This window comes from Pseudomonas sp. DWP3-1-3b3 (genome assembly GCF_049896305.1).
Lineage (GTDB): Bacteria > Pseudomonadota > Gammaproteobacteria > Pseudomonadales > Pseudomonadaceae > Aquipseudomonas > Aquipseudomonas azotoformans_A.
The window spans coordinates 1-57,671 of the sequence record NZ_JAFCUA010000010.1; the positions used below are offsets into that span (position 1 = coordinate 1).

Sequence of the window (57,671 nt, forward strand, 5' to 3'; positions counted from 1 at the left end):
CAAGGATGGCCCATCGCGGCGGCCCACGCTCCAAAGCCGGAGTGAGGGCACACCGAGCCTAGGCGAGGTGCCGAGTGGTGGGGCGAAGGCCTTTTGCTTACTTTTGGGCCTTTCCAAAAGTGAGCCGCTGTAAGAGCGGAACCATAAGTCGCCGTGACCGCAGCAACGGATATGTACACCGACACCCCCCTCACGAAACAACCTCCCCAACCACCACACCGTCCAACCACCACCGCGCCAACCCCAAAACATTGGGCGCCTTGAGCAACGTAAAGTGATTCCCCCCACCATACCAAACCTGCAACCCACTCCCCTGCCGCCGCCACCCCTCAACCATCAACCCCTGCTCCCGCTGATTCCCCGCCGCATCCAACGCCGGGTCCTCAGCCAACACCAACCGCACCACACCGTTAAATCGCGCACCCGGCCGATACCGCGTGCGCAACGCCGCCGCATAAGTCCGCGCCGGCCCATCCATCGCATCCACAGCCGACCGCCCCGGCAACAGACCAACGCCGACCATCCCTGCATGTAACTGCCGCCGCTGAACCACCTCATCACGCCCGGCAAAATCCCCCAGATCAATCCCCAGCGATTTCCCCGCCGACAACTGCATCGCCTCAATCAACCGCATCAACGCCGCCGTCGTCGTATAAGGCCTAACGGCGCGCTCCGGAGACTCACTGTCAATCACCGTCAACGAAGCCACCTCCCGCCCCGCCGCCTGCAACCGCAACGCCATCTCCAGCGCAACCCACCCCCCAAACGAATGCCCGACAAGATGCACCGCCCCCTGCGGACACTCCTGCTCCAACGCCTTCAAATAACAAGTCGCCGCCGCTTCCACCTGACTATGGGGCACCGCCTCACCGTCCAACCCACGCGGCTGCAAGCCAAACAACGGCCAATCGCGTCCCAACGCCTCACTCAAACCAATAAACCCGGTGACGCTATCCCCCGCCCCCGGCACACAGAACACCGGCGCATACCCTGCCCGGCCACTCTGAATCCGCAGCAAGGGCTGATGCGGTGCCTGAACCTGCGGCGTGCACGTCACCAAGGCCTCAGCCATCGACTGGCCCAGCGCCTGGATATGCGGTGCCTGCATCATGCTCTGGTGATCCCCCGGCACCGCCACCTGGCGCAATTGCCCCGGCGCCAACACCTCATTCCACCCCAGTGTTTCACTGCGCCGCGACAACTCGGTCGGCCGCTCACTCGCACTGAACAGATGCACCGCGATCGGCAACGGAAACAGGCTGTAATGCGCCAACGCATGCCCGTGACCCACTTCCCGCTCGATATAGTTCAAGAGGTCCGCATCCGTCGCCGCTGCCATTTGCGCGTGCAGCACACCTTCATCGCGACAACGTTGCAGCACGCCTGCAAAGTCCAACTGTCCAACCTGCGCCTCCAACTGCCCAAGGCTCGCCAGCTCATCCACACCTCCCTGTGCTTTCCAATGCGCCGTGCACTGCAACAGCAAATGCAGCTTGAGCGCGTCCGGCCCGCTCCAGCGCGCCTTGCCTTGGTCAGTCATGCGCGGTACATAGCTGTCGATCAAACCGAGAAACTCAACCGGCTCATCCAGCCCCAGCAATTGCATCGCCACTTCATAGGCCAGCACCCCGCCGAATGACCACCCGGCAACCCGGTAAGGCCCATGGGGCTGAATGCCTCGGATCAACCCGACCATCCGCGCAGCCAGACCTTCCATCGTGTTCAGATTCGGTTCGCCCAGCGCCACACCCGGCAAGCCATAGATCGGATAGTCACCCGGCAAATGCTGGCCCAGCGCCGGGAAATACACGTCCATACCGCTGAATTCGTGGACCAGGAACAACGGCGCTTGCGAACCACCGCTACGCACCTTGATCACCGACGTGTCACGCACCGGCTCATCCGTACGCTGGCGCAGCATCGCGGCGACGGAGGCCACACTGGCATGCTGGAACAGCTCAGCCAGGGACACCTGCAACCCCGCTTCTTCCATCAGGTTGACCAGCCGGATCGCCAGCAATGAATGCCCGCCCAACTCGAAGAAACTGTCATGGCGACCAACCTGCTCCAGCTTCAGCACCTCGGTCCATAGCTGGGCCAGGGTGTGTTCCAGTCCATCGGCCGGTGCTTCAAACTCACGGCGGTTGAACGTGTCCAGGGCCGGCACCGGCAAGGCCTTGCGGTCGACCTTGCCGTTGGCGGTCAACGGCAGGTGATCCAGCGGTACAAAGGCCGACGGCACCATGTACTCCGGCAATTGGCTTTGCAGATAGGCGCGCACGTTGTCGATGTCGACAGGCTGATCAGCCCAGGTGAAATAGGCCGCCAGGCGCTTGTCGCCCGGTGCGTCTTCGCGAGCCAGCACCACCACGTCCTGGATACCGGCGAAGGTCGCCAAGCGCGCTTCGATCTCGCCCAATTCGATGCGGAAACCACGGATCTTTACCTGGTCGTCATTGCGCCCGATGCAGTCCAGCAGGCCATCCGCCGTCCAACGGCCGAGGTCGCCGGTGCGGTACATCAAGGCCCCGTCAATCAAAGGGTCTCGCACAAACTTTTCAGCGGTCAGATCAGGTCGATTCAGATACCCCAAGGCCACGCCATCCCCGCCTATGCAGATTTCTCCGGTCACGCCCACGGGCACCGGCTGCAGGTGCGCATCCAGCACATGAATCTGCGTGTTGGAAATCGGCCGACCAATCGGCACGCTGTCGGCGTCCTCAGCCAGCGCGCGCACCTCATAGGTAGTGGCGTAAGTGGTGGTTTCGGTCGGCCCATAGCAATGCACCAGGCGCAACGCGGGCGCCTGGGCCAGCAGGCGGCGGAAGGCGGCCGGGTCGGCACGCTCGCCGCCGCACAGCAGGATGCGCAAGCCCGCCAGGGCCTGGGGAATCAGCTGCACATACTGGTTGAACAAGGCCGTGGTGACGAACAGCACCGTTGCGTCCGCCAAAGCCACGCCGAAGGCTGCAGGATCCAGCAAGGTGGCGTGGTCGATCACCTGCACCTGGCCGCCGTTGAGCAGCGGGCCCCACACGTCCATGGTGCTGGCGTCGAATGCCGGGTTGGAGGCGAAGGCCACGCGGTCGCTGGCATTGAAGTCGGCGTAGCCATTGTTGATCACCAACCGCGTGATGCCGCGATGGGGCACCAACACACCCTTGGGCGTGCCGGTGGATCCGGAGGTGTACATGATGTACGCCACGCTGTCCGAGGACTGCGACAGGTCCGGGTTGTGGCTGGGTTGTGGGTCGAGGACCAAGGTGTCCAGGTCCAACCGCTGTACACCGTAGTCGACGGCCATATCGCTGCGGGTCAACAACCAGACGGCGCCGCTGTCCTGCACCATGAAGCCCTGGCGTTCGACGGGTGCGTTGATGTCCAGCGGCACATAGGCGGCGGCGCATTTGAGCACGGCCAGTTGGCTGATCAGCAGGTCCAGGCCGCGCGGCAGCAGGATCGCCACGTTATCGCCGGGACGCAGCCCAAGGCCCAGCAGGTGATGGGCCAGGCGATTGGCACGGATATTCAGCTCGCCATAACTCAGTGACTGCCCGCCATGCAGCGCCGCCAATGCGCCAGGACGCGCCTGGGCCTGGGCTTCGAACAGGCGTTGCACGGTGTGTTCACGCGGGAATGGTCGCGTGGTGGCGTTGAACTCGAGCAGGTGCTGGCGTTCGACGTCAGGCAGGATCGGCAAGTGGCTGATACCCATCGCGCTGCCTTGTTCCAGCGCCTGCACCACCTGTTCCATGGCCACCTGCAAGTAGCCGCACAGCCGGCGTGCGCCCTGCCCCACGACTTTCAGCGAGAACCCTTCGCCCAGGTCATCCACGCTCACTGACAGGCCGTAGTTACTGTGTTCTTCAGCCTTGAGCAGCCGAATGCCCTGCCATGCTTCGCTGGCAGCCTGCGGCGCACTGTGGCGATAGTTGAACAGCGTGTCGAAGAGCGGCGTCGTCGCCGGCACCCCGCTGCAACGCTGGGCCAAGGCCAGCGGCGCCTGTTCATGGCTGAGCAATTGGCTGAGACGTGCATGGGTGGCCCGCAGCGCGTCGCGCACCGAGTGTTCACCCAGGTCGACCCGCAGCGGCAAGGTATTGATAAACACGCCCATGGCCCGCTCGGCGCCTTCACCGCCTTGCAAGCGGCCAAGCATCACGCTGCCAAACACCACGTTGTCGCGGCCCGAAACCTTGCCCAGCACCTGGGCCCAAGCCAGGTGCATCAGGCTGGCGGCGCTGACGCCGGATTGCCGCGCTTGGGTGCGCAGGCGTTGGCTCAATTCCGCATCCAGTGGGCGTTGAATCGGCTCGTTGCGGCCCAAGCGTTCGACCTGGGTCGGTTCATCGATATCACCGAGCATGTCGCGGAAGAACGCTTCATGATCCTCCGCGCCTACGCGGGTCTGGGCCACATAGTTGCGGTACGGCACCGCCGCGCCCAAGGTGTGTTGAGTGCCCATGAGGAACGCCTGCATCTCCTGTTGCAGGATCTCCAGGGCGATGTGGTCCATCACCAGGTGGTGGAACAGCAACGTGGCACTGTCCGCGTTGACCACCAGGCGCATCAACGGCGCTTGCGCCAGATCAAGCCGTTCCGGCACCGCGCCGTGTTCGACGCGCAGCGACGCCTCGCGCCACACCACCTGCACCGGTTCTTCCAGGCCGTCCCAATGGAACGATGAACGCAGGATGTCATGGCGCAGGATCACCGCCTGCAAGGCCAGGGCAAACGCCTCCAGGCGCTGTGGGCTGTCGAATGCAAACTGCGCGCGCAACACATAGTCATCAGCGCCCTGCACCGCGCGATGCTGATACAGCATGCCGGCCTGCAACGGCGCCAGCGGGTAGATGTCCTGCACATTGGCTGCGCCGCCCGGAATGCAGGCGACGATACGCTCGATGGATGGCTGATCCAGTTGAACCAACGGCAACATATCCGGGGTGATCGCGGTGCAATCAGGCGCGATGCGATTGGCCGGCACCACCACTTCCCGCCCCCCACCCAAGGTCGCCGCCAAGGCTGACAAGGTCGGCTGACCGAACAACACCTTCACGTCCGCCGACAACCCGAGGCGGCGCATGCGCCCCATCAGGCTCACCGCGAGCAACGAGTGCCCGCCCAGTTCGAAGAAGTTGTCGTGACGACCCACGCGCTCCACGTTGAGCAACTCGGCCCACAGGCTGGCCAAGGCGATTTCCGTGTCGCCCTGGGGCGCTTCGTATTCGCGTACCACCACCGACTCCAGGCCCGGCGCAGGCAACGCCTTGCGGTCAAGCTTGCCATTGGGGCTCAGGGGCAAGCTGTCGAGGTGCACAAAGATCGCCGGCACCATGAACTCCGGCAGGTGCTGCAACAGGTGCGCGCGCAACCCGTCGATCTCGCTGAAAGCCCCGGTGTAGTAAGCGATCAAACGATTGTCGCGGGCGATCACGGCGGCTTCGTTGACCGGCGGATAGTCGGTGAGGCGTGACTGGATTTCCCCCAATTCAATGCGCAGGCCACGGATTTTCACCTGGTCGTCATTGCGTCCCAGGTACTCAATCGTGCCGTCTGCCAAGTAGCGGCCCACGTCGCCGGTGCGGTACAGGCGACCGTCGGTGAACGGGTCCTTGAGGAAACGCTCGGCGGTCAATTCCGGCCGGTTCAGGTAACCCCGCGCCACTTGCACACCGCCAATGAACAACTCGCCCACCACGCCCAAGGGCACCGGCTGCATCTGTGCATCCAGCACATACATGCGAGTGTTGGCGATGGGTTTGCCAATCGGCGTGTTGTCCGGCGTTACCGGCCCGGCGCAATTCCACGCGGTCACGTCGACGGCGGCTTCGGTCGGGCCATACAGGTTGTGCAATTCGCTGCCCGGCAACTGCTGCTTGAAGCGCCGCACCAGGCTGCCCGGCAAGGCTTCGCCGCTGCACATCACCCGCACCAGACCGGCCGCTTGGCTCACGTCGCCATGGGCCAGGAACACATCCAGCATCGACGGCACGAAGTGCAGCGTGGTGATCTGCTCAGCGGCGATCACCTCGCACAGATAGGCCGGGTCTTTATGCCCGCCAGGACGCGCCATCACCAGGCAAGCGCCAGTGAACAGCGGCCAGAAGAACTCCCACACCGATACGTCGAAACTGAACGGGGTTTTCTGCAACACCCGGTCATGGGCTTGCAGGCCATAGGCGTCCTGCATCCACAACAGGCGGTTGACCACGCCGGGATGGTCGTTGATCACGCCCTTGGGTTGGCCGGTGGAGCCGGAGGTGTAGATCACATAAGCGCTGACGCCTTCTACACCGGGGTTGTCTTGACGTTGGTGCTGCCAGGTCGACCGATCCAGATCGACCACCGGCACATCCCCCAGCAACCCGCGTGTCGCGCCCTGGGCCAGCACCGCGACCGGCGCGCTGTCCTCCAACATGTAGGCGATACGCTCCAGCGGATACGCCGGGTCCAGCGGCACATAGGCCGCGCCGGCCTTGAGAATCGCGTACAGGCCGATGACCATCTCGAGGCCACGTTCCACACAGATCGCAACCCGTGAATCCGGCTGAACGCCGATTTCCATCAGGTGATGCGCCAACTGGTTGGCCCGTGCATTCAGCTCGGCATAGGTCAATACAAGGTCATCCGCCTTGACGGCGATGGCATCCGGTGTCCGCGCCACCTGCGCTTCGAACATACCGTGCACGGTCTGGTCGAGGTCGTAGGCCACCTCGGTGGCATTGAAGTCGAACAGCAAATGCTGACGCTCGCGCTCATCCACCAGCGCTACCTGCTCCAGCACCGCCTGGTCGTTATCGACCATGGCCTGCAACACGCGGGTGAAATAGCCGACATAACGCTGCACCGTCGACTCATCGAACAGCGCCACCGCGTACTCCAGCGCGCCGATGATCGAGCCCTGCACTTCGCTCAAGTCCAGGGACAGGTCGAACTTGGCAAAATGGCTGTTCTCGACGATGCCTTCCAGGGCCAGGTCGCCCAAGGCCAGGGTCGGCGCGCTGCTGTCCTGCCAGGTCAACAGCGTCTGGAACAGTGGGCTGTGGGCCAGGCTGCGCGGCGGTCGGGTGATTTCCACCACCTGCTCGAACGGCAGATCCTGATGGGCCTGGGCTTCCAACGCCAGCGCCTTGACCCGCGCCAGCAGCGCCTCGGTGCTCAGCTCGCCGGAGGTGTCGATGCGCACGGCCAAGGTGTTGACGAACAGGCCGATCAGCCCTTCCACCTCGCTGCGTGTGCGATTGGCGACGGGCGAGCCGATCACCACATCCTGTTGCCCGGACAACCGCGCGAGCAGTGAGGCCCAGGCGCTCATCAAGGTCATGTACAAGGTGGTGCCGTGGCGTTGGCTCAAGGCCTTGAGCCCGGCGGTGAGGCGTTCGTCCAGGCGCACCTCGACACTGCTGCCGGCGTAGTCCTGTTGCGCCGGGCGCGGGCGGTCAGTGGGCAAGGTCAGCAAGGCCGGCGCACCGGCCAGCGCCTGCTGCCAATAGATGCTCTGGCGATGCAGCACTTCGCCGCTCAGCCACAGGCGTTGCCATACGGAGAAGTCGCCGTACTGGATCGGCAGCGGCGGCAATGGATCGGGCTGGCCGTGGCTGAACGCCTGGTACAGCGCCATCAGTTCGCGGGTGAGCACGCCCATGGACCAGCCATCGGAGACGATATGGTGCAGGGTCAGCAACAGCACATGGTGATCGTCGGCCATGACCATCAGGCGCCCGCGCAGCAGCGGGCCGCGTTCCAGGTCGAACGGCGCCGAGGCCTCGCCGTGGATCAACGCATCCAGCGCCTGCTGGGGTTGCGGATGGCGACGCAGGTCCTGCACTTGCAGGGACAGCACGTCTTCGGCGGGCACGATCAGCACCTGGGCGTCATCGCCATGCTGGGCGAAGCGGCTGCGCAGGGTTTCGTGGCGCGCGACGATGCGGGCGAGCGCCCGTTGCAGCGCCTCGACATGCAACTGCCCACGCAAACGCAGGCCGATAGGAATGTTGTAGGCGGTGTTGGCGCCCTCCATCAGCGCCAGAAACCACAGGCGCTGCTGGGCAAAGGACAGCGGCACTGGTTCATCGCGATTGGCCGGCAGGATATCCGGCAAGGTGCTACGGCCGGACTGGGCCAGCACCTCGGCGACGGCGGCCAGTTCGGCATTGGCAAACAAATCGCCGAGCAGCAACTCGACGCCAAGGCGCTGGCGGACCTGCGAGACCATGCGCATCGCCAGCAACGAGTGGCCGCCCAGTTCGAAGAAGTGATCACGGCGCCCAACGCGCTCCACGTGCAGCACATCGGCCCAGATCTGCGCCAGCACGCTTTCGATTTCGCCTTCGGGTGCCGCGTACTCGCGGGTAAACACGGCGGCCATGTCCGGCGCCGGCAAGGCCTTGCGGTCGAGCTTGCCGTTGGCGGTCAGGGGCAGCGCGTCCAGCTTCACGTAGGCGACCGGGACCATGTAGTCCGGCAGGTGCGCTACCAGCTGGGCGCGGATATCGCCCACAGCCAATGGGTCGAGTTGGCGGTTTTCGGTGAAATACGCCACCAGCCGTTCTTCCCGCACCAGCACCACGGCTTCCTGGATGCCTGCCACTTGGTTGAGCTGGGTTTCTATTTCGCCCAGTTCGATGCGCATGCCGCGAATTTTTACCTGGTCGTCGTTGCGCCCCAGGTACTCGATATTGCCATCCGGCAGCCAGCGCGCCAGGTCGCCGGTGCGGTACATGCGCCCAGCGTTGAAGGGATCTTGCAGGAAGCGTTCGGCGGTCAGTTCCGGGCGGTTCAGATACCCCCGCGCCACGCCTTTGCCGCCCACGTACAACTCACCGGCCACGCCCAATGGGACGGGACGCTGTTGCTCATCGAGCAGGTAGACCGTGGCATTGGCGATGGGCTTGCCGATATGCAGCGGCTGGCCGGCCTCGATCTTGCCCGACGTCGCAACCACGGTGGCCTCGGTCGGCCCGTAGTTGTTGATCAGCTCAAAGCGCTGCGCTCGGTTGAATTGGCGCAGGCGATCGCCACCGATCAGCAAGGTGCGCAGCGTCGGGTGCTCGATCTGCTGGCTGAAGGCGTACTCGGCCACAGGCGTGGGCAGGAAGCACACGTCCAACGGCTGCGCGCACCACCAGGCCAACAACGCGTCGACATCTTCGGTGCCGTCATGGGCCGGTGGCAGGTGCAGGGTCGCGCCCACGCACAGCGCCGGCCAGACTTCCCAAGCCATCGCATCAAAGCCGAACCCGGCGACGCTGGCGGTGTGACGTCCGGCGCACAGGTCGAAGGCGTTGCAGTGCCAGTCCACCAGGTTGGCCACGGTGTGATGCTCCACCATCACGCCTTTGGGCAGGCCGGTGGAGCCGGAGGTGTAGATCACATAGGCGAGGTTGGACGGGGTGACTGCCACCGTGGGGTTGCTCGCCGAATGATGCTGCCAGGTGAAACGGTCAAGGTTGATCACCGGCACGTCAAGGGCCGGCAAGCGCTCCAACAAGGCGTGCTGGGTCAACACCGCCACCGGGGCGCTGTCGGTCAGCAGGTAGGTGAGGCGCTCGGCCGGGTGCGACGGGTCCACCGGCACATAACAGGCGCCGGCCTTGAGGATCGCCAGCAAGCCGGCCAGGGTGTCCAGGCCCCGTCGGGCGACAATGGCCACACGGTCGTCCGGCTTGACCCCCAGCGCCAGCAGATGATGGGCCAGCAGGTTGGCTTGCTGGTTGAGTTCGGCATAGGTCAGCTGACGGCCCGAATGCACGGCGGCAATCGCGTCCGGCGTGAGGGCGGCCTGGGCTTCGACGCGAGCGTGCAGCGTGGTGCCCTGGGGGAAATCCGCTTGCGTGGCGTTGAAGTGTTCCAGCAGCAGACGCTGTTCATCGGCCGGCAGCACCGAGATTTGGTTGAGCGCGGTGTGCGGCGCCTGTTCCAGCGCGGTCACCAGGTTGTCCAGGGCGGTTTGCAGGTAAGCGCAGACACGCTGCGGATCGACCTGGGTGGTCGCCAGCAGACGCAGGATAAACCCAACGCCCAGGTCATCCACGCTCAGGGTCAGCGGGTAGTTGGTGCGTTCATCCGAACGCAGCGTCTCGATGCCCTGCCACGCGGCCACGGCTTCGCTGCTGGTGCCGGTGCCGCTGTGGCGATAATTGAGCAACGCGCTGAACAACGGCGTCGGTGCCACCACCCCGCTACACCGTTGCGCCAGCGCCAGGGGTGCGTGTTCGTGGCGCAGCAGCGCGGTGAGGCGCGTGTGAGTGGCCTTGACTGCGCTGCGCAGGTCGTCGCCGCCCACGTCCACACGGAATGGCAAGGTATTGATGAAAATCCCCAAGGCGCGGTCCGTGGCATGTCCACCTTGCATACGGCCCATCAGTACGGTGCCAAACACCACTTGGGATTTGCCGGCCAGCACGCTCAGTACCTGGGCCCAGCCTAGGTGAAACAGGCTGGCAACGCTGACGCCCAGCGATCGAGCCTGGGCGCGCAGGCGCTGGTTGAGCGCGTCCGACAGCGGCCAATCCAGTTCATTGATGTCACGGCCATCGCCCTGTACATCCTGCAAGCCGAAGGGCAAGGTCGGCTCGACCACATCGCCAAGCATCTGCTGGAAAAACGCCTCATGCTGTTGCTCGCTGACACCCAGCCGCGCCTGCGCCACGTAGTTGCGAAACGGCACGGCGTGGCCCAGTTGCCCAGCGTGGCCTTGAAGAAAGGCCTGCATTTCATGGCGCACCACTTCCAGGGCACTGTGATCCAGGGCCATGTGATGGAACAGCAGCATGGCGACGATGCGCCCCTGCGCCGGGTCCTTCGCCCAGGCCAGGCGCAGCAGCGGCGCCTGGGTCACGTCCAGCCGATAATGGCGGGCATCGAAGCGCGTGTGCAGTTGGGCAGCAATGTCGCCGTCGACCGGGTCGAGTTCCAGCGCCTGCACCGGCAGCTGCGCGCTGCGCCAGACCACTTGCGACGGCTGTTGCAATCCGTCCCAGACCACGCCGGTGCGCAGGATGTCGTGACGGTCGATCACCCCTTGCAGGGCCAGGGCAAACGCCTCGAAACGCTCGACACTGTCGAAGGCGAATTGCGACTGCATCACATAGGGGTCGCCCTGCTCGGTGCTGACGTGGTGAAACAGGATGCCTTCCTGCAGCGGCGCCAGCGGGTAGATGTCCTGGATATTCGCCACGCCGCCGTCGACCGTGGCAACGATGCGGTCGATCTCATCCTGGCTCAGCTCGGAAAGGGTCAACATGGCCGGCGTGATCCGTTCGGCATTGGCCGGGATGCCATTGGCCGGCACCTCGTTGGCGGCCGAATACTCGCCGGCCTTGATCAGCTCGATCAGCGCCGGCTTGTGTTCGCGCAAGGCGGCGAGAATCACCGGGTCGCTCAGCGCTTGCTTGTTGCCTTGCACCGACAACTGCTCGCCCTTGAGCGCGAGTTGCACATCCTTGGTTTTCAGCGTCGCCAGCAGTTCGAGAATGCTCACAGGACGATCTCCATTCGTTCAGTCATCGCGGCGTAGCCAGCCAGGGTCGGCTGTTCGAACAACGCACGCACATCGGCTTCCATGCCTTCCTGGCGCAAGCGCCCGATCAAGCTCACGGCGAGCAGCGAGTGCCCGCCCAGTTCGAAGAAATTGTCCTGGCGCCCTACCCGTTCCACGTTGAGCAGCTCGGCCCAGAGTTGCGCCAGGAGGATTTCGGTGTCGCCCACCGGGGCTTCGTACTCGCGCACGGTCAAGGCTTCGCTGCCCGACGCCGGCAAGGCCTTGCGGTCGAGCTTGCCATTGGGGCTCAGCGGCAACGCGTCGAGGTGCACGAACAGCGCGGGCACCATGAAATCCGGCAGGTGGTGCAGCAGGTGTTCGCGCAGGTCCGTTGCCCGAACGCCGGTGTAGTAGGCGACGAGCCGGTCTTCGCGGGCCAGCACGGCGGCCTCGTTGACCTGCGGATGTTCCAGCAAACGGGCCTGGATCTCGCCCAGCTCGATGCGCAGGCCACGGATCTTCACCTGGTCGTCGTTGCGGCCCAGGTACTCGATTGTGCCGTCAGGCAAGTAGCGCCCCAGGTCGCCGGTGCGGTACAGGCGGCCGTTGGTGAACGGGTCCTTGAGGAAACGTTCGGCAGTCAGTTCGGGACGATTGAGGTAGCCCCGCGCCACCTGCACGCCGCCGATGAACAACTCGCCCACCACGCCCAGGGGCACCGGCTGCATTTGCCCATCCAGCACGTACATGCGGGTGTTGGCGATGGGTTTGCCAATCGGCGTGTTGTCCGGCACGTCCGGGCGCGCGCAGTTCCAGGCGGTCACGTCCACCGCCGCTTCGGTCGGGCCGTACAGGTTGTACAGGCCGATACCCGGCAGTTGCTGCTTGAAGCGCCGCACCAGGCTACCCGGCAGGGCTTCGCCGCTGCACATCACCCGTTGCAGACCCGCCGCCTGGCTGACATCGCCATGGGCCAGGAACACATCGAGCATCGACGGCACAAAGTGCAATGTGGTGATCTGTTCGTTCGCGATCACCTCGCACAGATAGGCCGGGTCTTTATGCCCACCCGGACGCGCCATCACCAGGCAGGCGCCAGTGAACAGCGGCCAGAAGAACTCCCACACCGACACGTCGAAGCTGAACGGGGTTTTCTGCAACACCCGGTCGTGGACCTTGAGGCCGTATGCGTCCTGCATCCACAACAGGCGGTTGACCACGCCGGGGTGGTCGTTGATCACGCCCTTGGGCTGGCCGGTGGAACCGGAGGTGTAGATCACGTAGGCGCTGAGGGCCTGCACCTGTGGGTTGTCAATGGATTGGTGTTGCCAGGTCGGCCGGTCCAGATCGATCAGCGGCGCGTTGCCCAGCAACCCACGCGTACTGCCTTGGGCCAGCACCGCGACAGGCGCGCTGTCTTCCAGCATGTAGGCGATACGTTCCAGCGGATACGCCGGGTCCAGCGGCACATAGGCGGCACCGGCCTTGAGGATCGCGTACAGGCCGACCACCATGTCCAGGCCCCGCTCCACGCAAATCGCCACCCGCGAATCGGCTTGAACGCCCATTTCGATCAGGTGATGCGCCAGCTGGTTGGCTTGTGCATTCAATTCGGCATAGGTCAATGCCAGCGCACCCGCCTTGACGGCGATGGCGTCCGGCGTGCGCGTCACTTGCGCTTCAAATAGGCCGTGCAAGGTCTGGTCGAGGTCATAGGCGACCTCAGTGGCATTGAAGCCCGACAGCAATTGCTGACGTTCCTGGGCCTCCAGCACCGGCAAGCGATTGACCGCCAACTGCGGCGCCTGCTCCAACGCGTCGACCAGCCCTTGCAAGGTCACTTGCAGGTAACCGCAGAGGCGTTGCGCGCCAATCGACTTCGCGGTCATGGCAGTGAGGCGGAAGCCGTCGCCCTGGTCGTCCACGTTCAGCGTCAACGGGTAATTGGTGCGCTCCTCGCTGGCCAGGGTCTGGATGCCTTCCCAGGCCTGGGACACTGGCGCCTGCTGGCTGTCGCTGTGGCGATAGTTGAGCATGGCGCTGAACAACGGCTGCGGCGCGGCGACACCGCTGCACCGCTGGGCCAGGGCAAGGGACGCGTGTTCATGCCCGAGCAATGCAGTCAACCGCGCATGGGTCTGCTTGACCGCCACGCGCACGCCGCTGCCATCGATGTCCACGCGCAGCGGCAAGGTGTTGATGAACATGCCCAGCGCCCGGTCGCTGCCTTTGCCGCCTTGCATGCGCCCCAGCAACACGGTGCCGAACACTACGTTTTCCTGGCCGGAGGTGCTGGCGAGGACTCGCGCCCAGGCCAGGTGGAACAGGCTGGCGGCACTTACGCCGAGCAAGCGCGCCTGGGTCCGCAGGCGCTGGTTGAGAGTTGGGGCCAGGTTCAGCTGGACCTCTTCGATAGCATTGCCGTCGCCGCGCACGTCCTGCAGGCCGAATGGCAAGGTCGGTTCGTTGATATCGCCGAGCATCCCACGGAAGAACTGTTCGTGTTCCTCTTCACTGACACCCAACCGCGCCTGGGCCACATAGTTACGGTACGGCGTGGCGTCACCGGCAGGTTGTGGTTGCCCGAGCAGGCTGGCCTGCATCTCATGGCGCACACCGTCGAGGGCGGTGTGGTCGAGGGCGATGTGGTGGAACAACAGGATCGCGACCACGCGCTGATTGGCCGGGTCCGGCGCGTACACCAGGCGTATCAGCGGCGCCTGATTCATCGGCACACGGTACTGGCGCGGGTCGAAGCGCTGATGCAGTTGGCCGATCACGTCCGCCTGCACCTGCAAGCGGGCCTTGCGCCACACCACTTGCAGCGGCTGGGCCAAGCCTTCCCAGACCACGGCGGTGCGCAGGATGTCGTGACGGTCGATCACCTGTTGCAGCGCCTGGGCGAAGGCATTCAAGCGGTCGAGGCTGTCGAACGCCAGATGCGATTGCAGCAGGTAAGGGTCGCCCTGACCCGCGCTGATGTGGTGATACAGAATGCCCTCCTGCAACGGCGCCAGCGGGTAGATGTCCTGCACATTGGCGGCGCCACCGGGCACCTGGGCGACAACGTGGTCGATGGTCGATTGGTCGAGTTGCACCAGGGACAACAGATCCGGGGTGATGCGTTGGCAACCCGCCGGAATGCGATTGTCCGGCACCGACACATCACGTCCACTGCCCACGGCAGCCGCCAGCGCCGCCAGGGTCGGCTGGCTGAACAGCACGCGCACATCGGCACTCAGGCCGACCTGGCGCATGCGCTCGATCAGGCTGACGGCCAGCAACGAATGGCCGCCCAGCTCGAAGAAATGGTCATGGCGCCCGACCTGCTCCACTTGCAGCACCTCCGCCCAAATACGCGCCAGGGTGCTCTCAACCTCGCCTTGAGGTGCTGCGTACTCGCGCGTCAGCAACGCCGCCTGATCCGGTTCCGGCAACGCCTTGCGGTCCAGCTTGCCGTTGGCGGTCAGGGGCAAGGTCTGCAGCTTTACATAGGCGACCGGCACCAGGGCATCCGGCAACTGGGCTTGCAGTTGCGCGCGCAGGGTGTCGATATCCACCGGTTGTTGCTCGGTGAACCAGGCAATCAAGCGCCCTTCGCGCACCAGCACCACCGCTTCGCCGACGCCGTCCAGTGCGGCCAGGCGGCTTTCGATTTCACCCAGTTCAACCCGCACGCCACGCACTTTCACCTGGTCGTCATTACGCCCCAGGTACTCGATATTGCCATCGGGCAACCAGCGCGCCAGGTCACCGGTGCGGTACATGCGGCCTTCGTTGAACGGGTCGTGCAGGAAGCGTTCGGCGCTCAGGTCCGGACGGTTCAGGTAACCCCGCGCTACGCCGCTGCCGCCCACATACAACTCGCCCGCCACACCCACCGGCACCGGCCGCAAATGCGCGTCCAGCAGGTAGACGCTGGCATTGGCGATGGGCCGGCCGATATGCAGCACCTGCCCGGCGCGCACGCGGCCGGAGGTGGCAACTACCGTGGCTTCGGTGGGGCCGTAGTTGTTGATCACTGCAAAGCGGCGTTCCTGGGTGAACTGGCGCAGGCGATCACCGCCAATCAGTAGAATGCGCAGCGTGGGGTGTTGCAGGTGCTGGCTGAAGGCGTATTCGGCCACAGGCGTTGGCAGGAAGCTGACGTCCAGCGGTTGCGCCAGCCACCAGGCGAGCAGCGCATCGATGTTTTCATTGCCCACATCGGCCGGTGGCAGATGCAACGTGGCACCCACGCACAGCGCCGGCCAGACCTCCCAGGCCATCGCATCAAAACCGAAACCGGCGACGCTGCTGGTGTGGCCCGTCGCAGCCAGGCCAAAGGCCTCGCAGTGCCAGTGCACCAGGTTTTCCACGGTGCGGTGCTCCACCATCACGCCCTTGGGCTGGCCGGTGGAGCCGGAGGTGTAGATGACGTAAGCCAAATGCGTCGGGGTCAATGCACTCAGTTGCGGGTTGCTGACGGCCTGCTGCTGCAAGCGCGGATCGTGCAGGTCGAGGCTGGCAACCGCACCCAACAGGTCGCGGGTACTGGCTTCGGCCAACACCGCCACGGGGGCGCTGTCTTGCAGCAAGTAAGCGATGCGCTCGGCGGGATACGCCGGGTCGACAGGCACGTAGCCGGCACCGGCCTTGAGGATGCCCAGCAAACCCACCAGCATCTGCGGGCCGCGACGGCAGCACAGGGCGACGCGATCGTCAGGCTGCACGCCCTGTTGCAACAGATAATGGGCCAACTGGTTGGCGCGAATATTGAGCTGCTGGTAGGTCAGCGATTCGCCATCTTGCACCATGGCGATGGCGTGAGGTTGGCGCTCGGCCTGGACCTCGAATGCCCCATGCACCGTGTGGCCCTTGGGGAAATCGCTGGCGGTGGCATTGAACTCGCGCAGCAGGGTTTCGCGCTCCGCTGTCGGTAGGATCGGTAGCTGGGTCAGCACAGTCTTCGGTGCGTTTTCCAGCGTGTCGACCAACTGCTCGACGGCGTTGTGCATATAGGCACACATGCGCTGGGCACCGATCTGCGGCAGCGCCAAGACGCTCAGGCCGAAGCCCTCACCCAGGTCATCCACACTCAAGGTCAGCGGGTAGTTGCTGCGCTCTTCACCGCCAAGCAATTGCACCCCCTCCCAGATACCATGGCCGTCGCGGGCCATTTCGCCAGGCGTGCTGTGGCGGTAGTTGAGCAAGGCACTGAACAGCGGCGAGGCATTCGCCACGCCGCTGCAACGCTGGGCCAGCGCCAGGGACGCATGTTCGTGGCCAAGCAAGGCGCTCAAGCGCCCATGGGTCGCCTTGACCGCGACCGCCGCCGGCGCTGCTACATTGACCCGCAGCGGCAAGGTGTTGATGAACATGCCCAGCGCACGGTCCGCACCGTCACCAGCCTGCATGCGGCCCATCAATACGGTGCCGAACACCACGTCGTCACGCCCGGACACCAGGCCCAGTACCTGCGCCCAGGCCAGGTGCATCAGGCTTGCCGCGCTGACGCCCAACTGCCGCGCCTGTTCGCGCACGCGCTGGGCCAGCACGGCATCCATCGGCCATTCGGCTTCTTCGATCTCACGCCCATCACCCTGCACGTCTTGCACACCGAACGGCAAGGTCGGCTCATCCACGTCAGAGAGCATGTCGCGGAAGAAGGCTTCGTGTTCCTCCACGCTGACACCCAGGCGCGCCTGGGCCACGTAGTTGCGGAACGGTGCCGCCTCGGGGAAGTCCTGCGCCGGGTTGAACAGGAACGTGCGCATCTCCTGGCCCACCACTTCCATGGCGGTGTGGTCCAGCGCCAGGTGGTGGAACAGCAGGATTGCCGCGACGCGGTTGTGTTGCGGATCCTGGGCGTAAACCATGCGCAGCAGCGGCGCCTGGGTGATGTCCAGGCGGTAATGGCGGGCATCGAAGCGCGCATGCAATTGTTCGATGACGTCGCCGTCCGCCGGGTCCAAGGCAACCTCTTGGACAACCAGTTGCGCCTCACGCCACACCACTTGCACCGGGCTGTCCAGGCCTTCCCAGACCACGCCGGTACGCAAGATGTCATGGCGGGCCACCACCTTTTGCAATGCGCCCATGAACGCGTGCAGGCGCTCGATGCTGTCGAATGCCATGCGCGATTGCAGCAGGTACGGATCACCCTGCTCGGCACTGATGTGGTGGTAAAGAATGCCTTCCTGCAGCGGCGCCAGCGGGTAGATATCCTGCACGTTCGCCGCACCGCCCGGCACGTTCGCGACGATTCGCGCGATGGCCGCCGGGTCGAGCTGTACCAGCGTGAGCATGGACGGCGTGATCTGTGTGCAACCCGCTGGAATGCCATTGGCCGGCACCACGACTTCCCGACCGCTGCCCACGGCGGCGGCCAGCGCCGCCAGGCTTGGCTGGCTGAACAACACACGCACGTCGCAGCTCAGGCCGACCTGGCGCATGCGCTCGATCAGGCTGACCGCCAGCAATGAATGCCCGCCCAACTCAAAAAAGTGATCGTGACGGCCCACGCGGTCGAGCTTGAGCACGTCCTGCCAGATCTGCGCCAGCTGGGTTTCCACTTCGCCTTCCGGCGCTTCGAAGCCACGGCTGAGCAGCGCACTCTGGTCCGGCACCGGCAGGCCCTTGCGGTCGAGCTTGCCGTTGGCGGTGAGCGGTAACAGCGCCAGCCACACATAGGCCGACGGCACCATGTAATCCGGCAGTTGGCCTTGCAGGTGGGCGCGCAGTGTTTCGATGTTCAACGGCTCACGGGCGGTGTAGTAGGCCACCAGGCGCTTGTCGCCGGGTTCGTCTTCACGGGCCAGCACTACGGCGTCTTTTACGCCGGGGAAGCTGGCCAGGCAGGTTTCGATCTCGCCCGGTTCAATCCGGAAACCACGGATCTTCACCTGCAGGTCATTGCGCCCCTGGTAGAGCAAGGTGCCGTCGACCTGCCAGCAGGCCAGGTCACCGGTGCGGTACAGCAGGCCTTCACCAAACGGGTTCGGGATGAATTTTTCGGCGGTCAGTTGCGGCTGGTTCAGATACCCCTTGGCCACGCCCGCGCCGCCGATGTACAGCTCGCCCACCACGCCCAACGGCACGGGTTGCTGACGCGGGTCCAGCACGTAGGCCTGGGCATTCGCTATCGGCCGGCCGATGGGAATGCCGCCCTCGCCCACCGAGGTGATCTCGAAGGTGGTGGAAAAGGTGGTGGCTTCGGTAGGCCCGTAGCCGTTGAGCAGGTGCTGGGGTTTGCCGTGTTCAAGTACGCGGCCAATTACCTGCGGGTCGAGCACATCGCCGCCGACGATCAGGTAACGCAGTTGGCGGAACACCGGCATCAGCGCGTCGGCGTACTGGTGGAACAGCCCGGCGGTCATCCACAACACGCTGACGGATTGCTCCTGCAATAACGACGCAAACGCCGCCTGGGACAACAGCACGCCATGCTCGACCACCACCACGCAGCCGCCATTGAGCAACGGCGCCCATACGTCGAGGGTGCTGGCATCGAACGCCGGGTTAGAGGCAAACGCCACGCGGTCGCGCGCGTTGAATTCGGCGTAACCGTTGTTGAGCACCAGCCGCGAGATCGCGCGGTGCGGCACTTGCACGCCTTTGGGCGCCCCGGTGGAGCCGGAGGTGTAGAGGATGTAGGCGACGCTTTCGGCAGACTGCGGCAGTTCAGGGTTACGCGGAGACTGGGCATCCAGGTTCAGGTCGGCCAGGTTGTTGAGCACCCGGTGCGCACCGCTGTCCTGCACGATAAACGCTTGGCGCTCGACCGGCGCGTTGACGTCCAGCGGCACATACACCGCGCCGCACTTGAGGATCGCCAGCTGGCAGATCAGCAGGTCGAGGGAACGCGGCAGGGCAATCGCCACACTTTCGCCCGGTTGCACGCCCTGGCTGAGCAAGTGATGGGCCAGGCGGTTGGCATGCCGGTTGAGATCGCGGTAGCTCAAGGACAGCTGGCCATGCACGGCCGCCACGGCTTCCGGACGGGCCAGCGCCTGGGCTTCGAACAGCTGGTGCACGGTGAGCTGGGACGGGTATTCACGGGCGGTGGCGTTGAAGTCCACCAGCAATTGGTGACGCTCGGCGGCGGGCAGGATCGATACCGCCTGCAACGGTGTGGTCGGCGCCTGCTGCAACGCGGTCACCAGGTGGCGCAACGCGGTGAGCATGTACTCACCCACGCGTTGTACATCGAGGGTCGCGACACCCTGTACGGTGAGCGCGAAGCCCGTGCCCAGGTCATCGACGTTGAGCACCAGCGGGTAGTTGCTGCGTTCTTCGGAGCTGAGAATCTGGATACCGGAGGCGGCGAACGGGCTGTCTCCCGGCGCGTCCCCCGGTGCGCTGTGGCGATAGTTGAGCAAGGTACTGAACAGCGGCAGCGAGCCCGGCACGCCGCTGCAACGCTGGGCCAGGGACAACGAGGCGTGCTCATGCCCGAGCAATTGCGCCAGGCGTGCATGGGTGGCGCGCACGCCGGCTTGCACGCCGACCGTGCCGAGGCTGACACGCAGCGGCAAGGTATTGATAAACATGCCCAACGCGCGGTCGGCGCCCTCGCCGCCCTGCATGCGGCCCAGCAACACGGTGCCGAACACCACGTCCTGTTGGCCGGACACCTGCCCCAGCACCTGGGCCCAGGCCAAATGCACCAGGCTAGCGGTGCTGACACCCAATTGCCGCGCCTGTTCGCGCAAGCCCAGGCTGAGTGCCGGTTCCAGCGGCAGGTGAGCTTCAAGGATGCCACTGCCGTCGCCATTCACGTCCTGCAGGCCGAAGGCCAAGGTCGGCTCATCGATATCGCCGAGCATTTCGCTGAAGAAGGCTTCGTGCTGGGCCTGGCTGACCCCAAGTCGCGCCTGGGCCACGTAGTTGCGGTACTGCACGGCGTCCGGCAGTTGTGCGCTGTTGCCAGACAGGCTGGCGCTCATTTCGTCCACCAGCACCTGCAACGCGGTGTGGTCCAGCAGGATATGGTGCAACAGCAAGATGCCGAAAAAACAGCCTTGCTCTTCTGAGTAGGCGAAGCGCATCAGTGACGCGCGGGTCAGGTCGAGGCGGAAGTGACGCGGGTCGAAGCGTTGCTGCAGTTGGGCCAGGGACTCGTCGCTACGCTCAACGGCCAAGGTCGCCTGACGCAAGACCACCTGCACCGGCTCGTTGAGGCCTTCCCAGAGAATCGCGGTGCGCAGAATATCGTTGCGTTCGATCACGCTGTGCAGTGCCTGGATGAATGCGTCCACCGCTGCCTGATCGTTGAAACTGAACTGCACCTGCAACACGTAGGGATCGCCCTCGGTGGTCGCCAGGTGATGGTAGAGAATGCCGGCCTGCAACGGCGCCAGGCCGTAGATATCCTGCACGTTGCTGAGGCCACCGGGTACGCTCTGGATGATGTGGTCGAGCGCCGCCTGGTCCAGTTCCACCAACGGCACCATGTCCGGGGTGATGTGCTGGCTGGCCTGGGTAATCAGGTTGGCCGGGACTTGCACCTCCTGTTGCCCACCCACGGCTGAGGCCAGTGCCGCCAGGGTCGGTTGGCCGAACAGCACGCGCACATCGGCGCTGAGGTCGACCTGGCGCATGCGCTCGATCAGCTTGACCGCCAACAGCGAATGGCCACCCAGTTCGAAGAAGTTGTCGTCACGGCCGACCTGATCGAGCTTGAGCAGGTCTTGCCAGATCGTGGCGATGGCGGTTTCCACCGCGCCTTGTGGCGCTGTATAGCCGCGACGGGCCAGGGCGTCGGCATCCGGCGCGGGGAGTGCCTTGCGGTCGAGCTTGCCGTTGGTGGTCAGCGGGAATTTATTCAGCTGCACAAAGGCGCTGGGCACCATGTGCTCGGCCAGGCTCTGCAGCAGATGGTCGCGCAGATCGGCTGCCTGTAGTTCGCCCTCGGCAATCACGTAGGCCACCAGGCGCTTGTCGCCCGATTCGTCCTCACGGGCGATGACCACCGCGTCACGCACATCAGGGGCCGTGGCCAGGCGCGCTTCGATCTCGCCCAGTTCGATGCGGAAACCGCGGATCTTCACCTGGTCATCGTTGCGTCCCAGGTATTCGACGCTGCCGTCGGCCAGCAGGCGGCCGAGGTCGCCGGTCTTGTAGAGCCGCTGGCCGGTGGCCGGGTCGGCCAGGAAACGCTCGGCGGTCAGTGCTTCACGGTTGAGGTAACCGCGCGCCACCCCGGCGCCGCCGACGTACAACTCACCGACCACCCCCAACGGCAGCGGCTCGCGACGCGCATCCAGCACGTACAGCTGCAAGTCGGGAATGCGCACGCCAATCGGGCTGACGCCAACCAATTGCACATCCGCCGCTTCGAGGGCGCGATAGGTCACGTGCACGGTGGTTTCGGTGATGCCGTACATGTTTACCAGTTGCGTCCCAGCATTGATCGCCCGGGCGTACCACGGCTTGAGCATGCCCGGCTCCAGCGCCTCGCCGCCGAAGATCACCTGGCGCAAGGAGTGGGATTGCGGGTTCTGGCTCTGTGCCGCAATCAGCTGGCGGAAGGCGCTCGGCGTCTGGTTGAGGATGCTCACGCCCGCTTCGCACAGCAGCGAATAGCAATCATCCGGCGAACGGCTGACCAGTTGCGGCACGATCAGCAACTGGCCGCCGTGCATCAGCGCGCCCCAGATTTCCCACACCGAGAAATCGAAGGCGAACGAGTGGAACAACGCCCACACATCGTTAGCGTTGAAGCCGAACCAATGCTCGGTGGCCGTGAACAGGCGAGCCACCTGGCGGTGTTCGATCATCACGCCCTTGGGCTGGCCGGTGGAGCCAGAGGTGTAGATCACGTAGGCCAAATGGGCCGGGCTGACCCTGACCCGTGGGTTGACGAGGGACTCACCGCGCAAGCCATTAAGGTCGATCTGTGGCAGGTCGCCGACCAAGTGACGCGTGTTGGCTTGTACCAGCACCGCCACAGGCGCGCTGTCGGCCAGGGTGTAGGCAATGCGCTCCAACGGGTAGGCCGGGTCGATCGGCACATAGCCGGCGCCCGCCTTGAGGATGCCAAGCAAGCCAATGATCATCTCCGGACCGCGCTCCACGCAGATCGCCACGCGGTCATCCGGGCAGATGCCTTGGGCCAGCAGGCGATGGGCAACCTGGTTGGCGCGCTCGTTGAGCTGGCGGTAGGTGAGGCGCTGGTTGTCGAAGCGCAAGGCGATGGCTTCGGGCTGGGCGGCGGCGTGGGTTTCGACTTGCTGATGGATCAGGGCGGTGTCGGCGTAGTGTGCGGGGCTTTGATTGAGGCTGTGCAGCAGGGTGTGGCGTTCGGTGTCGGGCAGGATATTCAGGCCGCTGAGCGGCATGTCCGGTCGTTGCTCCAGGGCATCAGCCAGGCTTGCCAGGGCGGTGTGCAGGTAAGTGGCAACCCGTTCGGCACCGATGGACGCATCGACCATCACGGTCAGCGCGAAATCCTCCCCCAGGTCATCGACGTTGACCGTCAGCGGGTAGTTGGTGCGCTCCTCGGCGCCCAGTACACGGATGCCCTCAGCGACGTCGATCACCTCGGCCATGTCGGTGGCGGCGCTGTGGCGGTAGTTGAGCATGGCGCTGAACAACGGCGCAGGTGCGGCCACGCCACTGCAACGCTGGGCCAGCGCGAGGGACGCATGTTCGTGATTGAGCAAGGTCGTGAGGCGTTCATGGGTGGCCTTGACCCCGGCACGCACACCCTGTTCGCCCACATCCACACGCAGGGGCAAGGTGTTGATGAACATGCCCAGGGCCCGTTCACCGCCCTCGCCCGCCCCCATGCGGCCGAGCATCACAGTGCCGAACACCACCGCGTCGCGCCCGGAGACCACGCCCAATACGCGGGCCAGCGCCAGGTGCATCATGCTCGCCACGCTGACGCCAAGGGGGCGTGCCAGAGCGCGCAGGCGGCGGCTCAGTAAGCTGTCGACGGGGATGCGTGCCTCGTCGATGCCCAGGCCGTCACCCTGTACATCCTGCAAACCGAAAGGCAGCGTCGGCTCATCGATGTCCGCCAGCATCTCGCGGAAGAACGCCTCGTGGGCTTGCTCGCTGACGCCATGGCGTACCTGGGCGATGTAGCTGCGAAACGGCACCGGCTCACCGGCCTGGGCGTGCTCGCCGGCCAGGTACAGCTGGATTTCATGGCGCACCACGTCCAGGGCGGTGTGGTCGAGGATGGTGTGATGGAACAGCAGGGTTGCCGCTACACGCCCAGTGAGCGAATCTTCGGCAAACACCAGGCGCAGCAACGGCGCCTGGCCCAGGTCCATGCGATAACTACGCGGATCGAAATCAACCGCCTCGCAAGACAGGCTCGCGTTGCGCCACACCACTTGCAACGGCTCGTCGAGGCGCTCCCAGACCATGGAGGTGCGCAGGATATCGTGACGATCGATCACCCATTGCAGCGCTTCGGCAAACGCCTCCAGACGCCCACGGCTGTCGAACTCGAACTGCGCGTGCAACACGTACGGATCACCCTGCTCCGCCGACAGATGGTGGTACAGCATGCCTTCCTGAAGCGGCGCCAGTGGGTAGATATCCTGCACATTCGCCGCGCCGCCGGGGATGGCCGCGACAATCCGGTCGATGGCCGCCTGGTCGAGGCTGACCAGGGGCACCATGTCCGGGGTGATGCGGTAGGCCGGGCTCAGCCAGTCGCCGCCATGTTCGGCCACCAGTTCGAGCAGCCGGGGCTTGTGGGCGATCAACTGATCCCACAGCGCATCGTCCAGCGCGTCGTCATCACCCAGGATGATCAGGTCGCCATCTTCCAGTTGCAGACGGATCGCATGGGTGGAAATCGCTGCCAATAATTCGCTGAACTGCATGGGGGTAACCTGCCTGATAAGTCACGGTGGAGAAGAAAGTCCGTTTTCAGCTGCCGCTTGAATCGGGTGCTGTGCGCCCCGCATCCAAAAAGCGGGCGCAGCCGGGGGCCTGGAGAGGCTTCCGGCAGGCTTGGAAAATTAAGGGATTTGGCAGGCGGGGGGTGACATGGGAAGCGGGGACAAGGGGGATGTGAGTTGGTTCAATGCAGTGCGCGGGGGCGATCAACCTATCGGCGTATGGTTGAGTTCAAGGCACGATCAGGAAGTGCCTGTCTTGTGAAGGCGAATTTTCCGACATTATTCGGGGATCATGAATCTTTACTCTCTGGGCTCTCGTACCCAGGAGCAATTGAATGGACACCCGCGTACCTGCGTCGCTCTTTTTCGACCACGCTCGGCATACCTTGTGGGTACGCAATGTTGAGGCGCCGCTCGACGTACTGAGCTTTCAGGGTGATGAGCGCCTTAGCCAGCCCTTTTCCTATCACGTTAAATTCACCAGCACTGGCCGTGACCTGGACGCCGACAGCCTGCTCGGCCAGGACGCTCGTTTCAGCCTGCATGCCGCGCCGCAACAGCGCCCCCTGCTGGGCCTGCCCCCAGCGCCGGTCAAACCGCTGCGTACTGTGTATGGCGTGGTCACCGGCTTCACGCGTCTATCCGGTTCCAGCGACCAGGCCACCTACGAGATCACCTTGCAGCCGCGCCTGGCCCTGCTGGGTCGTGGCCGGCAGTTCCGTCTTTACCAACATCAATCGGTGCCGGACATCGTCGAAAGCGTGCTGCGCAGTCGCCACGGTTTTGAAGGCCAGGACTTCCTGTTCCGGCTGGTCCGCGATTACCCCAGGCGCGAGCAGGTCATGCAATACGGCGAGAGCGACTTGGCCTTCATCGCTCGCCTGCTGGCCGAAGTCGGTATCTGGTATCGCTGTATCGGCGATGAGCGACTGGGCATCGATGTGCTCGAGTTCTGCGACGATCAACGTCACTACCGCTTCGACGTCGAGTTGCCTTGCCATCCGCCCTCCGGCCTGAGCAGCACGGGGCAGGACGCGGTGTGGCAACTGCAATCGCGGCACAGGGTGGTCGAGGGGCAAGTGTACGTTCGCGCCTATCACCCCCGCGCTGCCACCGCCCACCTGGAGGGTGAGATTGACCAGACCCGTGGCGCGACCACTACCTATGGAGAGGCGTACCACTACGCCGAACCCTACAGGGTTCTGGGTGATGGACTGCATCAGGACGAAGACCTGCAAAGTGAAAGCGGCTACTTTTACGCACGCCTGCGTCATGAACGTTACCTTAACGATCAGACCCGACTCAGCGGCACCAGCAGCAGCGCCACCCTGGCACCGGGCGAAGTACTCAAGATCTCTGGCGGCGCACCGCACGCCTTCAATCCCGGTGCAGTGATCACTGGCGTGACCCTGACGGCCGCCCGCGACCAGAGCCTCGAAACCACCTTTGAGGCCATGCCTTATTCAGAAACCCTGTGCTTTCGTCCCAAGCTGGAGGAAAAACCACAGATCGCCGGCACTGTCCCGGCACGTGTCACCAGCCCACAGGCGAATGATCCCCACGGCCATATCGATCTCGAAGGCCGTTACAAGGTCAGCTTTCTGTTTGATCGGGACAACAGGAGAGCCGGCGAAGAAAGCGTCTGGCTAAGACTGGCCAGGCCTTATGCGGGTGACACTCACGGCCTGCATCTGCCGCTCATTCCCGGCACGGAGGTGGCCGTTGCCTTCGAACAAGGCGACCCGGATCGGCCCTACATCGCCCATGCCCTGCATGACAGTGAACACGTCGATCACGTCACCCTGCGCAACTACAAACGCAACGTGCTGCGCACACCGGCCAATAACAAATTGCGCATGGACGACACGCGGGGGCAGGAGCATATCAAGCTCAGTACCGAGCATAGCGGCAAGAGCCAGCTCAACCTGGGACATCTGGTCGATGAACAGCGCCAACCCCGAGGCCAGGGCGCCGAATTGCGCACGGATGGGCACGCGGCCATTCGTGCGGGCAGCGGCCTGTTCATCAGTGCGGATGTCCAGCCCAAAGCCCAGGGGCAGATGCTTGAAATGAGTGCCGCAGTGGGTCGGTTGCAACAGGCAGCCAGCCAGTTGGAAGCGATTTCCAATGACGCCGTGGCCAGCAATGCCGACCCCGCTGATGTACAGGCGCAAGTGATGCTGTTGCGTGAGCAGGTCAATGAACTCAAGGCCCAGGTTGTGCTGCTCAGTGCACCTGAAGGCATCGCCGTGACCAGCGGCCAGCACCTGCAATTGGCCGCGCAGGGCAACCTGATGATCAACGCCGGGGCCGAAGCCGATGTGAGCGTGGTCAAGCGCCTGTTCATCGGCGTCGGGCAAGGGCTGAGCCTGTTTGTGCGCAAGCTGGGGATCAAGCTGATCGCCAATCACGGAGCCGTGAGCATCCAGGCGCAGAACGACACGCTGGAACTGATTGCGCGTCACGGGTTGAACATCTCCAGTACCGAAGATGAAATCCATATCACCGCCAAGAAGAAAATCACCCTTAACGCCGGTGGCAGCTACATCACTTTGGATCAGAGCAGTATCGAGTCAGGCACCGTGGGGGACCACTACGTCAAGTCGGCGTCCTACGAGTTCCTGGGCCCTGCCAGCATGACGGCCACGCACCCGGAATATCCTCAGAGCCTGGCCAGGCAACCGTTGCGGTTTAGCCTGCAGCAAATTCCCAATGCGTCCGACCACAGCTGGGCGGGCATGCCGTACACGCTCTACGCCGATGGTGCAGTGCTCAAGCAAGGCGTGCTGGATGACACCGGACAATGGTCCATTGATCATCAGGTGGTGACCCGTCAGTACCGCATGGTGATGGCCAATGGGCTCAGCTTCCAGATCCCGGTGCCCAGCGAGTACCGCAATGCCGAACAAGCCGAACTGGCCAATGGCGGCTTACACAACCATCGCTCGCAAAACCAGACTCAGGTGAGTCAACCCGCCTCGCATGCCGATCATCGCGACCTGTATGCCGCCCTGATCAGCGCCGTCAGTGACCTGCCAGGAAAATCCCCATGACTCACCCCGACATCGTCGTGCCCGTGGCCCTGAAACACAGCCAGCAAGTGACATGCATTCCGCCGTGGTACGTGCAGTACACCGAATACCCGCCTGCGCTGGCGACCTACACGCCGCTGATCAATGGTGAGGAAACCTTCGAGGCGGTGCATCGGGCAATCGCCCAGGCCACCCGAACCGTCGACATCATCTGCTGGGGTTTCCAGCCGTCGATGTATTTCATCCGCGACGGCAAAAGCCCAAGCATCGGCGAACTGCTGATGGCGAAAGCCAAGGAAGGTGTCGAGGTGCGGATACTGGGCTGGGAGTCGCCGTTCAACAGTGCTGGCGCAGCGGGTGAAGCCAACCTGCCCGGTAAAGGCCCGTACCGTATCGAGAACCGAGCGTTGCAACCGTCCACGGACGACCAGTATGCCTACGACCGGCAATGGTTTTCCCGCTGTGCCTTTGCTGATCATCTGGCGCCGGCGATGCGTGCCGTGCGCAATGTGCCGGTGTTTGTCAGCCGTGGCTTCAGCCTCCATGAGCGGGCCGAGATCATCCACCAGGCCAAATACCAAAGCCTTGACCCACAGCTCAGCGTGGCCACCTTGGCCGTGTTGGCGGTGGCCGCGACACACCATCAGAAAACGGTCCTGGTCGATTACGAACGGCCCGACGGCGCTGTCGGTTTTGTCATGGGCCACAACATGCTCGATGAGTATTGGGACACTGACCAGCACTCGGCGTTGTACCGCGCTGAAGGCAGCAAACCCGCGCCCAATCGCGGCCCACGGGGAGACACGCCGCGCCAGGATATTTCCAGCCAAGTCAGCGGGCCGATTCTGGAGCACTTGCACCATAACTTCGCGACCGCCTGGCATAAGGAAACGGGTGAAGACTTGCTGACCTCGCGCCAGGCCAAGCAGGTTGGGCCCACCCTGCAATGCACCCCCGGCGCCACTCGCCAACTGGCGCAGATCCTACGGACCCAGGCGCAGGAGGGTACGCGCGACATTGAAAAGCTCTACCTGAATGCGGTGAACAACGCGACCCAGTTCATCTATATCGAGAACCAATATTTTCGCTGGCCGCCGCTGGCGGAGGCGATCAAAAAGGCGGCCGCCGATCAAACGCGCGCAGGGCGCGATCCGGGCCTGCACGGCAACCTGCATCTGTTTGTAATCACCAATGCCAGCCCAGACGGGGTAGGCCCCGGTTCACTGAATACCTATCGCATGCTCGAAAGCCTCGGGCGCGGCGACACGATTCCTGCAATCACCAAGCTGCAGCGCATAGAACAAGCCAAAACCGCCGCGGCCGCCCACACACCTGACGTGGCTGACCTGCTGGAACAACAGGCATTGCTCACGCTCACTCGCCTGGTCGACGCCATAGGCGGCGGCAATGTGAGCGATAAAGCCCAAGAGGCCCAGCGGGAAACCACAACAAACAATGCGTTTCGCCAAGGGGTACTCAACGATCAGATCAGGGCGATCAAGACCAGCACCGTCGTGCCCCAATCACACCCGGGCCTGAAAGTGCACGTGTGCTCGTTGGTAGCACCCGATTCGCCGCCCGGCAAACCCTGGATGCCGGTGTACATCCACTCCAAGCTGATGATCGTCAACGACGTGCTGACCACCCATGGCTCGGCAAATATCAACACACGCAGCATGCAGGTGGACAGTGAACTGAATATTGCCCATGAGTGGATGAGTGTGACGCGGGGGTTGAGGCGGCGGTTGTGGGGGCTGCATACGGGTGGGAGGGGGGCGCAGGATGATGCGGGGGAGGCGTTTGATGCTTGGTCGGAAATAATCAAGGAAAACAAAGATTGTCAGAACGACAAGAGCGGGTCGCCTCCCGTGGCTCCAATTGTCGGTTTTTATTACGGTGAGAAGACCTTTAAGGACCTCGACTGATGCGTCGCTTCATGTTGCTGACAAGCATATTGCTGGCTGCTTGCGATACCGGCATAGCCCCTCCTCAACCAACTCAGGTTATTTCCATGAACCCGCTGACTGAAATCAAAGCAAAGCTGGCCTTTACCTGTGTACACGAGCAAATCCCTGCGCCGTCTGCCGAAACTGATGAGCTGTTCCAGTACGCCCGCTGGCTGCAGAAGAACAATCTGCTCAAACAGGATGAGGCTGTCTACGCCGAGATTGAGCGGCTGTACCGGATTGCTGCCGAGAATGGTCACCACAAGGCCAATATCAACCTGCAAAATGGCACCATGCGCGGACACTTCAAACTTCGGGGCGATGAGCATCTGCGCCTTAGTCAGAACCTGATCGATGCAGGTGTGGCGAGCGGTTACTACTTAATCGGCATATTCCTGAAAAATGGCTCGGCTGGTCTGAAGCAGGACTCAGAAACGGCGCTGCGTTACTTCCGTAGATCGGCTGATCAGGGCAGTGCTCAAGCTCAGTATTCTGTTGCTGAAAAACTAGCACCGAGCGACGTTGCACCGGACATTGCCCGGCAGATGCGGCGCTGCGCAGCTGAACAGGGACACGGAGATGCTGCCTCAGACCTGGGGGTCAATCTTAAAAATAAGATGCAATACCAAGAGGCACTTGAGGCGTTCCAATTAGGAGTGGCTGCGGGTGATAGCATCTCTGCTAGTTGGTTGAGCAAGACGTTTCGCGGCCCTCCTCCCACCGATAAGCTGTACTACCTCGGCCAGCAGGACGACCTCGAACGCGCCGAACGCTATAAAAAAATCTGGCGAATCCTCGCAAACTACTCTTACGCCGACCCCAAAGTCCCCGAAATCAGCGACATCCTCCCCCTGCCCCCCGCCAAACTCCCCGCCTGGGACGGCAAGCTTAAATGGCTGGAAGCCCGCCTGGCCAATATCCCGCCTGAAAAGCCCAGCGAAGCCTTGATCAACCAACTGGCCAACGCCATGGGCCTCGACCCCGCGACCGGCAAACCCATGCCAGGGTCGCCGGCGTTCAGCGAAACCAACTTCCTTGGGCCAACGTGCTTCAGCGGCAAAACCTGCCCGCAAAGCGGCTACTGGAAGATCCTGTGGTCCAACGGCGGTGGGTTCTATGACTTGCTGGAGAACACTGCGCCCCGGTACTTCAAGCTGGGCGAGGTCATGCCCACGGGACTTGTAGGTTTTTATCGCCCGCGTTTTTGGCCGCTATCCGATAAGTACACGCGACTGCACAAGGCAGTGAATTGGGGACTGCTTGGATGAAGCTAGCCAAGAATCGTGAGGGCCTCCACTGATGCGTCTTCTCTTGTTACTGACCAGCCTGTTGCTGGTTGCCTGTGATAACGGCACATCTCTTAATCGCCTTACTCAGCACACTTCCGTCGCCCCGTTGGCCGAGGTCAATGCCAGGCTGGCATTTACCTGCGTGTACGAGCAAATCCCTGAGCCGCCTACCGGAACTGATGAGCTGTTCCAGTACGCCCGCTGGTTACAGAAGAACAATCTGCTCAAACAGGATGAGGCTGTCTACGCCGAGATTGAGCGGCTGTACCGGATTGCTGCCGAGAACGGACATTACAAGGCCAATATCAATCTGCAAAATGGCACCATGCGCGGACACTTCAAGCTTCGGGGCGATGAGCATCTGCGCCTTAGTCAGAACTTGATCGATGCAGGAGTAGCGAGCGGCTACTACTTAATCGGAGTTTTCCTGAAGAACGGCTCAGCCGGGCTAAAACAGGACACGGAAATGGCTCTGCGTTATTTTCGCAAGGCTGCTGATAAAGGTAGCGCTCTAGCCCAGTACTTAATTGGGGAAAAGATTGAGCCTATCGATATCGCACCGAAAGTTGCACTCCAAATGTATCGCTGTGCTGCTGAACAGGGTAACGGATCAGCGGCAAATTCTTTGGGTATTGACTATAAAATCGAGGGCGAGTACCAAGCTGCTCTCGAGGTATTCCAATTAGGAGTAGCTGCGGGAAATGAGAGTGCTGCCGGTCGTCTGGAAGAGGCATTTCGTGGTCCTCCACCATCCGATACGCTTTACTACCTTGGTCAACGGGAAGACCTAGAACGCGCCGAACGCTATGAAAAAATCTGGCGAATCCTCGCAAACTACTCCTACGCCGACCCCAAAGTTCCCGAAATCAACGACATCCTCCCCCTGCCCCCCGCCAAACTCCCCGCCTGGGACGGCAAGCTTCAATGGCTGGAAGCCCGACTGGCCAATATCCCGCCTGAAAAGCCCACCGAAGCCTTGATCAACCAACTGGCCAACGCCATGGGCCTGGACCCGGCAACCGGAAAATCTCGTTCAATTACACAGCCTTTACCTTGAGGTGCCGCGCATACCACGGCCGCTTCGGCACCCGCTTGAACAAGCCCTGCAACATTCCCTCGTCTTCACCAAAAGTAATGCGCAGGGCCAGCTTCATGACCTCCGGGTCCATCTCCATCGACTTGCCCACCTGCAACCCCGGCGTGGTGCTGCAGCCATGGGTATCCGGGCCCAGCCAGGGGTCGCCGACTTCCACCCAACGGCCCGGCGCGAACCAGGCCACGCCGTTGACTTGCAGGCGCTGGACTTCACCCGGATTGAAGCGTTCATGGGCGCGGAACCAGTCTTCGATACGGTCGTCGATCCAGCCGTGGAAATGCCAGAACACCGGGTTGACGTGGGATGAGAACGGGTCGCCGAGAAAGTCGTTTTCCGCCGCATACCAGCGTGCAGCGAAGTCGGAAGGATCACGGGCCATGGGCACGGGGGCGCCGTTGGAGGGGTCGCGCGGCACCGAGGCCCAGCGCATGTGCAGCCAGTCGTGCAAACCCAGCTCCATTTCGGAGCCCAGCTGGCCCAGGGTGAATTTGGCCAGGTAGCGCGGGTCGCGGTATTGGGATTCCCACACCTGGAAGTTGCTGTGATAAGTCTCGGCGGCCTTGATATCGCTGACCCACTGGGTGTAGTCGCCGTCATCCGGTGCCCACCAGGTGGGCGGCAGTGCGAAACCGTCGTGGTTGTCGAAGTAGCGCAAAAAGCCGTGGCGATCACGCTCCAGGGCCGGTTGCGGCTCGGGGAATTGCGGCCACGAGGGCAGATCCTGCATGGAGCGCGCCGTGCCGAGCATGTGCCGGTGCATAAAGAAGAAGTCGATACCCGAACCGTTGCGGTCTTTGCGCTTGCCCCGCGCATCGCGTTCCTGGCCGCGCGGGCCGGGTTGCCAGCCGATACCGCGCAAGGCCTCGCGCTTTTCCTCGGAGAGTTTGTGCCACTGGTCACGGGTGGCGTGCCACAGCTGGTGGAACAGCCGGTGTTCGGGAGCAATCAGCCAGGCCAGCAAGGTCGGATTGAGGCCGATGCGTTGGCGGGCTTCTGGGAACCATTGTTTATGGGCGATGAAGCGATTATCGCGCTCGACCAATGCCAGGGGGCGGTCCAGGTCGAGAATCTGCCCGCTGAGGGTGCTGCTGCCGGCGTTGGCAAAATCAGCCCAGACCTGGTCGAGGGTCATCTTGAATTCATAGGCGGGCGTACCGTCGGCCGAATCGCGGTCGATCAGCCGCCAGTAGAGCACGGCGCTCTCCCCCGTCAGCAGGTCACCCAACACCCGGTAGCGTGGCTCGCCCTCGGCGTGCAGGTGGGCGGAGGTGTCCAGGTAACCGCGCAAACCGCGTCCACGGGGCGCGATGTCGAGCAGCAGTTGCAAATCTTGCAGTGGCAGCCCGTTGAGGCCGGCATCGCGGCCTTCCAGGCGCAGGTCCCACACCCCACGCAGGGTGTTCGCCAAGTGCTGGCCGGCGGTGTCGGCCAGGTCCACCGTGGCTTCGCCGGGGGTGATGGGCAATTCTTCTTCGCGCGTCAACTCGCGATGGGCATAGAAAGCGGCAGGCACGGCAGCGCCTGTCAGCGCCAGGCCTGCGATGAACCCACGTCGAGAGATGGTCATTGTCTACCTTAGGAAACGGCTTTATCAGAGCTAGAACGTTTGCCCGCCGGGGAAATTTACCGAGGCGCCCTCGCCGCCTAAATTTTGCCGCCGATCACTCGTTCTTCCCTGATAGCGAAGGCCTCAACTGACTGAGATGGCAATGACAAAACCACGTTCGAAAAAGGCGCTGTACATCGGCTTGCCACTGGCACTGGCCATCGGTGCCGGGGCCGGTTTCCTGGTCTGGGATCACTGGTTCAAAGGCAATGCTGGCTACCCGCTGGAGGTGATCAAGCAGGCCAATGAAATGCAGGACCGGCTGCTGTCGTTCGACAGCCACATCACCGTGCCTGTGAACTTCGGCACCGCCGGCAACGAGGCGGACAAGGACGGTGAAGGCCAGTTCGACCTGGTCAAGGCGGCACGCGGGCGCCTGTCCGGTGCAGCGTTGACCATCTTCGGCTGGCCGGAAATCTGGAACGGCCCCAACGCCCCGCACAAACCCACCGACGGTTTTGTCGAGGCCGCGCGCAACGAGCAGGAAGTGCGCTACAAGATCATCAGCGGCATGGTGCGCGATTTCCCCAACCAGGTCGCCATCGCCTACACCCCGGATGACTTCCGGCGCCTGCATGGCGAGGGCAAGTTTGCGATCTTCATCAGCATGCTCAACGCCTACCCGCTGGGCAACGACTTGAACCAGCTGGACCTGTGGGCGGCGCGCGGCATGCGCATGTTCGGCTTCAGCTACGTGGGCAACAATGCCTGGTCGGACTCGTCGCGGCCGCTGCCGTTTTTCAATGACTCCACTGACGCCCTTGAGGGCCTGTCGGACATCGGCAAGCAAGCGGTACACCGCCTCAATGACCTGGGGGTGATCATCGACGTGTCGCAAATGTCGACCAAGGCCCTGGAGCAAGTGGCGCAATTGAGCCGCACGCCGATGGTGGCGTCCCACTCGGCGCCACGCGCCTCCGTGGATATCCCGCGCAACCTGAGCGACAAAGAGCTGCAACTGATCAAGCAAAGCGGCGGCGTGGTGCAGATCGTCGGCTTCTCCGCCTACCTGCGTCCGCTGAGCCAGCCGACCCAGGACAAGCTCAACGCCCTTCGCGCCCGCTTCGACCTGCCACCCCTGCCCAACCTGGCCGTGGCGCTGATGCCGGGCGACGCGATCATTGCCGCCTGGCCCGAACACAAGTTTGGCGAATACGCCGGCGCGCTGTACGGCATCCTCGACGAGGAACCAAAGGCCACCCTCAAGGACCTGGGCGATGCCATCGACTACACCGTGCGCAAGATCGGCATCGACCATGTCGGCCTGTCGTCGGACTTCAACGACGGCGGCGGCGTCCAGGGCTGGAACAACGTCGGTGAAATACGCAACGTCACGGCCGAACTGATCCAGCGCGGCTACTCCGAAGCCGATATCGCCAAGCTGTGGGGAGGCAACTTCCTGCGCGTGTGGGACCAGGTCCAAAAATCCGCCAAGCCCTTGGCCAACCGTTAATCATCCAGAAGCCAGTCCATGACCGACCGCCGTACCTTTCTCAAGCAGGCCGGGGTATTTGCCGCCAGCCTGCCACTGGGCGCCGCCCTGCTCCCGCAGGCCATCGCCGCCAATGCACCAACAGATGACCCATGGACATGGCTCAAGCAACTGTTCAACCAGGACCCGGCTTACCTGCATTTTTCCAACTTCCTGGTGGCTTCGCACCCCAAGCCGGTGCGCGAGGCCATCGAACGCTACCGCTCGCAGATCGATCGCAACCCAGGGCTGGCCATGGACTGGGACCTGCAGGAAACCTGGAAACGCGAAGGCCAGGTGCGCGAGTGGGCTGGCCGCTACCTGAAGGCTACACCACCGCAGATCGCCCTGACCGGCAGTACTTCCGAAGGTTTGGCGATGATTTATGGCGGGATCAAGGTGCGACCTGACCAGGAGATCCTCACCACCGTCCACGAACACTACGCCACTGAGTTCAGCCTGGATTTCCGGGTGCGCAAGGAGCAGACCCAGGTCCGCAAGATTCGCCTGTTCGACAACGCCCACCGGGTGTCCGCCGACGAAGTACTGGGCAACATCCAGCGCAATATCCGCCCCAACACCCGTGTACTCGGCATGACCTGGGTGCAGTCCGGCAGCGGCGTGAAGCTGCCCATCGGCGAGATCGGCAAGCTGGTGGAAGAACATAACCGCAACCGTGACGAGCAGGACCGCATCCTCTACGTAGTGGACGGCGTGCACGGTTTCGGCGTGGAAAACCTCGATTTCCCGGACATGCACTGCGATTTTTTCATCGCCGGCACCCACAAATGGATGTTCGGCCCACGCGGCACCGGCTTGGTCTGCGCCCGCGACCCGCAAAACAAGTACGTGACACCGATGGTGCCGACCTTCTCCGAAGACAAGGACTTCGCCACCATCATGACCCCGGGCGGCTACCACGCCTTCGAGCATCGCTGGGCGGCGGACGAGGCCTTCAAGCTGCACCTGCAATTGGGCAAGGCGCAGGTGCAGGCGCGGATTCACGCACTCAATACCGAACTGAAAGAGCAATTGCTGACAGAGCCGAAGATCGAACTGGTCACCCCGAGCAGCCCTGAACTGTCGGCCGGCTTCACCTTCTTCCGCGTCAAGGGCCAGGACAGTGATGCCGTGGCGGCCTACATGATGAAAAACCGCGTGGTGATCGACGCGGTGGACCGCGATGTCGGCCCCGTCATCCGCACCTCCCCCGGCCTGCTCAACGCTTCCGACGAGATCCAGCGCTTCATGACCTTGCTGAAACAACGCGTGTGACGCACACCCTTTCCCCTTTGAATGAGAGGCCCACATGAACAAACCCCTCACAGCCCTGGCGCTCACCGCCCTGTGCGCTGCCTTGCTGCCCAACCTGGCCCAGGCCGCCGCGCCGCAACCCGGCAAGGTGTTCAAGGATTGCAAGGACTGTCCGGAAATGGTGGTGCTGCCCGCCGGTACCTTCACCATGGGCACGCCCGAGGATGAAGTCGGCCGCGAGCCGGATGAAGGCCCGATGCATGAAGTGACCTTCGCCAAGCCGTTTGCCATGAGCCGTTTTCATATCACCGCTGGCGAATGGGACAGCTACGTGCGCCAGACCGGCGTGAAGATCGCCGATGGCGACACCCGCCCCGGCCGCGAATGTATCGCCAGCAAGCCACGTTATCCCCAAGGCCCGCGCCAGCCGGCGGTGTGCATGGACATGGATGACATCAAGAGCTATGTGGCCTGGCTGTCGAAAAAGACCGGCCAGCAGTACCACATGGTCAGCGAGTCCCAGCGCGAATACGCTGCACGCGCAGGCTCTACCGGGCCGTTCCCCTTCCCGTTCGATGAAGGCAAGGACTACAGCATCGCCAAGCATGCCAACACGTACGGGCCCGCCGATGGCTACAGCTATTCGTCACCGGTCGGCAGCTACCCGCCGAATGCGTTTGGCATGTACGACATGCATGGCAACGTCTACGAACGAGTGGCCGACTGCGAGCATCCCAACTACATCGGCGCGCCTACCGACGGCAGCGCGTGGATGGAGCCTAACTGCGAGGGTTACATGATTCGGGGTAATGACTGGGGTGAAGCGCCGGTGTTTTCGCGCTCGGGCAACCGTAACAACATCTACCCGCAGACACGCGGGGATTGGATTGGGTTTCGGGTAGTGCGCGACCTGTAACACACAGGAGATTTAATGTGGGAGCAAGCCCGCTCCCACATTTTTAACCGTGCCCGCGTTAGATTCCTTTTTGGGCCAGCAACGCCAAGCCTTCATGCAACGCCGGGAACAGGCTGTTGTTGAAGTTGTTCCAGCGCAACTCAAGGATGGTGTCTTGCGGCGTGATCTCGGTCTTGAGCACGTCGTGGAACACTTCACCCGAATCGATGCCGTTGTCCACGTAGTGGAAAGACGCACCAGTGAGGTACAGCGGCTCCGATGGCGTGGTGGCCTTGGTCGCCCAATCCGTGATCGTCAAACCGCGCGCACCGTACAAGGCATTCCAGGTGGCATAGGCACCACGACGCTCGTACGGCGATTCAATACGGGTAATACCCGGATGGATGTTCATGATACGCCGGGCAAATGGCGCACCGGGGCGCACCAGCTCATCCAGGATCACCAGCAAACCGTCCAGCACCACGATATCGGCCTTCAATTCCACCAGCGTGTCGTGCAGGCGGCGCTCGAAGTCCTGCTTGCCGGCGATGTGTTCCGCACTGCCCCGTGGCAGGCGTCGATAGGTCGACGGCACGCTCAGCAGCAAGTCATTGACCAGGCGCCCCTGCACGCGCAGGTCGGCCGGATACAGCCACTGGCGACCCGGATGGTAGGCGAAGCCGTAGTCGGCCACCAATTGCTGATCCCGTGGGTTCTGCTCGTCGTCGTCATACACCACGCCCACCAGGTTGTAGGCCTCGCCCAGCGGCGTGTCGTTCAGTGCGCCCGCCAGGGATTCCAGCACCGACATCATGTAGCGCTCATGGTCTTTGTACGCCACCGGCTGCCCGGCCTTGTCGGCCGCGGCATTGCGCAGGGACCACACGTACACCAGATTCTTTTTCGTCATTGTTTCGCTCTCGCTGGATAGATCAGGCACGCGCCAATACGCGTGCGCCTACACCACAAGAACGAACCAGCCGCCGTGCAATTTATCCACCCCCTTCACCATCGGGCACACCGAGCTAAATAGTCGCGCCAATCCTTCGTTTGTCATGGGTAAGGGTCTGTGTGCCCAGCCCCCTCTTTTTCACTTTCCGGGAAGTATTTATGACCGACCCCAAGCGCGGCGCCTTCAGCGGTTTGCTCGCATTGCTCAGGCCCTTTCGCACCATCGTGACGGTCTCCGTCGCCCTGGGCATGGCCGGCGGCCTGGCCATCACGTTGCTGCTGGCGACCATCAACAATGCCCTGCACTCCTCCACCGGAATGACGCAGGGGGTGATCCTGACGTTTGCGGCGCTGTGCCTGCTGGCACTGACCAGTTCGATTGTCTCGGATATCGGCACCAACTATGTCGGCCAGCGGATTATCGCGGCACTGCGCAAGGACCTCGGTGAAAAAGTGCTGTCGGCGCCCATCGAGCAGATTGAGCAGTACCGCTCCCACCGCCTGATTCCGGTGCTGACCCATGACGTTGACACCATCAGTGACTTTTCCTTCGCGTTCACGCCGTTGGCCATCGCAACGACCGTGACTCTGGGCTGCCTGGGCTACCTGGCGTACCTGTCGGTGCCGATGTTCCTGATGATGGTGGTCGCCATTATCATCGGCAGCAGCGTGCAATTCATCGCCGGCGCCAAGGGCATTCGCGGCTTCGATGAGGCCCGCGACCAGGAAGACGAGCTGCAACGCTATTATTCGGCGATTGCCTCGGGCGCCAAGGAGCTGCGCATCCACCGGCCTCGCCGCTACCGCATGAACACCCACCGCATCCAGGAAACCGCTGATCGGATCAGCGACATCCAGGTGCGCTCGGTGAACATCTACATCGTCGCCAAGACCTTCGGCTCGATGCTGTTCTTCGTGGTCATCGGCCTGGCCCTGGCGATGCAGGCCTACAACCCCAACCCGGACCCGGCGGTGATCACCGGCTTCGTGCTGGTGCTGCTGTACATGAAAGGCCCGCTGGAGCATGTGGTGGGCTACTTGCCGATCATTGGCAAGGCGCGGATTGCCTTTGCGCGCATTACCGAACTGTCCGAGCGCTTCTCGTCGCCTGAACCCCATCTGCTGATGGATGGCAGCGAAGCCCCCACGCCGGTGGTCAACAGCCTGGAATTGCGCGGCGTGAGCTACAGCCCGCCACCGGTGGAAGGCAGCCAGCCGTTCCACCTGGGGCCGATCAACCTGAGCATCAAGCAGGGCGATATCGTGTTCATCGTGGGCGAAAACGGCTGCGGCAAGACCACCCTGATCAAACTGCTGCTGGGCCTGTATCAACCCCAGGCCGGGGAAATCCGCCTCAACGGCGAAACCGTGACCGACCCCGCGCGCGATGACTATCGCCAGTTGTTCACCACGGTATTCGCCGACTACTACCTGTTCGATGACTTGGTACAGGGCAGCGCCACCCAGTCCCTGGACAGTGCCGCCAAGTACCTGGAGCGCCTGGAGATCGCGCACAAGGTCAGCGTCAAGGACGGCGTATTCAGCACTACCGACCTGTCCACCGGCCAGCGCAAGCGCCTGGCACTCGTGAATGCCTGGCTGGAAGAACGCCCGGTGTTGGTGTTCGACGAATGGGCGGCCGACCAGGACCCGGCCTTCCGCCGCGTTTTCTACACCGAGTTGCTGCCGGACCTCAAGCGCCTGGGCAAGACCATCATCGTGATCAGCCACGACGACCGCTATTTCGATATTGCCGACCAGTTGGTGCGCCTGAGCGCAGGGAAAGTCGTTGCAGAACTGGAGCCTGCATAAATTTTTCCGGTTTATGCGGGTGCGAACGTCTCATATGCAGCAATGAGAATTAACCGCATTAAGTACCCATCTGCCTACACTTAAAAAGAGAAACATTCCATGCCAGTACGGCTTGCCCTCAGCCCATTGAGCACCGCAGTTTCCATGCGGCGGGCCTTGAAATTAAACGTCCTCCCAAGCGCCCTGGCCCTTGCGGTCAGCCTGCCGGTGGCGGGCTACGTTCAGGCGCAAGAGTTCGAATTGAACATCCCGGCGCAACCCTTGAATACGGCGCTGCAGGTATTCGGTCAACAAACCAACCTGCAGATCCTGTACAGCCCGGATACCGTCAAGGACAAGCACAGCAGCGCCGTCAGCGGCAAGCTGGACCCGGTGCAAGCCATCGAGCGCCTCCTGGGGGGGACCGGCGTGAGTTACAGCCTGCAAGGCAGCTCGATGATCATCAATGCTCCCGGCTCCGGGACCGGCGCCGTGGAACTGGGTGCCACCCAGATCAACGCCAACCAACTGGGCACCATTACCGAAGGCTCCGGTTCCTACACGCCGGGCACCATCGCCACCGCGACCAAGATGGTGCTGACGCCGCGCGAGACGCCGCAGTCGATTTCCGTCGTGACCCGCCAGACCATGGATGACTTCGGCCTGAACGGTATTGATGACGTGATGCGCCACACACCCGGCATCACCGTCTCGACCTTCGACAGCGAACGCACCAACTACTACTCTCGCGGCTTCCCGATCCAGAACTTCCAGTACGACGGTGTACCCACCACGCGCAACGAAGGTTACTCGGCTGGCCAGACCCTCAGCGACATGGCGATCTACGACCGCGTCGAAATCCTCAAGGGCACCACCGGCCTGATGACCGGCGCGGGCGGCCCTGGCGGCACCATCAACCTGGTGCGTAAAAAACCCACCGCCGAATTCCAGGGCCACGTGGGTCTGGGCGCAGGCTCATGGGACAACTACCGTTCGGAGCTGGACGTCAGCGGCCCGCTGACCGACAGCGGAAACGTACGCGGGCGCGCCGTAGTAGCGTACCAGGACAAACATTCGTTCATCGACCACTATGAGCGCAAGACCAATGTCTACTACGGCATCCTCGAATTCGACCTGTCGCCGGACACCCTGCTGACGGTCGGTGCCGATTACCAGGACAGTGACCCTAAAGGTTCCAGCTGGTCCGGCAGCCGCTCGCTGTTCGATGGCGTAGGTAACGAAATCAAGTTCGACCGTGGCTACAACAACGGGCCGAAATGGAGCAGTTGGGGACAATACACCCGCAGCGTGTTCGCCACCCTGGAACACGCCCTGGATAACGGCTGGATCGCCAAGGCCAACTACAGCAACCAGCTCAATGGGTATAACGCGCCACTGGGTTACGCGTCGCCGATCTCGGGGACGACCGACAGAGCGTCGGTCTATGGCTCCAAATTCACCGGCAAGACCATCAGCAACAACGGGGACTTCTATCTTTCCGGGCCGTTCAGCCTGGGGGGACGTGAGCATCAATTGGTCGTCGGCTCCTCGGTTTCGCGCTCGCACTGGGAAGGCAACGACTACTACGGCTATGAAGCGACCTATCGGGATAGCAACAACTTCCCGCTCTATGAATGGAACGGTAACAGCCTTGAACCGCAATGGGGCCCGGCCCACGAGAAAGATGACATCACCCGCCAGGCGGCCGTCTACTTCTCGACACGCTTGAGCCTCACCGACGACCTTTCGCTGTTGCTGGGCTCGCGCCTGACCGACTACCGCTTGACCGGTACCAACGACTCGCGTGAAACCGGCAAACTCATCCCGTACGCGGGCGTGGTGTACGACCTCAACGAAAACTTCTCGGTCTACGGCAGCTACACCTCGATCTTCATGCCGCAACAGCTGCGGCCGGACCGCAATAACAAGATGGTCGAGCCAGACGAGGGCGAGAACTACGAGATCGGCTTGAAGGGCGAATTCTACGACGGTCGCTTGAACACCAGCCTCGCCTATTTCGAGATTCATGAGTCCAATCGTGCCGAGGAAGACACCGAGTACAACAACAATATGCCGGCCAACTCGCCTGTCGAGTGGGCCTACATGGGCGTCCAGGCCACGACCAAGGGCTGGGAAGCCGAGATGTCCGGTGAACTGCTGCCGGGCTGGCAAGTGCAGGCGGGTTATACCCACAAGGTGATCCGCGACGACGACGGCAAGAAGTTCTCGACCTGGGAACCTCAGGACCAGCTGAACTTCTACACCAGCTACAAGCTGACCGGCGCCCTCGACAAGCTGACCATCGGTGGCGGCGCCCGCTGGCAGGGCGAGGCTTGGCAGGATGTCTACAACCGTGGCAAAAGCGTGACCCAGCGTTTCTCCCAAGACCCGTACTGGCTGGTTGACGCGATGGCGCGCTACCAGATCACCAAAAACCTGTCGGCCTCGGTCAACGTCAATAACGTGTTCGACAAGCGCTACTACACCAACATCGGCTTCTACACCTCGTCCTACTCCGGCGACCCACGCAACGTAATGTTTTCGACGCGCTGGGATTTCTGACCTGACAGGCTGAACCCCAGCTACCCCCGACACCCTGCGCAGGCCCAGCCTTCGCAGGGTGTTTTTTTATGCGTGCGGGTTCATGCCGCCCACAAAAAAGCCCCAGGTCACACCACGTGACCTGGGGCTTTCTGTTTTACCGGGCTTTCTGTTTTTACCGGCCTTTACGCCATGGCAGTCACAAAGCTGCGAACGAACTCGGCGTTATCAATGATGCGTTCATGATCCACCTCAATCATCGTCGAGCGCACCACACACCCCTGGCCGATCACCCGCTCCATGCCAGCCTCGATCAGTGCCTTGTGCTGGCCCGCGCGACTCATGGCCGCCCACCAGCAACTAACAGGCGCCTTGAGCGCCTTGAAGTCAGCCTGTTCCAAGCGTTTGAACAAGGCGCGGTCAACGTCCCAGGAGATCTGTGCTTCATTGCCATCCAGCAGCGCTTGCTTGACCTCGCGGAACGCGTCACCCAGCGAGCCTTCGGCCCATTCGACAAAGTGCGTCCAGTGCTGATCTTCATCCAGGCTATTCGCCTGCACGTCCTGCCAAGCAGCCTGGATGGCCTCGGCAAACCCTGGGAACATCACGCCCAGCAGTGCCACGCGCCGCTCGTTGTCAGAGAGCTCACCCGCATCGCTGATCACCGCTGCGTCCCAGTATTGCGTGAGCCAGCGAGGCGGTGCCGAGTCGATCCAGCCGACAAACTCCACGTCCCTGCCCGCCTGTTCCAGGCCGTGCGCAACCTCTACCGCCAGGTTACCGCCCAGTGACCAGCCCGCCAGACGGAAAGGACCTTCGGGCTGGGCCTCCAGCAACTGCGCCGTGTAATCCTCAACCATGGCGGCCCATGCCGGCACTTCTGTGCCCTCCTGCGCCAGCGCGCGGCAGATCACACCCACCACCGGCCGCTGCTCACGCAGCGCCAGGGCCAGGGCCTTGTAGCAATGCACCGAACCGTAGCTGGGGTGGAACAGGTAAAGCGGCGTGCCTTCGGTCTGGCTGTTGAGCGGGACCAGCAACGAACTGCGCGCCGTCCCTTCCAGACAAGCGACCTGAGTGCGTACGGTCGGATTGAGCATCAACTGGCTGACAGACAGACCAATGCCGCTGGCCTTGCGAATGCGCTCCTTGAGCATCAATACCAACAGCGAATGCCCCCCCAACTCGAAGAAGTTGTCGTTCACACCCACCTGTTCCACACCGAGTACATCCGCCCAGATTGCGGCGACTTTCTGCTCCAGTTCGGTTTGCGGCACTTCAAATGGCTGGGTCGACTGGGTGTCCGGCTTCGGCAGCGCCTTGCGATCCAGCTTGCCGTTAGGGCTCAAGGGCATGTACTCCAGCAGCAGCCACTGCGCCGGCACCATGTAGTCTGGCAAGTGGTTGGCCAGGTGAGCGCTGAGGATTTCACGCCAGTCTTCACCTGGCTCCTGCAAGACCAGGTAACCCACCAGATGCTTGCCGTCCACGGCCAACACCGCAGCTTCACGCACCGATGGATGCTCCAACAGCCGCGCTTCGATTTCACCCAGTTCAATACGCAGGCCGCGCAGCTTGACCTGATGGTCGATACGCCCGGCATATTCGATCACGCCGTCGGTGCGATAGCGGGCCAGGTCACCGGTGCGGTACAGGCGCTCGCCCTTGACGAAGGGGTGCGCGATAAAGCGCTCAGCGGTCAACGCCGGCCGGCGGTGGTAACCCCGCGCCAGACCCACGCCGCCCAGGAACAGCTCGCCCAGCACGCCGGCAGGCACTGGCTCGAAATGGCTGTCGAGCACGTAGCACCCCAAGTTGGCAATCGGTTTGCCGATAGGCACCGCGTCACGGCCTTCGTCCACGCACGTCCAGTGGGTCACATCGATCGCGGCTTCCGTCGGGCCATACAGGTTGTACAAGCCGGCGCGCGGCAGTTTGGCGAACACTTGCTGTTGCGCATCCACCGGCAGCGCTTCACCGCTGCACACGATGCGCTGCAGGCTGACGCAGGTCGACACGGCCGAGTCCTGCAGGAATGCCTGCAACATCGACGGCACGAAGTGCAACGTGGTGACCTGCTCTTGGTTGATCAGGCTGACCAGCTTGCCCGGATCGCGGTGATCACCGGGCGCGGCGACGACCAGGCGTGAGCCGGTCATCAAGGGCCAGAAGAACTCCCAGACGGAGACGTCAAAACTGAACGGGGTTTTCTGCAACACCGTATCGCTCGCATCCAGGGCATACGCCTCCTGCATCCAGTGCAAGCGGTTGGCCAAGGCCGAATGACGGTTGCCCGCACCTTTGGGCTGGCCTGTGGAACCGGAGGTGTAGATCACATACGCCAGGTTTTCGCCGTCCAGGGCAACGCCTGGGTTGGCGTCGCTATAGCCTTCGAAACCGCTCGCCTCCAGCACCAGGGTTTCCAACCCGTGAGGAATCGGTAACTGCTCCAGCAGATGCGCCTGGGTCAACAGCAGCTTCACGCCGCTGTCATCGAGCATATAGGCCAGGCGTTCACGCGGGTATTCCGGGTCCAGCGGTACATAGGCACCACCGGCCTTGAGCACTGCCAGCAGGCCCACCACCATTTCGATGGATCGCTCTACGGCCAGGCCCACCAGCACGTCCGGCCCTACGCCGGCGGCGATCAATCGATGAGCCAGGCGGTTGGCGCGACGGTTCAGCTCGGCATAGCTCAGGCGCTGCGCACCAAACACCAGGGCCGGTGCGTCTGGCGCCAGGGCCACCTGGTCTTCGATCATCTGGTGCACGCCACGGTGCAACGGATAATCCCGCGCTGTCGCGTTCCAGTCCTCGACGATCAACTGGTGCTGAGCAGCGGGCAACGACGGCAGGTCTGCCAGGCGCTCCACCTGCGGCAGTGTCAACGCCAGCAGCAACTGCTGGAAATGCGCCGACAGGTTAACGACATCCTGCGTGTCGAACGCGGCGTGATCGTAGTTGAACTCCATCGCCAGGCGATCACCCATGGCCAGCAGTACGGTCAGCGGATAGTGGGTCTGTTCCAGGCTGTCCATCGTGCCGAAACGCAGGCCCGCCGGGGATCCCTGCTCTAAAGCCTCGGACACCGGGTAGTTCTCGAATACCAGGATGCTGTCGAACAACGCCTCGCCGCCCAGCCCTGCCCAGCGCTGGATCTCGAACAGCGGCGTGTGCTCCTGTTCACGCAGGCGCAGGTTTTGTGCCTGCACCTGCTGCAACCAATCATCCACGCTCGCCTGCGGGCTCGGCGTGGCCACCACTGGCAGCGTGTTGATGAACAAACCCACCTGCTGTTCGATACCCGGCAATTCGGCCGGGCGTCCCGCCACGGTGGCACCAAAGGCGACGGTGTCCAGGCCGGTATGACGCTGCAACAGCAACAGCCAGGCGCTTTGCACCAAGGTATTGAGCGTCACCTTGTGGCGCTGGGCAAACGCCTTGAGCTGGTCGGTGGCCGTCTGCTCCAGGGTCAGCCGGTGAATGCCATTGACCTCGGACACGTCCTGTTCGCGGGCGAGGCCACGGGACAGTCGCGTTGGCGCCTGCAAGCCCGAAAGCTGGGCTTTCCAGAAGGTCTCGCTGGTGAGCGGATCCTGTGCCTGCAACCAGCCGATGTAATCGCGATAGCGTCCGTTCGGCGCGCGTAGCGATTCGCCAGCGTATTGCTGCAGCACCTCGCCAAACAGCTGCGAAGCACTCCAGCCATCCATCAGAATGTGGTGGTTGGTGTAAATCAGGTGATGGCTGTCGATGCTGGTACGCACCACGACCAGGCTCAGCAAAGGCGCCTGCTCAAGCACGAAGCCATCTGCACGAAGGGTTTTCGCCAAAGCATCGAGCGCTTCACCGAGGTCTTCACGCTGCTGCCAATCGTGCTCGACCAAAGGCACCTGGGCCGTCTTGTAGACCACCTGCAACGGCTGCTCCAGTTCGGTCTGCCAGAGGAACCCGGTGCGCAGGATGTCGTGGTGCTCCAGGGCGACCTGCCAGGCCGCCCGGAAACGCGCCACATCCAGCCCTTGCACGTCAACGCGCATCTGGTTGATGTAGTCGCCCGAGCCCTGGCCGAACAGGGATTGGAACAGCATGCCCTGCTGCATCGGCGACAGCGGGTAAATATCGTCGACCTGGCTCAACGGCAACGCCAGGCCATCCAACTGAACTTGGCTCAAGTGGGCCAGTGGGAAGTCCGACGGGGTGGCGCCGGTATGTTCAGGCTGGCAGCAATGCTCGATCAGCGCCTTGAGTTCTTGCGCGTAATCATCGGCCAACAGCTGGATGCTCGACGAATCGAACATCTGCTGGCTGAAGCTCCAGTTCAGGTTCAGCTCACCGCCATACACCTGGCCGTTGATTTCCAGCCAGTTGCCCAGCGATGCATCCGGGCTCTGGTCGCTGCCGGCGGCATCACCAGAAGGCGCAAACAAGCCCTGCTGTTCATTGCCATCAAAACTGGTATCGAACTGGCCCAGGTAGTTGAAGGTGATGCGCGGTTGCGGCAGGCGTGCCAATGCGTCACGCACATCGGGCTGGCCCAGGTAACGCAGGGCACCAAAACCGATGCCCTTGTCGGGAATCGCGCGCAGCTGCTCCTTGATGCCCTTCAATGAATCCGCCAGGGTCGAAGCCGGGATGAGTTTTACCGGGTAGAGGCTGGTGAACCAACCGACCGTACGTGTCAGGTCGATGTCCTCGAACAGGTCTTCGCGGCCATGCCCTTCCAAGCGGATCAGGGTCGAATCGTGGCCGGTCCAGCGCCCGATCACCCGCGCCAGCGCCGTCAGTAACAGGTCGTTGATCTGGGTGCGATAGGCTGCCGGGGCGTCCTGCAGCAGGCGACGGGTATGGCTGGCGTCCAGGTGCGTGGTTGCGCTGCCGGCATGGCGGTTGCTCAGGCTCGCTCCTGGCTTGGCGCTTGGCAGGTCGGCCTCGGCGCCGTGCAATTGTGCTTGCCACCACGCCAGTTCCTGGGTCAGTGCCTCGCCTTGGGCGTATTGCTGAAGACGTTGCGCCCAGTCGCGGGTGGAACTGGTCTTGGCAGGTAATGCCACTGGGGTGCCTGCGGCGAGTTGGCGGTAGGCCGTTTGCAAATCCTCCAGGAGAATCCGCCACGACACGCCATCGACCACCAAGTGATGGATAACCAGCAGCAAGCGCTGCGAACCATCGTCCAATTGAACCAGCACGGTGCGCATCAGCGGGCCCTGGTCGAGATCAAGGCTGCGTTGCGCCTCCTCGCCCAAGGCCGCAAGCTCTCCAATGTCGTGCAGCGCGCTTTGCCACAACACGGTATCGGCCTGATGGTGCTCGGCGGCACGGTACAGGCCCTGCCAGCCCTGCGCGCCTTCGACAAACCGCGAGCGTAACGCATCGTGGTGCACCAGCAACGCTTGCAAGGCCTGGGTCAATGTCGCGGCATCGAGGTGTTCGTGGGGCTGCAGCACCACCGACTGGTTCCAGTGATGACGTTCGGCAATCTCATCGGCGAAGAAGGCTTGCTGGATCGGCAACAGCAACGTCTCGCCGCTCAAGGCGGCCTGGCTGATGGTCAAGCCTTCGACACCCTGGCGCGCGACGCCAGCCAGGCTCTGTACGGTCTGGTGCTGGAACAGGTCCTTGGGCGTGAACCGGATGCCCGCTTGCCGCGCACGGCTGACCACCTGGATCGAGATGATCGAATCGCCGCCCAGCTCGAAGAAGTTGTCGTTCAAGCCCACTTGCGGCAAGCGCAGCACGTCGGCCCAGATGGCAGCGAGCTGTTGTTCCAGCTCGCTTTGCGGCGCCACGTAGGCTTGTTGCAACAGGCTTGCGTCCGGTTGCGGCAAGCCTTTGCGGTCCAGTTTGCCGTTGGGCGTCAGCGGCATTTGCGCCAGGAACATGAAGTACGTCGGCACCATGTAGTCCGGCAGACGGGTTTTCAAGGCGCGGCGCAAGGTTTCGCGGAACTCGGTTTCGTTGGCAGGGCCAGCATTGGCCGGCACCACGTAGGCCACCAGTTGCTTGCCGGTCGGACCTTCCTGGGCGACCACCACGGTTTCGCCGACGTTGTCCTGTTCGCGCAGGCGCGCTTCGATCTCGCCCAGCTCGATACGGAAACCGCGGATTTTTACCTGATGGTCGACACGACCGAGGTAATCCACCACCCCGTCCGGACGACCACGGGTCAGGTCGCCGCTGCGATACACGCGGCTGCCAGGTTTGCCGAATGGGTCCGGCACAAAGCGTTCCGCCGTCAGTGCCGGACGCTCCAGGTACCCACGGGCCACGCCTTCGCCGCCCAGGTACAACTCGCCGGCCACGCCGACAGGTTGCAGGTTGAGTTGCGAATCCAGCACGTAGCCGCTGCGGTTGCCCAGCAAGGTGCCGATTGGGGCATAAACCGCGCCGCATGGATCGCCCCGGCGTGCCTTCCACAGCAACGGCGTGACCACGGTTTCGGTCGGGCCGTAGCCGTTGAACAGGTAGGTCGGTTTGAGCGCGCGCCAAGCCAGGTCATAACTGGCCTGGGCGACCGCGTCACCACCAAAGCAGTACACACGCACCTTCGGTGGGTTGCCGTCACGCTCGGCATGCTCGGCCAACTGTTGCAGGTACACCGGCGGGAATACCGCCATGGTCACGTTATGGCGATGCATTTGCTGGTAGGTGTATTCCGGCAGCCACAGGCTGTCGTCACGGATCAACACGCTGGCGCCGTTGATCAACGGGTGCATCCAGCCTTCGTGGGAGCCGTCGAAGGCGAACGACATGAAGTGCAGTTCGCAGTCAGACGGGCTGGTTTCATAACGCTCGCCGGTCGCGATGATGTGTGCCACCAACGGGCCGTGGGACACCGCAACGCCCTTAGGCATGCCGGTGGAACCCGAGGTGTAGATCACGTAAGCCAGGTTATCGCCGTCCAGCTTCACATTGGGGGCAGTATCGCTGTAGCCAGCCCATTCTTCAGTGCGATCAATCGTCAGGCTGTCCAGGCCGTCGGCCACCGGCAGTTGCTGCTGCACCGCCGTGTGAGTCAACAGCAACTTCGCACGGCTGTCCTGCATCATGTACAGCAGACGGTCACGTGGGTATTCCACGTCCAGCGGCACATACACGCCACCGGCTTTCATCACCGCCAGGAACGCCACCATGATTTCGGCACTGCGCGGCATGGCAATCGCTACGCGCACTTCCGGGCCGACGCCACGGGCGATCAGCGCATGGGCCAGGCGGTTGGCCTGGCGGTCCAGCTCGCCGTAGGTGAGTGTCTGTGCATCGAACTTCACCGCCACGGCCTGCGGGTTTTCCCGGGCACGGTCAGCGAACAGTTCATGGACCAACCGCTCAGCAGAGAAGCCCGAACCGCTGCGGTCCCACAGTTGCAGGATCTGCTGGCGCTCGGACGGATCGAGCAGGTTCAACTGGCCAATACTCTGCTGCGGATCGGCAACCATGCCCTGCAACAGGTTCAGCCAGTGCCGGGCCATGCGCTCGATGGTCGACGCATTGAACAGGTCGGTGGCGTAACCCAGGGTGGCCCAGATGTTCTCGACGCCCTCATGCACATCCAGGTCCAGGTCGAAATGGGCGGTCTGGCTTTCCCACTCCAACCCTTCCACCCGCAGCGTCGACAGTTGATGGGCCGTGCCGCCCAGCCGCGCGTCGGTCTGATGGTTGAACATCACTTGGAACAGCGGGTTGAGGCTCAAGCTGCGCTCGGGTTGCAGCGCTTCCACCAGTTGCTCGAATGGCAGGTCCTGATGGTCCTGGGCTTCCAGCGCACGTTTGCGGGCCTGCTGCAACAGTTGCAACACCGAGGTCTGCTCGTCGATATCGGCCTTGAGCACCTGGGTGTTGACGAAAAAGCCCAGCAACCGCTCGGTCTCGACACGGTTGCGGTTGGCAATCGGCACGCCCACGCGCACATTTTCCTGGCCGCTGTAGCGGTGCATCAGCGCCTGGAACGAGGCCAGCAACAGCATGAACATCGTCACGCCTTCACGCTGTGCCAGGCCCTTGAGGTCTGCGACCAAGGCGGGCGGCAGCTCTACAAACAGGCGCGCACCGCGATGGCTTTGCTCAGCTGGGCGCTGGTGGTCAAACGGCAGCTCAAGCACCGGTTGCTCACCGCCGAGCAGCGTTTGCCAGTAGGCCAGTTGCCGTGCTTTTTCTCCGGCGTCCATCCACTCACGCTGCCAACGGGCATAGTCGGCGTATTGGATCGGCAGGGCGGGCAGTTGCACGGCCTGGCCTTGGCTGTAGGCGCTGTACAACTGCACCAGCTCATCGACCATGATCTGCATCGACCAACCGTCAGAGACGATATGGTGTTGCACCAGTACCAGCACGTGTTCGTCTTCACTCAGGCACAGCAGCGTGGCGCGTAGCAACGGGCCCTCTTGCAGGTTGAACGGCCGGGCGATCTCGGCCTCGACCTGCGCCTTGACTCGCGCTTCATCGCTGCGCACCGACGCAATCTCGATGCGCGCTTCTGGCAGGATCACCTGCACCGTTTGCTCATCACCCTGATGCAAATGCGTGCGCAGGCTTTCATGGCGCGCCACCAGGGTATCGAAGCTGCGTTGCAGGGCATCCAGGTCCAATTGCCCCTTGAGGCGCAAGGCGCTGGGCACGTGGTACGCGGTGCTTTCGGGGTCCAGCAGCCAGAGGAACCACTGACGCTCCTGAGCGTAGGACAACACCAACGGCAGATCGCGATTCGCCGGCACCAACGCAGGCGCGGCCGAACCACCGCGCTTGCCCTCGGTGTGCAGAGCGGCCACAAAGCCCTCCAGGCGCGGCTGCTCGAACAGCACGCGCAACGGCAACTCAATCCCCAGGTTATGCCGCAGGCGCGAGGCCACTTGCATGGCCAGCAACGAATGACCACCGCGTTCGAAGAAATGGTCAGTCAGGCCGATGCGCTCGGCACCGAGAATCTCGGCCCAGATCGCAGCCACCTGCTGCTCCAGCGCACTGACGGGCGCCACCCAGTGGTGGGTGACCTGGCTTGCGTCAGGACGTGGCAAGGCATGGCGGTCCAGTTTGCCGTTGGGGCTCAACGGCAACCGTTCCAGGAACATGAAATGCGCCGGCACCATGTAGTCCGGCAACTCATCGCGCAGGACAGCACGAATCTGCTCGCGCAACTCTGCGTGCTCGGACGCCGGCAGAGGGGTGACCAGGTAGGCGATCAACTGCTGGTCGGCCGCAATCACCAAGGCTTCGCGCACATTGTGTTGGGCCAGCAAGCGGGATTCGATTTCACCCAGCTCGATACGGAAACCACGCACCTTGACTTGATGGTCGATACGCCCGATGTATTCGATCACGCCGTCGGCACGGTAGCGGGCCAGGTCGCCGGTACGGTAGAGCCGCCCGCCGCCGATAGGGTCAAAGGGATCGGGAATAAAGCGTTCGGCGGTCAGCCCGGCCCGGTTGAAGTAACCGCGCGCCAGCAGTGGCCCGCCAATCACCAGCTCGCCGGCCACACCGACGGGCACCGGATTCAGGCTGGCATCCAGCAGGTAGATGGCGCGGCCGTCCAATACACGACCGATCGGCATCATCTGCGTGACGGCTTCGCGCCCCTCCACATACCCCGCGCAATCCAGGGCGGTAACCGTGACGGTCGCCTCGGTGGGTCCGTAGGTGTTGAGCAGCCGCACATGGCCCAGCCCGGCATCACGCCAGGAGGCCAGGCCTTCCGGCGGCATCGCTTCGCCGCCCGCGTGCACCTGGCGCAGGCGGCCGTAGTCGCGTGCGCCGCGCTCGGCAAAGTCACGGGCGATCAGGTGCCAGTAGGCGGTGGTCAGGTCGACCACCGAAATCTCGTGTTCGATCAGTTGCGCATAGAAGGTGTCGCTGTCCCACAGCTCACCGCCGCGCACCACCACGGCCGCACCGCAGCACAGCGCCGGGTAGAGTTGTTCGACAAACCCGTCGAAGTTGAACGTACCGAACTGCAGCACGCGGTCGGCGGCGGTCAGTTCGAACAGCTCGATAAACACTTCAACATGCCGCGCCAGCGAGGCCTGGTCGATGCCGACGCCCTTGGGCCGCCCGGTCGAACCCGAGGTGAACATCAGGTACGCCAGGTTCGCGGGGAACGCACGCGCCGCAGGGTTGCTGCCCGGGTATTCGGCCAACCAGTCGGCGTCGGCTTCCAGGCAAATCAGCGCCAGCCCGGCGCTGATCGGCAGGCGCTCCAGCAGCGGCTGCTGGGTCAGCAGCAACTGCAAGCCGCTGTCCTCGATCATGCATTGCAGGCGATCCGCCGGGTATTGCGGGTCCAGCGGGACATAGGCGCCGCCGGCCTTGAGGACCGCCAACAGCGCAACGATCATTTCCAGCGAACGGTCCACCGCTACGCCGACCAGGCTGTCGGCAGTAACGCCCTGCTCGATCAGTTTGTGTGCCAGGCGGTTGGCGCGCAGATTCAGATCGGCATAGGTCATGCGCCGCTGATCCATGATCAGTGCAATCGCCTGCGGCTGGTTCAGCACCTGTTGCTCGAATTTATGCAGCACGCTGCTGTGGGCGGCACGCGTCGGTTGCGGCGGGTTCCACTGGTACAGCATCTGCGCCTGCTCATCACTGCCCAGGATCGGCAGGTCAGCGACACAATGACGGGCATTACCGACCACACTTTTCAGCAGGTTCTGCCAGTGCGCGGCAAAGCGCTGCAAGGTGCTGGCGTCGAACAGTGCGGTCGCGTAAGTCAGTGAAGCCAGCAGGCCTTCGTCTGACTCTTCGGTGTCCAGGCTCAGGTCGAAGTGCGCCGTATGGCTGTCCCACGCCAGCCCTTCCACACGCAGGCCAGGCAATTGCTGGGCGTCACGATTGGCTTGGGCTGCGGATTGATGGTTGAACATCACCTGGAACAACGGGTTGTGGCTCAGGCTGCGCTCGGGCTGCAAGGCCTCGACCAATTGCTCGAAGGGCAAGTCCTGATGCGCTTGTGCGCCCAGCGCCTGTTCCTTCACCTGCTGCAACAGTTGGACAAAGGTCATGTGCCCGTCAATGTCGGCCTTGAGCACCTGGGTATTGACGAAAAAGCCGATCAGTTGTTCGGTTTCCAGGCGGTTGCGGTTGGCGATGGGCACGCCGACGCGGATATCCGACTGGCCGGTGTAGCGATAGAGCAGCGACTGGAACGACGCGAGCAACACCATGAACAGCGTGGCGCCCTCGCGCTGCGCCAAGGCACGCAAGCCCTCGACCACCGACGGTTGCAGCACCAGGTCCAGGCGTGCGCCCTGATAGCTCTGCATGGCCGGGCGCGGACGGTCCAGCGGCAGCTCCAACACAGGTTGCACATCGCCCAAGCGGGCACGCCAATACGCCAGTTGGCGGTCCTTTTCACCCGCCTCCATCCAACTACGCTGCCATTGGGCATAGTCGGCGTATTGAATCGGCAGATCCGCCAAGGTCGGCTCAAGGCCCTGGCTGTAGCCGGCATACAGGCTCACCAGCTCATCGACCATCACTTGCATCGACCAGGCATCCGAAACGATATGGTGCTGTACCAGCACCAGCACATGCTCGCGCTCGCCCAGTTGCAGCAGCTTGATGCGCAGCAACGGGCCGGCCTGCAGATCGAATGGCTGGGCGATTGCGTCTTCGACCAACGCCTGCAACTGGGCCGGCTCAGTCGAGCCCAGCACTTGATAGTCGATGATGGGCGCGGCTTGCCCGATCACGCGCTGGACAGTCTGGTGCGTGTCAGCGAAAAACACAGTCCGCAGGGTTTCGTGGCGCTGCACCAGGGTATCGAAGGCCCGTTGCAGGGCTACGCGATCCAGCGTGCCCTCTAGGCGCAACGCGGCAGGAATGTGATAGGCCGCGCTGCCCGGCTCCAGTTGCCAGAGGAACCACTGGCGCTCCTGGGCATACGACAGCAGCAACGGCTGTTCGCGATCGGCCAGGGTGATGCGCGCAACGTCGGCACCCTTTTCACCCAGTGCCTGCACAAACGCACCCAGCACCGGCTGTTCAAACAGGCTTTTGAGGGCCACGTCGATCGTCAATGCCTGGCGTACCCGTGACACCACGCGGGTCGCCAGTAACGAGTGACCGCCCAATTCAAAGAAATGGTCTTCAAGGCCAACCTGCGGCACACCCAGCACTTCGGCCCAGATCGCGGCCACTTGCTGGGCTTTCTCGCCAATCGGTGCCACATAGCGTTTCTGCAACAGGCTGGCATCCGGCTTCGGCAGTGCCTTGCGGTCGAGCTTGCCGTTCGGCGTCAGCGGCAGGCGCGCCAGGAACAGCATGTGTGCCGGCACCATGTAGTCCGGCAGCACGTCGCGCAACGCGGCCTTGAGTGTTTCGCGCAAGGCGCCCTGGTCGGCATCCGAGATCGCGGTGTGCGTCACCAGATACGCCAGCAGCTGGTCATTCTCGGCCATCACCACGGCTTCGCGCACGCCACGCTGCTCGCGCAGACACGCTTCAATCTCACCCAGCTCGATTCGGAACCCACGCACCTTGACCTGATGGTCGACGCGGCCGATGTACTCGACCACGCCATCCACGCGATAGCGCGCTAGGTCGCCGGTGCGATACAGCCGCTCGCCATTGCGCGCAAACGGGTTGGGCACGAAGCGTTCGGCGGTCATGGCTGCCCGGCCGTGGTAACCCCGTGCCAGGCCGACGCCGCCAATCAGCAGTTCGCCACTGGCGCCGACCGGGCTTCGGGTGAGTTCGCTATTGAGGACAAACAACGAGGTGTTGGCAATCGGCCGACCGACGAAAGGCATCGGCTCAACCAGCGGGTGGGCTGCCGACCAAATGGTGGTTTCCGTCGGGCCGTACAGGTTCCACACCGCGCCGTCTTGGGCGAGCATGCGCTGGGCCAGGTCGGCCGGCAACGCTTCGCCACCGCACAGGCTTTTGACCCCGTGCAGCAAGGCACGGCGGTCACTGTCCAGCAGCATGCGCCAGGTCGACGGCGTGGCTTGCACCACGTTGATTGACTGGGCATGCACCAGGCTCAGAATCGCCTCTGGGTCCTGGGACACTGACTTGTCCGCCAGTACCACGGTGGCACCTACCGACAGCGGGACGTACAGCTCAAGGGCGAAAATATCGAAGGAGAACGTGGTCAGCGACAGCAGGCGCACGCTGGCGTCGATGCTCAGGGTCTGCGCCATGCCCAGGGTGAAGCTGCTCAGGGCGCCATGGCGCACCATCACCCCCTTGGGCTTGCCGGTGGAGCCGGAGGTATAGATCACATAGGCCAGGTGTTCGCCGCTCAGCTCGACCTGCGGGTTGTCACTGCCGTAGCGCTCATCCTCTTGCTCGCTGATGAACAGCACCTGCTGGTCGGCTGCCAGGGGCAGGCGCTCGTGCAGGTCGCCGGCGGTCAGCAGGACCTGTGCGCGACTGTCTTCGAGCATGAACGCCAGCCGGTCGGCCGGGAACTGCGGGTCCAGCGGCACATAGGCGCCGCCGGCCTTGAGGGTTGCCAGCAGGGCCAACACCATGTCCACCGAACGGTCCAGGGCAACCGCCACCAGCACGTCCGGGCCCACACCCGCCGCACGCAGGCGATGGGCCAGGCGGTTGGCACGCTGGTTCAGGTCGGCGTAACTCAGCGCCTGGCCATTGCAGAGCAGTGCCGTTGCGTCCGGACGCGTGTGTGCCTGGGCTTCGAACAGCCGATGCACCCCCACATCCTGCGCGAATGCCTGGTGCGTGTCGTTCCAGGTGTGCACCAGTTGCTGCCATTGCGCATCGTCCAGCAACGGCAACTCGCCGACGCGGCCGTTGCAATCCTGCACTACCTGGTGCAACAGACGGTGCCAGTGCGCGAGGAAACGCTCCAGGCCCGGTGCGTCAAACAGGTCGGTGGCGTAGGTCAGGGAGGCGTGGATGCCGTCAGCCGACTCCTGGGTGTCGAGGTTGAGGTCGAACTGCGACGTCTTGCTGTCCCACTCCAGCCCCTGCACCTGCAGGCCCGTGACGCTGCCGCCAGCGCGCTGGGTGTCGGTCTGGTGGTTGAACATCACCTGGAACAGCGGGTTGTAGCTCAGGCTGCGCTCCGGCTGCAGTGCTTCCACCAACTGTTCGAACGGCAAGTCTTGATGCGCCTGGGCCTCGACTGCGCGCTGACGGGTTTGTTGCAGCAGCTCGCGGAACGTCATCTGGCCGTCGATATCGGCCTTGAGGATCTGCGTATTGACGAAAAAGCCGATCAAACGCTCGGTTTCTACCCTGTTACGGTTGGCCACCGGCACACCGATGCGGATGTCGCCCTGGCCGCTGTAGCGATGCAGCACGGCCTGGAACGACGCCAGCAGCAACATGAACACCGTCACGCCTTCGCGTTGCGCCAGGCTTTTGAGGCCCGCCACCAGCGACGTTTCAAGTGTCAGATCGAGCCGCGCACCGCGGTAGCTCTGCACCGCAGGGCGTGGTCGGTCCATCGGCATTTCCAGTACCGGTTGCTCGCCACCCAGCATGCCGGTCCAGTAACCCAGCTGGCGCTCGCGCTCGCCCGCCTCCATCCAGCTGCGTTGCCACAGCGCGTAGTCGGCGTACTGGATCGGCAAGGCCGGCAATTGCAGGTCCTGCCCCTGGGCATGGGCGGCGTAGAGCTGGACCAACTCGTCGACCATGACCTGCATCGACCAGCCATCGGAGACGATGTGATGCTGTACCAGCACCAGCACATGTTCCTGGGGTGCCAGGCGCAACAGCTTGACCCGCAACAGCGGGCCTTGCTGCAAATCGAACGGCTGGGCGATTTCAGCCTCCACCAGGGCTTTGAGCTGTGACTCCTGAGCATCGACCAGCGCGATGTCCACCCGCGCCTGCTCGGCGATCACCTGCAAGGCGCTGTCGCCCTCCTCCTGCAAATGCGTGCGCAGGCTTTCATGGCGCATCACCAGCGTGTCAAAACTGCGCTGCAGCGCGGCCACATCCAAGTGGCCGGTCAGGCGCAGCGCCCTGGGCACATGATAGGCGGTGCTTTGTGGCTCCAGTTGCCACAGGAACCACTGGCGTTCCTGGGCGTAGGAGAGTCGAAGGGGTTCGCCTTCCTGGCGCTTGAAAACCGGGGCAATCTCAAACAGGTTGATGCCTTGCTGCTTGAGCATTACCGCCAACGCTTTCTTTTGTTGCGCCGAAAGTGACCCTACCGACTCGATTAATGCTTGCACGCCACGCCCCTCAGGAAATCAATTTATCCAAATCTTCTGCTGATAGACGTTTGAGGGCCTCCAAGGATTTAGCCAATGCGTCCTGCACCGGCGAATTATTTGTCTGCTGGGCCGCTACATGGGCACTGAAATCGGCCAGGGTCGGCGTGGTGAAGATCGATTTGACGTCGAATTCGGCGTGCAACTGCTCGCGCAGGCGCACCACCACCTGGGTGGCCAACAGGGAATGCCCGCCCAGTTCGAAGAAGTTGTCGTGCAGGCCTACCCGCTCCACGTCCAGCACGTCGGCCCAGATCGCGGCGATCTGTTGTTCCAGTTCACTGTTC

The 57,671-nt window shown here is 63.1% G+C and carries 15 protein-coding genes (1 of these 15 running past the window's edge); 9 read left to right on the top strand and 6 right to left on the bottom strand.

Going from position 1 to position 57,671, the window contains the following annotated elements; genetic code table 11:
- Positions 1–190: 190 nt before the first annotated feature.
- On the bottom strand, positions 191–11,485 hold the full coding sequence (locus ACP7BX_RS25425) for an amino acid adenylation domain-containing protein (protein WP_426127938.1): 11,295 nt from the start codon (positions 11,483–11,485) through the stop codon (positions 191–193).
- On the bottom strand, positions 11,482–24,309 hold the full coding sequence (locus ACP7BX_RS25430) for an amino acid adenylation domain-containing protein (protein WP_426127936.1): 12,828 nt from the start codon (positions 24,307–24,309) through the stop codon (positions 11,482–11,484). The genes ACP7BX_RS25425 and ACP7BX_RS25430 overlap by 4 nt, the downstream gene beginning before the upstream one ends.
- A gap of 353 nt (positions 24,310–24,662) precedes the next feature.
- Between ACP7BX_RS25430 and ACP7BX_RS25435 the strand changes: the two genes are divergently transcribed.
- From ACP7BX_RS25435 to ACP7BX_RS25450, 4 genes are read left to right on the top strand one after another with little or no spacing between them, the layout of a single operon-like run.
- Positions 24,663–27,380, top strand: a complete 2,718-nt coding sequence (locus ACP7BX_RS25435) for a type VI secretion system Vgr family protein (RefSeq protein WP_426127934.1) — start codon at positions 24,663–24,665, stop codon at positions 27,378–27,380.
- Positions 27,377–29,284 (top strand): phospholipase, encoded by a 1,908-nt coding sequence (locus tag ACP7BX_RS25440; protein ID WP_426127932.1) that lies wholly within the window; start codon positions 27,377–27,379, stop codon positions 29,282–29,284. The genes ACP7BX_RS25435 and ACP7BX_RS25440 overlap by 4 nt, the downstream gene beginning before the upstream one ends.
- Positions 29,284–30,573: an SEL1-like repeat protein gene (locus ACP7BX_RS25445; protein ID WP_426127930.1), complete on the top strand. Its 1,290-nt coding sequence runs from the start codon at positions 29,284–29,286 to the stop codon at positions 30,571–30,573. The genes ACP7BX_RS25440 and ACP7BX_RS25445 overlap by 1 nt, the downstream gene beginning before the upstream one ends.
- A 31-nt stretch (positions 30,574–30,604) precedes the next feature.
- Positions 30,605–31,651 carry an SEL1-like repeat protein gene (locus tag ACP7BX_RS25450; RefSeq protein ID WP_426127928.1) on the top strand — a complete coding sequence of 349 codons (1,047 nt, stop codon included), beginning with the start codon at positions 30,605–30,607 and terminating at the stop codon, positions 31,649–31,651.
- Here ACP7BX_RS25450 and ACP7BX_RS25455 read toward each other — a convergent pair.
- Positions 31,632–33,257 (bottom strand): PvdJ/PvdD/PvdP-like protein, encoded by a 1,626-nt coding sequence (locus ACP7BX_RS25455; protein WP_426127926.1) that lies wholly within the window; start codon positions 33,255–33,257, stop codon positions 31,632–31,634. The two genes, ACP7BX_RS25450 and ACP7BX_RS25455, sit on opposite strands and share 20 nt — an antisense overlap.
- A gap of 142 nt (positions 33,258–33,399) precedes the next feature.
- Between ACP7BX_RS25455 and pvdM the strand changes: the two genes are divergently transcribed.
- Genes pvdM through ACP7BX_RS25470 form a run of 3 tightly spaced genes read left to right on the top strand, consistent with a single transcriptional unit; the run spans position 33,400 to position 36,937 of the window.
- On the top strand, positions 33,400–34,749 hold the full coding sequence (gene pvdM, locus ACP7BX_RS25460) for a pyoverdine-tailoring dipeptidase-like protein PvdM (protein WP_426127924.1): 1,350 nt from the start codon (positions 33,400–33,402) through the stop codon (positions 34,747–34,749).
- Between the two features lie 18 nt (positions 34,750–34,767).
- Positions 34,768–36,042, top strand: coding sequence for an aminotransferase class V-fold PLP-dependent enzyme (locus ACP7BX_RS25465; RefSeq protein ID WP_426127922.1), 1,275 nt, complete (start codon positions 34,768–34,770; stop codon positions 36,040–36,042).
- A gap of 34 nt (positions 36,043–36,076) precedes the next feature.
- On the top strand, positions 36,077–36,937 hold the full coding sequence (locus ACP7BX_RS25470; RefSeq protein WP_178953150.1) for a formylglycine-generating enzyme family protein: 861 nt from the start codon (positions 36,077–36,079) through the stop codon (positions 36,935–36,937).
- Positions 36,938–36,995: 58 nt separating this feature from the next.
- Here the strand turns inward: ACP7BX_RS25470 and ACP7BX_RS25475 are convergent, their stop codons facing one another.
- On the bottom strand, positions 36,996–37,826 hold the full coding sequence (locus tag ACP7BX_RS25475) for a N(5)-hydroxyornithine transformylase PvdF (RefSeq protein WP_426127920.1): 831 nt from the start codon (positions 37,824–37,826) through the stop codon (positions 36,996–36,998).
- A gap of 200 nt (positions 37,827–38,026) precedes the next feature.
- On the opposite strand from ACP7BX_RS25475, the gene ACP7BX_RS25480 reads away from it, so the two are divergent.
- Together ACP7BX_RS25480 and ACP7BX_RS25485 are read left to right on the top strand one after the other, a co-directional pair.
- Positions 38,027–39,679 (top strand): cyclic peptide export ABC transporter, encoded by a 1,653-nt coding sequence (locus ACP7BX_RS25480; RefSeq protein WP_426127918.1) that lies wholly within the window; start codon positions 38,027–38,029, stop codon positions 39,677–39,679.
- A 99-nt stretch (positions 39,680–39,778) separates the two neighbouring features.
- A complete protein-coding gene (locus ACP7BX_RS25485; RefSeq protein ID WP_426127916.1) occupies positions 39,779–42,220 on the top strand; it encodes a TonB-dependent siderophore receptor in 2,442 nt (813 codons plus the stop codon).
- Positions 42,221–42,384: 164 nt separating this feature from the next.
- Here the strand turns inward: ACP7BX_RS25485 and ACP7BX_RS25490 are convergent, their stop codons facing one another.
- Positions 42,385–57,345, bottom strand: a complete 14,961-nt coding sequence (locus ACP7BX_RS25490) for a non-ribosomal peptide synthase/polyketide synthase (protein WP_426127914.1) — start codon at positions 57,343–57,345, stop codon at positions 42,385–42,387.
- Positions 57,346–57,355: 10 nt separating this feature from the next.
- Positions 57,356–57,671, bottom strand: partial view of an amino acid adenylation domain-containing protein gene (locus ACP7BX_RS25495; RefSeq protein ID WP_426161317.1) — the 3' end only. It continues 7,466 nt past the right edge of the window; only the last 316 of its 7,782 coding nucleotides appear in the window; the start codon falls outside the window, past its right edge; its stop codon occupies positions 57,356–57,358.

Bases quoted from the DNA above. Each gene is read 5' to 3' on its own strand.
- pvdM (WP_426127924.1), top strand. From the start codon at position 33,400: ATGACAAAACCACGTTCGAAAAAGGCGCTGTACATCGGCTTGCCACTG.
- ACP7BX_RS25445 (WP_426127930.1), top strand. From the start codon at position 29,284: ATGCGTCGCTTCATGTTGCTGACAAGCATATTGCTGGCTGCTTGCGAT.
- ACP7BX_RS25455 (WP_426127926.1), bottom strand. From the start codon at position 33,257: ATGACCATCTCTCGACGTGGGTTCATCGCAGGCCTGGCGCTGACAGGC.
- ACP7BX_RS25480 (WP_426127918.1), top strand. From the start codon at position 38,027: ATGACCGACCCCAAGCGCGGCGCCTTCAGCGGTTTGCTCGCATTGCTC.
- ACP7BX_RS25440 (WP_426127932.1), top strand. From the start codon at position 27,377: ATGACTCACCCCGACATCGTCGTGCCCGTGGCCCTGAAACACAGCCAG.
- ACP7BX_RS25430 (WP_426127936.1), bottom strand. From the start codon at position 24,309: ATGCAGTTCAGCGAATTATTGGCAGCGATTTCCACCCATGCGATCCGT.
- ACP7BX_RS25465 (WP_426127922.1), top strand. From the start codon at position 34,768: ATGACCGACCGCCGTACCTTTCTCAAGCAGGCCGGGGTATTTGCCGCC.
- ACP7BX_RS25485 (WP_426127916.1), top strand. From the start codon at position 39,779: ATGCCAGTACGGCTTGCCCTCAGCCCATTGAGCACCGCAGTTTCCATG.
- ACP7BX_RS25470 (WP_178953150.1), top strand. From the start codon at position 36,077: ATGAACAAACCCCTCACAGCCCTGGCGCTCACCGCCCTGTGCGCTGCC.
- ACP7BX_RS25475 (WP_426127920.1), bottom strand. From the start codon at position 37,826: ATGACGAAAAAGAATCTGGTGTACGTGTGGTCCCTGCGCAATGCCGCG.
- ACP7BX_RS25450 (WP_426127928.1), top strand. From the start codon at position 30,605: ATGCGTCTTCTCTTGTTACTGACCAGCCTGTTGCTGGTTGCCTGTGAT.
- ACP7BX_RS25435 (WP_426127934.1), top strand. From the start codon at position 24,663: ATGGACACCCGCGTACCTGCGTCGCTCTTTTTCGACCACGCTCGGCAT.